This is a genomic window from Acetobacter sp. DsW_54, from assembly GCF_002153575.1.
Lineage (GTDB): Bacteria > Pseudomonadota > Alphaproteobacteria > Acetobacterales > Acetobacteraceae > Acetobacter > Acetobacter fabarum.
This window is the reverse complement of record NZ_JOPD01000009.1, coordinates 57,055-113,810: the sequence shown is the minus strand read 5'-3', so window position 1 is coordinate 113,810 and position 56,756 is coordinate 57,055. Positions and strand designations below refer to the sequence as shown.

Here is a 56,756-nt window from a genome sequence, read left to right as displayed (position 1 = left end):
AAAAGTGTCGGCCATTCAGGCCGCCTACAAGGCTGGCGTGCGCATGTTCGTGTTCGACTGCCGCGAAGAGCTGGAAAAAATTGCCCAGCACGCACCGGGCAGCCGCGTGTACTGCCGCCTGCTGGTGGATAATTACGATGCGGAATGGCCGCTCTCACGCAAGTTTGGCACCACGGTCGAATCCGCCCGGGACCTGATGCTTGAAGCCCGCAAGCTGGGGCTGGACCCGTATGGTCTGTCCTTCCATGTCGGGTCGCAGCAGCTTTCGGCCGAGGCTTACGAAGCCGCCATTGCCCGCGTGGCCAGCCTGTTTACGGACCTGAGCGATGCCGGGCTGGACCTGCGCATGATCAACCTCGGCGGGGGCTTCCCCATCCGTTATCGTGAGGATGTGCCCGAGATCGATCATTTTGCCGGGGCGATCTGCCGCGCCATGACCGAGCATTTTGGCAATGCGCTGCCTGAAATGCTGGTTGAGCCGGGCCGCTTTATTGTGGGCGAAGCAGGCGTTGTGCATACCGAGGTGGTGCTGGTGAGCGCACGCGGTCGGCAGGACGGGCCACGCTGGGTGTACCTGGACATCGGGCGCTTTGGTGGTCTGGCGGAAACGGAAGGCGAATCCATTCGCTACGCTATTCGCACCGCGCGCGATGGTTCCCCCACGGGGCCGGTGGCGCTGGCAGGGCCAACCTGCGACGGGGCGGATATTCTGTACGAAAAAAGCCACTACGACCTGCCGCTGGACCTGTGCTCGGGCGAACTGATCGACCTGCTGGGGACGGGGGCTTATGTTTCCACCTATTGCTCCACCCGCTTTAATGGCTTTGCTCCCCTGAGCGAATACTACATCTGAGCATACGCCTTACGGGGTGTTTGCAAACGGTTTTCCCCTTCCTCCGCCGGGCTGTGCTGGCCCGGTGGGGGAGGGGTTTTTCTTTTATGCCGACCCCCTGCCGTAAAGACAGCCCTGTATTGTGCGTGCAGCCCTTTGCAGACGCCCCGATGCGCTTAAACATTGCCCCAGATACAGGCCCATGATCAGGGGTCTGGATAAAGGGAGTTATCATGACACGAATGGGTATGCTGCTGGGTACGGTTCTGGTGGCAACGGCTGTTGCAACACCTTTGTATGCACAGCAGGCACAGTCTGGTGCCGCCGCGTCCGGCACGGTTGCACAGTCCGCAGCTACGCAGGATTTCAGCCGTCTTTCCGATGATGGCAGCATGGCGTTCGAATATCTGACCCTCGCACGGAACGCCATTTTTGATGGTGATCTGGCCGGGGCCAAGGCCCTTATTGCCAACGCCCAGCAGGCACTGGCCACGGCCCGCTCGGATAACACCGCCTTCCAGAAAGCCGCTGCCGAACTGATGCCGAGCAAAACCGGCCAGTCCCGTCCCCGCCCCAATGCGCCCACAACGCAGCAGGTGGCATGGCTGCCAATTGATGGCGAGCTGGTACTGAACGCCAATGCCGAGGAAACATCGGAAAAAACCGCTGTTGTGGCGGCTGCCAACCGGCACCTCAAATCCGGTAATCCGGCCCGTGCGGCTGAAGTGCTGCGCGTGACCAGCGTGGATGCGGATTACGTTATTGCCGCCGTGCCGCTGGACCAGGTGACGCAGGACGTAGCCCGCGCAGCCAAGCTGATTGGCAAAGACCCCTACAAGGCCAGCGAAGCCCTGCGTGATGCGCAGGAAGCCGTGCGTTATGCCTCGGTGGATATTCAGGCCGTGTCCAACCCGGCTACCAATGCCAAGGCCGCTCCGGCCCCGGCAGCCCCGGCGGCTGCTCCGGCAAAATAAGCATACAGGCCGGTCCGCTTTGGCGGACGGGTTCAAAAAAAGGGGGGCGGCCACACAATGGCCGCCCCCCTTTTTTGTGGTGTGGCTTACTCCGCTGCTGCGCGTAATCCCGCCCCTGCGGCAAGGGGGCAGAGCGGGAGCGTGCCTGCAACAAATGCCCCCAGCAGTTCAAGGTCTGGCTGCCAGGGCAGGCCGTTGGAGGCCGCATCTATGGCGGCCGCGCCAAAAATAAGGGCGGGTGTGGCCAGCGGCAGGGTCAGCAGGGGGAGCAGCACGCCACCCCGCCGCGCGCCCAGCACAATGGATGCGCCCATTCCCCCGATAAGCGAGAGCACGACAGACCCCAAAAACAGCCCCCCCAGCAGCACCGGCAGGGCGGAGGAGGGCAGCCCCAGCATGACCGCAAGCGGAACCGCAGCCAGCAGCAGCGGCACGCCGGTTGTCAGCCAGTGGGCGGTTATTTTAGCCAGTGCCACCAGTGCGGGCGGCAGGCCAAGCAGGAGCAACTGGTCCAGAGAGCCATCTTCCAGCTCCGCGCCAAACAGGCGGTCCAGCGGCAAAAGGGCGGCCAGCAGGGCACAGACCCAGATAATGCCCGGTGCCATATGGCGCAAAAGCTCGGGCGAGGGACCAAGAGCCAGCGGGAACAGTGTTGCCGTTACTACAAAAAACAGCACGGCCCCCAGCGTGTCCGCCCCGTGGCGCAGGGCCAGCCGCAGGTCCCGCATGACAATGCCCCAGAACAGCCGGTTCATGCGTAGTCTCCCTCAAACGCGCCAAAGGGGCGGGGGTCGGCGGCACCGGGCAGGTCCAGTGCGCAGGTGTTGTCCAGCGGCAGGGGAACATGGGTTGTCGCGATCAGGATTCCGCCTCGCGCACGGTGGGTGGCCATGGCACGGCCCAGCAGGGTTATGGCGGCCGAATCCAGCCCCAGACTCGGCTCGTCCAGCAGCCAGAGCGGTGCCTGTGCGAGCAGAACGCGGGCAAGGGCGGTGCGGCGCTTCTGCCCGGCAGAAAGCAGGCGGGCGGGCAGGTCGGCCAGCGCGCACAGGTCCATGGCCTCCAGTGCATCGGCCATGCTGGCGCCGGGGCGGGTGAACAGGTGCAGGTTTTCGCTCACGCTCAGGCCGGGTTTTAGTGCGTCCTGGTGGCCAATATAGGCCACGCGCTCCGCATGGGCGGCGCGGTCATCAAAAATGGACTGGCCATTCCATGTCAGTTGCCCCGAATCCGGTTTGCGTAGCCCGGCCAGCACACGCAGCAGGGTGGATTTGCCCGCGCCGTTGGGGCCGGTCAGCAGCATGGCGTCCCCCGCATGCAGGGTCAGGCTTACGCCGTCGAGCACCAGACGGTCCCCGCGGAACACGCAAAGGGAGTCCGCCTCCAGCACCGTACCGGTGGGGGCAGGGGGGCCAGATGGGGCGCTGGCACGGGGTTCAGACTGGCTCACGGAGATGGGACTTCTCCTTTTTGTTACCGTAATCACACAAAAAGCGGGATTGCTCGCGCGGTCGTGGTCACTCCCCCGCTTGTGCCTTTTATTAGTGCCGGTATGTTCTAGCCCCAACGGGATATCAAGCCGGTTGTCCGAAGAGCGGACACGCACGCAACGCCGTGCGGAACAATACGGAACACAACGGTGTCCTGAACGCATCACCAGCCATCGGCTGTGATCGGGGAGAAAGCGACGATGAAATCGGTTGGCCACGACTCACTCAAAACAGGCCGCACCCTTGAGGTTGACGGCAAGACCTACCACTATTTTTCCATTCCCGAAGCGGCAAAAACCATTGGCGACGTAAGCCGCCTGCCGGTTTCGCTCAAGGTTCTGCTGGAGAACATCCTTCGGTTTGAAGATGCGCGCTCCTACAGCGTGGAAGACGCAAAATCCATTGCTGGCTGGTTGCCCAAAGGCAGCAGCACCAAGGAAGTGCCCTTCAAGCCCTCCCGCATTCTCATGCAGGACTTCACGGGTGTTCCCGGCGTTGTGGACCTTGCAGCCATGCGCGACGGTATTGTTAACCTCAAGGGCGACCCGCAGAAGGTCAACCCGCTGGTGCCGGTCAACCTTGTGATCGACCACTCCGTGATGGTGGACTTTGCCGGGACCGATGAAGCCCTGCAGGAAAACATCACCCTTGAGTTCGAGCGCAACGCGGAACGCTACGCCTTCCTGCGCTGGGGCCAGGAAGCGTTTGAGAACTTCTCCGTGGTGCCGCCTGATACGGGTATCTGTCATCAGGTGAACCTTGAATACATCGCGCAGGTGGCATGGACCGCCAACGTGGGTGGCAAGGACTACGTGTACCCCGATTCGCTTTACGGCACGGACAGCCACACGACCATGATCAACGGTCTGGGCGTTCTGGGCTGGGGTGTTGGCGGGATCGAGGCCGAAGCTGCCATGCTGGGCCAGCCCATTGCCATGCTTATCCCCGATGTGATCGGCTTTAAGCTGATTGGCAAGCTGCCCGAAGGGGCTACGGCTACCGATCTGGTGCTGACCGTAACCCAGATGCTCCGTAAAAAGGGCGTTGTTGGCAAGTTTGTGGAATTCTTTGGCCCGGCTCTGGACCACCTGCCCGTTGCCGACCGTGCCACCATTGCCAACATGGCCCCCGAATACGGCGCAACCTGCGGCTTCTTCCCCGTGGACGAACTGACGCTGGACTTCCTGCGCCAGACCGGCCGCGACGAACACCGCATTAAACTGGTCAAGGAATACCTGCAGGCGCAGGATATGTTCCGCACCGAAAAAACGCCCGAACCCGTGTTTACGGATGTGCTGGAACTGGACCTGAGCACGGTTGTGCCGTCTCTGGCTGGCCCCAAGCGTCCGCAGGACCGTGTGGAACTGAAGAGCGCCACCACCGCGTTTGAAAAAGAACTGACCTCCTCCCTTGGTGTTCCCGCAGCCGAAGCCAACAAGAAGGTTCCGGTCGCTGGCACCAATTACGAGCTGGGCAGTGGCGATGTGGTCATTGCGGCCATTACCTCGTGCACCAACACCTCCAACCCGGCGGTGCTGATTGCTGCTGGTCTGGTGGCCCGCAAGGCACGCGCTCTGGGCCTGACCCCCAAGCCGTGGGTCAAGACCTCGCTCGCACCCGGCTCGCAGGTTGTGACCGACTACCTCAACCGCTCCAACCTGACCGCAGACCTTGACGCCATGGGCTTCAACACGGTTGGTTACGGCTGCACCACCTGCATCGGCAACTCCGGCCCGCTGCCCGGCAACATTGTGGACGCGATTGAAAACAACAACCTGGTTGCTGTTTCCGTCCTGTCCGGCAACCGTAACTTTGAGGGGCGTATTTCCCCCAACGTGCGCGCCAACTACCTTGCCAGCCCGCCGCTGGTGGTCGCCTACTCGCTTCTGGGCACCATGCGGCAGGACATTACCACAGCCCAGCTTGGTACTTCCAAGGATGGCAAGCCGGTGTACCTGAAGGACATCTGGCCTTCCAACAAGGAAATTGCCGACCTGATTGCCTCGTCCATCACGCGCGAAGAGTTCATCAAACGCTACGCCAACGTGGGCAAGGGCACCAAGGAATGGCAGGGCCTCAAGGTTGCCACCGGGTCCGAAACCTACAAGTGGGACCCCAAGTCCACCTACGTGCAGGACCCCCCGTACTTCAAGAACATGGCGGTTGAGCCCACGGCTCCGGGCAACATCAGCGGTGCGCGTATTCTCGCCCTGCTGGGTGACAACATCACCACCGACCATATCTCCCCCGCTGGTTCCATCAAAAAGGACAGCCCTGCTGGCCGCTACCTGATCGAACACGGTGTGGAACCCAAGGACTTCAACTCCTACGGGTCCCGTCGCGGGAATGACCGGGTGATGGTGCGCGGCACGTTCGCCAACATCCGTATCAAGAACGAAATGGTGCCGGGCACCGAAGGGGGCTATTCCAAGCACTACCCCGACGGCAAGGAAGGCGCGATTTACGACGTGGCCATGGAATACAAGGAAGCGGGCGTGCCGCTGGTTGTGTTCGGTGGCAAGGAATACGGCATGGGCTCCTCGCGCGACTGGGCTGCCAAAGGCACCCTGCTGCTGGGCGTCAAGGCCGTGATCGCGGAAAGCTTTGAACGTATCCACCGTTCCAACCTTGTGGGCATGGGCGTTCTGCCTCTGCTGTTCAAGGAAGGCACAACCCGCCAGACCCTGGGTCTGAAGGGGGATGAAGTGATCAGCATTTCCGGAATTGACAAACTCACGCCCCGTATGGACGTGATTATGACAATTACAAGAAATGACGGTTCCAAGCAGGAAGTACCGCTGCTTTGCCGGGTCGATACTCTGGACGAGGTAGAGTATTATAGGCATGGTGGCATCCTTCAGTACGTCTTGCGAGGGATGACGAAAGCTGCCTGAGAACCCATCCGTTCAAGGTGAACGTCTTAATGCCGGCCCGGTGCAAACCGGGTCGGCTTTTTCTATGAATGACCCCGTAGTTCTGAGTGCGGAACAGTTGCACAAGGACTTTGGCGAGGGGGAAGTCCTGTGTGGCGTGTCCATGCAGGTCCGCAAGGGGGAGCTGGTGTCTATCATCGGTCCTTCGGGTTGCGGTAAATCCACCTTCCTGCGGTGTCTCAATTTTCTGGAAATACCCGACCGTGGCACGGTAACGGCCATGGGGGTGACCATTGCGCGCAATGGTGGCCCGTGGCGGAGCGCGGATGAGCATATGGCCCATCGGCTGCGGACCCATGTGGGCATGGTGTTCCAGAGTTTTAATCTGTTTCCGCACCTGAGCGTGCTGGATAACGTGATGCTGGCCCCCCGCGTGGTCAAAGGCGGTAACGCCGAAGCCGACCGGGAAGAGGCCATGGCCCTGCTGGAAAAAGTGGGACTGGCCAAGGTGGCGCAGCGTTACCCTGTCTCGCTCTCTGGCGGTCAGCAGCAGCGTGCGGCCATTGCCCGCGCTCTGGCCATGCGGCCCGAGATCATGCTGTACGACGAACCCACCTCCGCCCTGGACCCCATTGTGGCTGAGGAGGTGCTTAACGTCATGCGCACACTCGATGATGAGGGCATGACCCAGATTATCGTGACCCATGACATGCGCTTTGCCGAAGTCGCGTCCGATACGGTGGTGTACATGGATGGCGGGCATGTGATTGAGGCTGGCCCGCCAGAAGTCCTGTGCGTGAACCCCGAACATGAACAGACCCGCCGCTTTATGAGGACCGTCCTGTGATGAAGACCGCACAGCCCCGCCCTCGCCGCCTGCTGGGCGCCCTGTCTGGCCTGTTTGCAGCGCTGCTGGTGCTGGCAGCCGCCCCTGGCGCCGCCCCGGCTGCCCACGCGCAGAGCAAGCCGTTCCACTGGGCCGCCGATTCCTCGGCCGATGTGCCCTACACGTTCCATGACCTCAAAGACCAGAACAAGCTGACGGGCTTTGAATATGACCTGATGCAGGAACTCAGCCGCCATATGGGCGCGCCGCTGGACTTCATCAACAACGACTGGGACGGGCTTATTCCCGGCCTGCAACGTGGCCTGTACGACATGGTCATCTGCGGGATCGAGATGACCGATGAACATGCTGAAGGCATTGACTTCAGCATCCCCTATTACGTGACCTCCGAACGGCTGGTGGTGCGCCGCAAGGGCAAGCAGTTTACTACACTGGCAGACCTTGAAGGGCACAAGGTTGGTACAATCAAGGATACGCAGGCCGAGCGTATGCTGACCAACAACACCAAAATATCCCTGAGCACCTATGATGAAGAAACAGATGCCTTCATGGATCTGGTCAATGGGCGCACGGATGCCATCCTGATCGACGGCCCCATTGCCAAATATTATGGGGATACCAACCCAGACCTGCATATTGTAGGCGAACCCATTGGCCGGGTGCAGTACGGCATTGCCTTTGCCAAGGGCCAGAACACGGAACTGCGCGAGCGGGTGAACGCTGCACTGCAGGTCATGCAGCAGGACGGCAGCCTGCACCATATCCTGACACGCTGGGACCTGTGGACGCCAGAAATGGCGCAGCTTACCAACGACCACACCCAGCCCAACGTAACCCCCGCAGCATGGAACAACTATGTGGCCGAGTTGCAGGGCAAGGGCGGGTTGCGCGTCAAGCTTGAACGCTATGCCGGGTTTGTGCCCCAGCTGGTCCGGGCGGCGGGGCTGACCCTGCTGGTCTCGCTGTGCGCCATGGTTGTTGCGGTTGCACTGGGGCTTGGGCTTGCGCTGCTGCGCCTGTATGGCCCGCGCCCGCTGGCATGGCTGGCCGCAACCTATGTGGAGATTGTGCGTGGCACGCCGCTGCTTATTCAGGTGCTGTTCATTTTTTATGGCCTGCCTGAATTTGGTATCAGCATGTCCCCCTTTGTGGCCGGTGTGGTCAGCCTTGGGCTGAACTATGCGGCATACGAGGCAGAAAACTACCGCGCCGGTCTGCAATCGGTGGCCCATGGGCAGATGGAAGCAGCCCTTGCCCTGAACATGACCCACCCGCAGGCCCTGCGTTATGTGCTGGTGCCGCAGGCGTTCAGGCTGGTTATGCCGGTCATGACCAACGACTTTATCTCCCTGCTCAAGGATTCGTCTCTGGTCAGCGTGATCACTCTGACAGAACTGACACAGACCTATATCCGCCTGTCCTCTGCCTATTTTGACTATTTTGGCACGGGGCTGATGGTGGGTGCGGCCTACCTGCTGCTGGGTCTGCCCTTTGTGCGTCTGGCTCGTCTGGCGGAAAAACGCCTTGCCATGCCCCATACCCGCCGCCGTTAAGGCTGCGGGGCTGCGGCCATGCCTATAGCTTTAATGCGCTATAGGCATGGCCGCTTCTTGTTCTGTCTATGTTGTATCCAACCTAACCTTGCTGCAATAGGGAAGGTGATAAGCTCGTAGCCTGACACAGCATGCTGGTTACAGGGCGGGATGGTTGGAGCCCAGATTTTCGGCACACTCTGAACTGTCTCACCTGTTGTTGTCGGCAGCACTGGAGAAGGCTAGCCGCCTACACAGGAAACGGTGCCGACCTCCATGGATCTTCTTTCCGCACTTCACAGTTTTGTGCGTGTTGCCGCTACAGGCTCATTTTCCGCTGTCTCGCGCGAGACAGGGGTCAGCCAGCCTACAATTTCGCGCCATATTGCCTTGCTGGAGGCGCATTACGGCACCACGCTGTTTGCGCGTACAACCCGCAGCCTGACCATGACCGAGGACGGTCGCAGCCTGCTCCCCCATGCCTATGAAGTGCTGGAAATACTGGAAACGGCAGAAACCGTTCTGGGCCGCCGGCGTGCTTCGGTCTCCGGTCTTGTGCGTCTGGGTGTGACCACGGCCTTTGGCCTGTGCCTGACCCGCAGAATGGGCGAGCTGCTGGACCGCCATCCCGACCTGTCGGTGGAAGTGGTCATGCGCGACTCGTTTGGAGATCTGGTGGAAGAAGGGCTGGATCTGGCCGTGCGTGTGGGCGAAATTGCTGAGGGCACGCTCATCGCCCGCAAGCTGGGGCTGGTGCATAAGTGGCTGGTGGCGTCCCCCGCCTGCCTGCAACGCCACAACATGCCAGAGCACCCCCGCGCGCTCACGGAATACCCCGGCGTTGTGTATAATTACGGTTCCAGCCGTCTGGACTGGAACTTTGAGCGGGATGGGGAAGAAAGCGTGATTGCCCCCGCCGCCGTGTTCCGTGCCAATAGCAGCGAAGCCGTAATGTACGCAGTGGAAGCCGGTATTGGTGTTGGCCTGCTTCCGGCTTTTCAGGTGCGGGATGCAGTGGCCAGTGGCCGTCTGGTCCGCCTGTTTGCGGACTGGAACATTCCCGGCCTGCCTTTTTATGCCGTGCATACCGGCCCGCGCACCCTGCCGTTGCGGACCCGCACGGTCATGGATTTTCTGGTCGAGGTTTCAGCCGACCTGCTGCGTGATGGCGGGCTTTTGTCCCCCGTTCTGTAAGGGGGAATAAAAGGGGCGGCCCAGACAGTTGCTCCGGGCCTGCCCGACCTAGCCGTGAAAAGCCGGGTCAATGGCCTCTGTCGAGGGCGGGGCGTTCTGGGGCAGCTTGTTCTCAAACCCACGTAGGAGCGTTGGCACCCAGCCGCGTAGCCAGGTGTTGGTGCGCTGGACAAAATCCGTGACCGCTGCCGAGTCGGACATCCCCGCGCGGGACCAGTTCTCCGGCGCGCCCGGAACGCGGCGGGCTCCTGCTTCTGCCGGGCTGAGCAGCGTATGCACGCTCATAAAATCCACACCCGTGCCGGATTTGCTTTTTTCCACCAGATTCCAGCCTGCATCGACCAGAATGGGGGGCAGGTCAAAACCCATGATGGTCAGGCGCTGCACGGCGGGTGGGATGTACATCTGGTCACTCAGGAGTGTCTGCAGCGGTTCGTTGGACGTCAGGAACAGGTTGTTCACTACCCGTATGGGGGTGGTCATCCAGCATTCGCTGCGGTTGCCATCCTGCGGGGCGGCTTCGTTCATGAAGTTGAAGGAGCTGTGGCATTGCGCCTCAATCATGCTCATGGCGGCAATGGGCAGGGACTGCGTGGTGGCCTGCGCAATAATCAGCCCGGTTACAATGCCCTGAGCGGAGCGGACATACAGGGTTGTCAGCACTTCCCCGTGGGCCACATCATCCTGAAAGTTCACAACCGGGTGCCATTTGCCCGCAGGCAGGGGAAGCTGCCGCCCGGCAAAAACAACCGAGCCTTCAAACTGCGCATCCATGGGGGGGATGGAAACCGTGCGCTGGTCCTCATCGGGGTGCAGGGCATCGCTCGCCTCGGTGCCGCCGAGGGAGGAGGGGAGCATGTGCCGAATCCTGCTGCTGAGTGCGCCATAGCCCGGCACGCTGGAGGCTAGCCACGGTGCGGGGAACAGAACGGACAGTGTGCCGCACACGCCTGCGGTTATCAGTGCGGTGCGCCATAACGGGGCACGGTGCCACAGGCGGGTAAAAGCGGTCATGCGGTAGCCTTGGTTATGTGGGCGGCGTTGGAGGGTGGCTTGCCGGGGCAGGCGGTCAGGGGGTCAGGCGGGCATGCAGCCCGTCATCACGGTTGTCGGCCACTTTGGCGACAACCGTGCCATCGTCCTCCTTGACCAGCCGGACCATGGTGGCCCCCTGCTGGCGGGCAATAATAAGGGACTCGCTGATCATGTCCTCAATAGAGCGGACCAGATCACGCGCGGAGGCGGCATCCCCCATACGGCTCTGGCGGCGCATCACATCCAGCAGCAGGGAGGCGTCAATCCCGCTGGTTTCCACCTTCAGGCCGTAGCCTTCGATCATGGCTTCAATTTCCAGCGCGCCAACACGGGCAATATCCAGCCCACGCAGGGTGCGGAAGACAAAAATACGGTCCAGACGGTTCAGCACTTCGGGGGCAAAGCCAGCCTGACGCAGAGCCTCGACCGATTCGGCACGCATACGGTCGGGGTCATCATGCAGGCGGTCGGCAATTTCGGTCAGGGCATCGGTGGCAATGTTGGAGGTCAGCACAAAAATGGCCCGCACGGTGGAAATCTGCTGCCCGGTGGAGGCCTCGGTAATGTGGCCGTCGTTCCATGCGGTCAGGAACTTCTTGAACACATCGGGGTGGGCTTTTTCAATTTCGTCCAGCAGCACCACGGCATCGGGCTTTTCCTTCAGCCCGCCGGTCAGCTTGCCGTAGGTGTCGGAGCCGACATAGCCTTTGGGCGAGCCAAAAAGCTGGGTGGCGGCGTGGGGGCTGCTCATCTGCGTCATGTCAAAATGCAGCAGGGGGCGTTCGAGCTGGCGGGCCATCTGCTTGGCCAGGTAGGTTTTGCCCGTGCCCGGAGGTCCGGCGAGCAAAAAGATGCCAACCGGCTTGCCACGCACCTGTAGCGCCAGGCGGCGGCGGAGCTGGACGGCAATATCCTCGCACACCTGGTCCTGCCCGATCACGCGGGCACGCAGGTTTGCGGCCAGTTCCTCGGCGTCTATGGTAGTTTCGCGCTGTTCACGCGCAAGCATTTCTTCCAGTTCGGCGCGATTGGTCAGTCTGGCAAGAACGTCCATGATGAACCCCCGTCGGCGTAGTAGCCCTTTGCGGGCCAGATGTTCGGCCCGAGTTTCAAACAGCAGTCCCGCAACACTCAGCACAAGGCCGGATGCCGCCAGAACAGGCCAGGCAGATGCACACCATTGCAGCACATGGGCCACGGAATGCAGGGAAAGATGCAGGCTGAGCGCGATCTGGATGCTGGCAAGCACCAGAAAAATCACCATCATCAGCGGCATCAGCCGGTTTAATGCGGGGAGCAGACCCTTCATTGCGCGATCACCGTAAGTGCAAGGGTATCCCCCTGTTTATAAAGAACGGGCAGGGGCATGGGGCCAAAGGCCGTTATGGCGCCGCTGCCAATTCCCGCCGGGCCGGGTGGCGCTGCGGGAATAACCTCAACATGCCCGCTCACACTTATGGGCAGGATAACCGTTGTGGGCTTGGCCGTAAGCCCGACACTTTGCTGCCATGGGCCACAGACAAGGGTAATCATGCCGCCAGCCCCGGTGGCATCATAGACCGGCATGGCCACCAGCCGCACATCCCGCCGTTTGACCGCGGCCAGAATATCCGCCTGCTGCTGGGCGGAAAAGCTGGAGCCCGCCAGTGCCTGCGCCGCATTCTGCGGGGCAATCACATTCAGGGGCAGCCCCATGCGCTGGGAGTCGTCACCAGTAACGGACTCGGCGCCCACAGCCGGACCGGAGGTGTTTTTGCCCGCACCATAAAAGTGCAGCCCGGCCCCTGCCATAAGCACGCAGGCCGCCATACCAATAAGCCCGAGCCGCAGATTGGAGGGTTTTTCAGCCGTCTGGGGCTGCGGCTGCCATGCCGGGTCCGGCTTGTTCTGCATGATAACGGTCAGTCTCCTTGCCTTGGGTAGTGGAGCGTTGCAGATATGTCGCAGCCAAAGCAATAAAAGCATGTCTGTGGGTTGGCGCAATGCGCAAAACTGGTCCAGCCATAATTTATTTTTTATGGTCCATCGCGCACAAACAGGGGGGCTGTGGTTTCTGCCCTTGCAGTCTGTGCCTTTGTGCACTAGATAAAGCATCATCCTTCTCAATTTGAATGACGTTTCGGGGGGTGGCCTTAGAAGGGCCGCCTTTTTTGCTTTGGACAAAGATATTTCTGCCCATTCCGGCCTTGAAGGCCGCCTGCTCGCACTGATTGCCCCTGCCGTAGAGGAAATGGGGTACGAAATCGTGCGCGTGGCAGTGCTTGGGCGTGAGCGCCCTACGGTGCAGATCATGGCTGACCGCGCAGACGGAATGTTGATCAATGTTGAAGATTGTGAGCGAATCAGCCACGCTGTAGGCGCTGTGCTGGACGTGGAAGACCCCATTCCGGGGGCGTGGACGCTGGAAGTGTCCTCCGCCGGAATCGACCGCCCGCTCACACGCGCCAAGGACTGGACCCGCTTTGCAGGGCATCAGGCCAAGGCAGAAGTTCTGGTCCCCATTGAAGGGCGGCGTCGCTTTGCCGGTATTTCTCTGGGGTCTGATGGAACAGTGGCCCGTATGCGCCTGGATGACGGCACGGAAGTGGCTCTGCCACTGGCCGAAATCCGCAAGGCGCGACTGGTGCTGACCGATGCGCTGATTGAAGACAGCGCCCGTATGGTACAGCCTGCATCGGATGCAGGTGTGGAGCAGGATGGCAAAAAAGAGCCGCCTGCTTCCAAGGTGCATTGATAAAGCTGCCTGTTTTGGAGAGCTGAGAGCATGGATACCTCCGTTTCCCGTCCTGAACTGCTGCTGGTGGCAGACGCTGTTTCACGCGAAAAGGGCATTGACCGTGAAGAGGTTCTGGAGGCCATGGAGCAGGCCATCCAGAAGGCTGGCCGCGCCAAATACGGGCACGAAAAGGACATTCGCGCCACAATCGACCGCCGCTCGGGCGAGGTTCGCCTCTCTCGCTGGACGGAAGTTGTGGATCAGGTGGAGAACGAGGACGCACAGATCGCCCTCTCCATTGCCCGCAAGTTCCGCCCCGAAATTCAGGTTGGTGAATATCTGATCGACCCGCTGCCCCCGATCGACTTCGGGCGTATTGCGGCCCAGACCGCCAAGCAGGTTATTGTGCAGCGCGTGCGTGAATACGAACGCAAACGCCAGTACAATGAGTTCAAGGACCGTGTGGGCGAAATCGTCAACGGCACCGTCAAACGGACCGAATACGGCAACCTGCTGGTTGAAATTGGCTCCGCCGAAGCGCTGCTGCGCCGTGATGAGCTGATCCCGCGTGAGACATTCCGTAACTCCGACCGCGTGCGCGCCTACATCTATGATGTGCGTGATGAACCGCGCGGCCCGCAGGTTTTCCTGTCCCGCACACATCCGGCCTTTCTGGCCAAGCTGTTTGCGCAGGAAGTGCCCGAAATTTACGACGGGATCATCGAAATCAAGGCCGTGGCCCGTGACCCCGGGTCCCGCGCCAAAATGGCCGTGATCTCGCGCGATGCCTCCATTGACCCGGTCGGGGCCTGCGTTGGTATGCGCGGCTCGCGCGTGCAGGCTGTTGTGGCCGAATTGCAGGGCGAAAAAATCGACATTATCCCCTGGAGCCCGCAGGCCGCGACCTTTGTGGTCAACGCTCTGGCTCCGGCTGAAGTCAGCAAGGTGGTTATGGACGAGGAAGCCGGGCGTGTTGAAGTTGTGGTGCCGGATGACCAGCTCTCCCTCGCCATTGGTCGGCGCGGGCAGAACGTGCGTCTGGCCAGCCAGCTGACGCGCTGGGACATTGACATCCTGACCGAAGCGGAAGAATCCGAACGCCGCCAGGAAGAATTCCGCCGTCGTAGCGGCCAGTTTGTTGAAGCGCTTGACGTGGATGACGTGATTGCTGGCCTGCTGGTGACCGAAGGCTACCATAGCATCGAGGAACTGGCTTTTGCCGACCCCGATGAACTGGTGGGCATTGAAGGCTTTGACGAATCGGTGGTGCAGGAACTGGTCCAGCGCGCCGAAGGCCACCTTGTCCGGCAGGAAGAAAAGCTGGATGAGCGCCGTCAGGAGCTTGGTGTTACCGACGATATTGCAAATATGGGTGTGTTCACCAACCAGATGCTTGTGACTCTGGGCGAAAAGGGTGTAAAAACTCTGGACGACCTTGGTGACCTGGCTGGCGATGAGCTGGTCGAAATTCTGGGGTCGGATGCCATAGAAGAAGACGCCGCCAATGAGATCATCATGGCAGCGCGTGCGCACTGGTTTGAGGGTGAAGAGGGTGCAACCCCTTCCTCCACGCCAGAAGGCGGGGCAGGCGTCTGAGGCCTTGATACAGGGTGGGTGGTGATTTCTTGCCAGCAGCAGAAGAGAAGGGCAGCCTCCGCAGGTGCGCAGTCACGCGGGAGGAAGGCATTCCGGCTCAGATGGTGCGGTTTGTTATCTCACCCTCATCCATAGTCGTCCCTGACTTGGACGCGCGTCTGCCGGGACGGGGAATATGGTTGAGTGCCCGCCGGGATGTGATAGAACAGGCCAGCAAACGCGGCGTGTTCGCACGCTCTGCGCGGATGCAGGTCAAGGTGCCGGAAGATCTTCTCTCTCAGGTGGAAGTAGGTCTGCACCGGCGGATGATAGAAGTGGTTGGGCTTGCGCGCCGCGCTGGTCAGGCCATTAGTGGCTTCGTTAAGGTGCGCGAATGGGTTATGCAGCGTCGTGCTGCTGTTATCGTTCACGCATCGGACGGAAGCAGGGAAGAACTGGACCGCCTGATTTCGGGCGGGCGGGATATTCCTGTCGTTGATGCGTTGTCGTCTGAAGAACTGGCTAAGGTTTTCGGGCGTGAACGTGTTGTGAATGTGGCGCTGGCGGCCGGCGGGCTGGCTACGCGTCTTTGTTGTGAAAACAGACGTTTTGCGGGGGTGGCCGTTGGCGATCCCCGGGTCTGCCGGACCTTTCCGGCGGATGGGTGTGAACAGGCGGGTCAATGAGCGAAGGCAAGGATCAGGATCAGGGTAAGGGGCGTTTGTCCCTTCGGCCGGCAGGGCGTCCGGAGGTCGGACGGACGGTTGATGCCGGGTCCGTGCGGCAAAGTTTCAGTCATGGCCGTTCAAAGGTCGTGCAGGTGGAAGTGCGTAAAAAACGTGGTCCTTCCCCGGCTGGCGCTGGTGGGCGCTCCGGCGGTTCCCGCGCAGGTGGCGGCCGTACCCTGACCGCAGCCGAACTGGCCATGCGCCAGCGCGTGCTTCAGGAACAGAAGAAAGAGGCAGAAGACGCCGAACGGCGTGATGCCGAGCGGCGCGAAGCCGAGAAGATTCGTATTCTTTCCGCGGCTGAAGAAGCACGCCGGAAGGAAGAGGAAGACAAGCGTCTGGCCGAAGAGCGCGCCGCCGAAGAGGCCGCCGCAAGCGATGCCGAACGCAAGGCCCGCATTGACGCGATCAAGCCGATCGAGGTCAAGGCACCTGTTGTCTCTGCCGTGCCAATTCCCGGTGAAGTAACACTCGCACCGCCTGCCGGGCGCCTGCGCCCGCTGGCTGAACGTGCGATTATGCCGGCCAAGCCGCTCAAGCCTGCCGCGCCTGCTCGCACGCCTGCTGCTGCTCCCGCAGCGGAAAAGGACGTCAGTGCCGCCCAGACCCTGCGCCTGCGCAGCGGCCGTGGCACGGAAGGCGAGGAAGAACAGCGCCGTGGCCCAGCCCGTAACAAGGCCGTGCCGCCGCGCAAGAACAGCAGTGGCCGCAAGGGTGATACCGGCGGTGGCCGCCGTGCAGGCCGGATTGACGTGCAGGCCGCGATTGAGGGGGATGACGACAAAACCCGCTCGCTCGCATCCGTACGCCGCCAGCGTGAGCGTGAACGCCGTCAGGCCGAACTGGAACGCCTGCGTTCCGATCAGGTCAAGGTTGTGCGTGACGTTATCCTGCCCGAAACCATTACGGTGCAGGAACTGGCCAACCGTATGGCAGCCCGTCAGGGTGAAGTGATCAAGGCGCTCATGAAAATGGGTGTCATGGCCACTGTAACCCAGAGCATTGATGCCGATACGGCGGAACTGGTGGTGGAAGAATTCGGCCACCGTGTACGTCGCGTTTCCGAAGCGGATGTGGAACTGGGTATTGAGGGCGTGGAAGACACGACCGAAGATATGCTGCCCCGTCCGCCTGTGGTGACCATCATGGGGCATGTCGATCACGGCAAGACTTCCCTGCTGGACGCCCTGCGCACAACGGACGTGGCAGCGGGTGAAGCCGGTGGCATTACCCAGCATATCGGTGCTTATCAGGTTACACTGGAATCCGGTGCCAAGATCACCTTCCTTGATACACCCGGACATGAGGCCTTTACGGCCATGCGTGCCCGTGGCGCGTCCATTACGGACGTGGTGGTGCTGGTGGTTGCGGCGGATGACGGCGTCATGCCGCAGACGATCGAGGCCATCAAGCACGCCAAGGCTGCCAATGTGCCCATGATCATTGCCATCAACAAGATGGACAAGCCCGGCGCCAAGCCTGACCGCGTACGTCAGGACCTGCTGCAGCACGAGATCGTGGTCGAATCCATGGGTGGTGACGTGATGGACATTGAAGTGTCCGCACGCCAGCGCATGGGGCTGGACAAGCTGGAAGAAGGCATTCTGCTTCAGGCAGAAATTCTGGAACTTCAGGCCAACCCCGACCGTGCAGCCGAAGGTGCCGTGATCGAAAGCCGTCTGGACCGTGGTCGCGGTTCCGTGGCGTCCGTGCTGGTGCAGAAGGGTACGCTGCGCAAGGGTGACATTGTGGTTGCCGGTGCAGAATGGGGCCGTGTGCGCGCTCTGGTTGATGACCGTGGTCGTCAGGTGGAAGTGGCTGGCCCGTCCATGCCGGTGGAAATTCTCGGCCTGTCCGGGGTTCCCGCTGCTGGTGCACCGTTTGTGGTCGTGGAAAACGAAAACCGTGCCCGTGAGATTTCCGAGTTCCGCCAGCGTAAGCTGAAGGAACATCAGGTTGCCGGGCAGGCTGCGGCCCGCGGCACGCTTGACCAGATGCTGGCCCGTATTCAGGCCGGTGTGCAGAAGGAAGTCTCCGTCCTGATCAAGGCGGACGTGCAGGGTTCGGCCGAAGCACTGCAAACCACGGTGCTCAAGCTTGCTAACGAAGAAGTGGGCGTGCGCGTTCTCAATGCCTCGGTGGGCCAGATCACGGAAAGTGATGTGCAGCTTGCCAAGGCATCGGATGCGGTCATTGTTGCTTTTAACGTGCGTGCAACCTCTCAGGCGCGGCTGCTGGCCCAGCGTGAAGGGGTGGACATCCACTACTACTCCATCATCTATCAGGTGGCGGACGACGTGGAACTGCTCGTACGGGGCAAGATGGCGCCCAAGCATCGTGAAAAGTTCCTTGGCTACGCCGAAATCCGCAAGGTTTTCGAAATCAGCAAGGTTGGCAAAGTGGCCGGTTGCTTCGTGACCGATGGCGTTGTCAAACGTGGCTGTGGCGTGCGTCTGCTGCGTGATGGCGTGGTGATCCATGAAGGTGATCTGAGCCAGCTCAAGCGCTTCAAGGACGACCAGAAGGAAGTGACCAAGGGTTACGAATGTGGTCTTTCCTTTGCAGGCTACAACGATCTGCGCGAAGGCGATGTGGTGGAATGCTTTGAAAGCGAGTTAATTCCAGCATGAGTCGTCGCCACGGATCAGGCAGTAAAACAGGGGGACCGGCAGACTATCTTGCCGGTCTTTCCTCATCTGGCCCATCGCAGAGGCAGTTGCGGGTAGGCGAAGAAGTGCGGCGCGTTCTGGCTGAGCTGTTTGCGCGCACCACCTTCCGTGACCCGGACCTGTCCGATGTTGCCATTACCGTGACCGAAGTCCGGCTTGCGCCAGACTTCAAACACGCCACTGTTTTTGTCACACGGCTGGGGCGCAGCGACGTTGCGGCTCTTCTGCCCGGACTTAAGCGGGTGGCCCCGTGGCTGCGTACCCAGCTTGCCCACAAGCTGAGCATACGCACAGTGCCCGAACTGCACTTCCAGCCCGATACGGCGCTGGATACAGCCATGCATGTGGATTCGCTCCTGCGCTTGCCAGAGGTCCAGCGTGACCTTGGTAAAGCAGGCAACGACCAGCCGGATGAAGACTAAGGTCTGGCCGGTAGCCAGTCATGGCAAACAGCTTTTTAAAAACCTGCCGGGGAGCACCCTGGCAGGTTTTTTTTGACCCTGACCCTGACCCTGACCCTGACCCTGACCCTGACCCTGTAACCTTACCCGCCCGTCTGTGCTTTTTCCTGCTGAACAACAGGGCGGATGGCAAAATTGCTCTGAATGCGCACAACACCGGGCATTCGGGATAATTCCTCTTTATGGATGCGTTCGTAATCCTGCATGTCGCGCGCTTCCACCCGGAGCAGGTAGTCGGCGTCTCCCGTCATCAGGTAGCACTCCTTTACGTCGGGGCATTCGCGGATACGGCTTTCAAAGCGGCGGAGGCATTCCTCTGTCTGGCGTTCGAGTGTGATCTGCACAATGACCGTAGCTACAGGGGGTGCGTTGCGGCGGGCGATAATGGCCTGATACCCGCGTATAACCCCTTCTTTTTCCAGCATTTTTACACGCCGCAGGCAGGCCGAGGGGGAAAGCCCTATACGCTCGGCCAGTTCGGCGTTGCTCAGGCGGCCATCATGGCGCAGGTGGCGGAGAATGGCCTCGTTAATGCGGTCTGGCATGATCTGTCTTTTGTGGCCTTTTGGCGCAATATTATGCAAAAATAAAAAGCAAACACCCCAATCATGCACCACAATGGCAGGATATGCCATAAAGAGTGGGGTAAAATTCTGATACCGTAACAGAACGGATATGTGTCGTGACCCAAGCTCCCACCCCCATGCACGCTGGCTGGCCCGCACAACGCGCCGGAGCGGTGCTGAGCGTTAATCTGGATGCGGTAGCCCATAATTACCGCCTGCTTCGGGCCCGTGTGCCCAACGCGGTGTGCGCGGCTGTGGTCAAGGCCGATGCCTATGGGCTGGGAGCGGCACAGGTTGCCCCCGCGCTGGCGCAGGCCGGGGCCACGCAGTTTTTTGTTGCCCATGTGGACGAGGGGCTGGCCCTGCGCCCGCATGTGGGGGAGCAGGTGGGCATTACCGTGCTGCACGGCCCCCGGCCCGATGCGGTGGAGGCCTGTCTGGCGCATGGGTTGCGCCCGGTGCTGAACAGTGTGGAGCAGATTGGCTGGGTCCGTGCGGTGGCGCAGGCGCAGCAGCGGCGCGTGGGGGTTGTGCTGCAACTGGATACGGGCATGTCCCGCTTTGGCCTGTCCGCGCAGGATGTGGCGGATATTGCCGCCGACCCCGCGGTGCTGGATGGGCTGGACGTGCAACTGGTCATGAGCCATCTGGCCTGTGCGGATGAGCGGGCAAACCCTGCCAACGCGGAGCAGGCGGCCCGTCTTGTGGCTTATGCTGCCCAACTGCCGGTTTCTGCCCCGCTCAGCCTTGCCGCATCCTCCGGGATATTTCTGGGGCCGGATTACCATTTTGGCCTCGTGCGCCCCGGTGCCGCATTGTATGGCGTGGCCCCCCAGCCGGGCGAGCCAAACCCCCTGCGCCCGGTTGTGGGGTTGAAGGCCCATGTATTGCAGACCCGTACCCTCAGCAAAGGGGACAGGGTCGGTTACGGGCTGACATGGCGGGCCGAAGGGCCATGCCGGGTCGCGACCATTGCCGTAGGCTATGCAGATGGTTTTGTGCGCGCCCGTGCCAACGGCCTTGTGTGGTTCGGGGGGCAGCCCCTGCCCATACTGGGCCGTATTTCCATGGATTCCATGACGGTGGATATTTCCGCCATTCCGCCGGGCCAGCTTGAGGCCGATGGCATGGTGGAACTGCTGAACGAAACATACGGCGTGGACGACGTGGCCCGCGCTGAAGGAACGATCGGCTACGAAGTCCTGACATCGCTCGGGCATCGCTATCATCGCAATTATACACGAACTGCCTGAGGGCAGAGCAGCAGGGAAAGAGTGAGATCATGAAGGTTCTTGTTCTGGGTAGTGGTGTTGTGGGTGTAACAACCGCCTGGTATCTGGCGCAGGCAGGGCATGAGGTCACGGTTGTGGACCGCCAGCCCGGTGCCGGGCTGGAAACCAGCTTTGCCAATGCGGGGCAGGTGTCCCCCGGTTATTCTTCCCCCTGGGCGGGGCCGGGTATTCCGCTCAAGGCGGCCAAATGGCTGTTCATGAAGTACAGCCCCTTTGTGTTCTGGCCCATGCCCGACCCGCATCTGTGGAAGTGGCTGGTGCAGATGCTCGAAAACTGCAACACCCCCGCCTATGACCGCAACAAGGGCCGCATGGTGCGCCTGGCTGAATACAGCCGCGATGTCATGTGTGACCTGCGGCGTGAAACCGGCATTACCTATGATGACCGCCAGCAGGGCACCTTGCAGGTCTTCCGTACCCAAAAGCAGATGGATGGCGTGGCGCAGGATATTGCCGTGCTCCGGCAGTACAACGTACCGTTTGAGGAACTGAATACCGCCCAGTGCGTACAGGCCGAGCCGGGTCTTGCGCCTTCGGCTGGCAAAATTGTGGGTGGCTTGCGCCTGCCGGGGGATGAGACGGGCGATGCCTTCAAGTTCTCCCAGCGTCTGGCGGAAATGGCGGCAGCCGCAGGTGTGACCTTCCTGTACAACACCGATATTCGCGCAATCCGGAGCGAGAGCGGGCGGGTTAGCGGGGTGGAAACATCACGCGGGGTGCTGAACGCCGAGAGCTATGTGCTGGCACTTGGCAGTTTTTCCCCCGCTCTTGTGCGGCCTCTGGGGCTGGACCTGCCGATTTACCCGGTCAAGGGCTATTCCCTTACGGCGGATATTACCGATGCGGCGCGTGCCCCGGTTTCCACCATTATGGATGAAACCTTCAAAATCGGCATTACCCGTCTGGGCGACCGTGTGCGCATTGGCGGCACCGCGGAACTGGCTGGCTTTAGCACCCGCTTGCGTGCGCCACGGCGGGCCACGCTGGAACATTCGGTAACAGACCTGTTCCCCAACTGCTGCAACGTGCCCGCAGCCCAGTTCTGGACCGGCCTGCGCCCCATGACACCGGATGGCACCCCCATTATCGGCCGCACGGGGCTGGATAACCTGTACACCAATACAGGCCATGGCACGCTGGGCTGGACCATGGCCTGCGGGTCTGCCCGCGTGCTGGCGGATATTATGTCCAACCGCCAGCCAGATATTGCCTATGAGGACCTGAACCTGTTCCGCTACCGGCCCTGAGCCTGAGCCTGAGCCTGAGCCTGTAGTGGCCCTTGCGGCACAGGCTTAGGGGCCGGGTGTTTTTGCTCCCTTCCCATGCCCCGCTTGAGTGTTCAGGCGTGTTCGGGTGGGGGCAGGTGCGCTTTTGCCGCACCATAAATATGGTAGAGCGAACTTGCTGGCATGTGGTCCACCGCTGGTGTGCCGTCTGGCCCCATGCGGTCGATCCAGCCGCCGCGCAGGTGTGCGGGGGCAAAATCTGCAAAAAATAAGCGGGTCAGGTCGGTTTGCAGTCGGCTGTCTTCCGCAGTGCTCCCTCCTTCTGCCTGCCTGCATGCCAGCAGGCGGAGCAGCTCGGTCTGGGGCCAGATGCGGGTGCCGGTCTGGGTGAGCGTGCCATCATCCATCATGCCGTCCCGCACAAGCTGGTGGGTCACGCCATGCCGCCTGCCGGACTGGTAAAGATGTTCGGCTACATGGCGCAGTGCTGTTACGGCCTTATCGGTGGGGTTGAGGCGCGTATAGGTGCCAAGTAGCCATGCCCACTCAAACAGGTGCCCCGGTTCCACCGGGTTCTGGCCATATGCGTGGCAGGGTGTCCAGTTGGGGCCAAAAAATTCCAGCAGCAGGCCCGAACGCGGGCTGATAAAGCGCTCGCGCGCCAGAGCAACCAGAGATTGCGCGCGGTCGAGGTAAAACTGGTCCGCCGTGGCCTCAAAAAGCGCAAGATACGCTTCCAGCAGGTGCATGTGCGGGTTCTGGCGGCGGGTGGCATCTGGTGCGGGCACGGCATCGGCAAAACCGCCGTGGGGGGCATGGAAAATGCCTTCCACCTCCAGCGCGGTTTTTTGTGCAACCGCAAGCAGTGCGGGCTCCCCGCTCAGGCGGTAGGCCCATGCGTAGGCAAACAGGATGAAGGCGTGGGCATACAGGTCGCGCACGGTGCTGGACGGGCGGCCATCTGGCCCGATGGCAAACACCCAGCCCGGCTGGCCATCGGCCTGCCAGTAGCGGGCCTGCACTGTGGCCAGAGCGTGCAGGGCGTTGTCTGCCGCGTTAAAAACACCATCCAGCCGGGCCTGGCAGAAGGTGGCAATCTGGCGGGCCTGCACCATAAGGCGCAGATGCGGCAGGGGCAGTGGGGTGGCATCAAACGCCAGCCGCTCGTGGTACAGGTGGCGGGTGGGGTCGTAGCCTGCGCTGCTCCATAAGGGGAGCGCCTGATGGGCCAGCCACGCGGCCCATGGCGGTGTGCCGGGCTGCGCCGTATGCTCAGACATTGGAAGGCTTGGCGTGCGGCGCGTTCATTTTCCGGACCAGATTGCTGGTTGAACAGCCTGCGACCAGCGAGACCAGTTCCACCCGCCCCCCGGCGGCCTTGACCACATCGGCCCCGACTACGGTATCCTCTGTGTAATCCGCCCCTTTAACCAGCACATCGGGCTGGAGGGCGGTAATCAGCTCCAGTGGGGTATCTTCTTCAAAAATGACCACCATATCCACGTCGCGCAGGGCGCGGATGACCGTGGCGCGCGCCATTTCGTCCTGCACGGGGCGGGTTGGGCCCTTGAGCCTGCGGACGGAGGCATCGCTGTTAATGGCCACCACCAGCTTGTCCCCCAGTTGTGCCGCAGCATGAAGGAGGGAGACATGCCCCGGATGCAGCAGGTCAAAACAGCCATTGGTGAACACAACGCTGGCTCCGTGCTGGTGCCACCGGCGCATGACCGCGCAGGCCTGTGGCCATGTGGCGATCAGCCCCGTATCGGGGTTGTCTTCCTTGAGCTCCTCGGCCAGCTCGGCGCGGGTAACGGCGGCAGTGCCCAGCTTGCTGACGGCAATGGAGGCCGCTACCGTGGCAATGACAATGGCGGTATCCAGGTCCTGCCCGGCGGAGAGCACGCTGCCAATGGTGGCGACCACCGCATCTCCGGCCCCCGAGACATCATACACCTCAGATTTGCGGGCGACCTGATGGCGGATATGTCCGTTGCGCTGCCACAGGGTCATGCCCTCTTCGGAGCGGGTGATCAGCACATCGCCCCCGAACTGGGCGGAGGCCGCCTGAGCCGCGTGTTCCACCTCTGCGTTCGTGTGCAGGGGCAGGCCGGTGGCCACGGCCATTTCCGCCCGGTTGGGGGTTATCAGGCTGGCGCCACGGTATGCGGCAAAGGTCTTGCGCTTGGGGTCCACAATAACGGGAATATTTTTGGCCCGTGCATGCCCGATAACCGCCTGTAGCACCGGCTCGGACAGAACACCCTTGGCGTAATCGGAGCAGATCAGCACGTCCGCCGTATCCAGTGCGGCAATGCAGTGCGCGATCAGGCTGTTCCGGGTGGCGGGGGAAAAGTCGATAATGGTTTCGTCATCAATGCGCACGATCTGCTGGTGCCCGCTGACAACCCGCATTTTGGAAATGGTCGCCCAGCCCGGTTCAGCCACAAGGCCGTGCACGTCTATGCCGGGCCATGTGGCAAGGGCGTTGCGCAGGGTCTGGGCGTTTTCATCCTGCCCGACAACGCCAATCAGGCTGACCGTACAGCCCAGTGCTGCGGCATTGACGGCCACATTGGCGGCCCCGCCGGGTACGGCACTCTGGCGGGCCTTGCGCAGCACCGGCACGGGGGCCTCGGGCGAGATCCGCTCCACCGCGCCAAAAACATACTGGTCCAGCAGCAGGTCGCCGATAACAACAAGCCGTCCGAATTCAAAATTTTCAATCATGGATGCTCATGCTCGCGGGGGGCGGGGGGTATGGCGGTCATGGTGTGTGGTCTGGCCGGGTGCGCAGCAGGTGGTGCACATAGTCGGCCACACCGTTGGCCACATTGTCCAGTGCTACGGTGCACCCGGTGGCGCGCAGGGCACGCATGTCCGCCTGTGTGTAGCACTGGTAGCGGCCACGCAATGTGTCGGGGAAGGGAACATACTCCAGTATGCCGGTGCGCACCATTTCGGCCCGGTCCAGCGGGGGCAGGCTGCGCGCGGCGCGCACGGTGTTCACGACTGTTGTGGCAACATCATTAAACGGCTGTGCCTTGCCTGTGCCCAGGTTGAACACGCCGCTATGCCCGGGGTTGTCAAAGAACCAGAGCTTGGTGGCCACCAGATCCTTGACCGCAATAAAATCGCGCATCTGCTCGCCCGGCTGGTACGGCCCGTATTCCCCAAACAGGCGGACGCGCCCTTCGGCCATGAACTGGTTGAAGTTGTGGAACGCCACGGAGGCCATACCGCCCTTGTGCTGCTCGCGCGGGCCATACACGTTAAAGTAACGGAAGCCCGCAACCTGCGTGCTCAGCCCGGGCAGGGCGCGCCTGACCACCTGATCAAACAGCAGTTTGGAATAGCCATAGACGTTGAGCGGCTTTTCGTTGGCGGGGGCTTCGGTAAAGGTGGTGGACGCGCCATAAGTGGCCGCACTGGAGGCGTAGAGCAGGCGGGTGCCCGTGTTCTGGCAGTAGGCCAGCAGTTTTTTGCTGGGTTCGTAATTGCTGGCCATCACGTAGCGGCCATTGCGCTCGGTGGTGGAGGAGCAGGCCCCTTCATGAAAAATCGTGTCTATTGGCCCGTAATGGCCAGCACTCAGGGCGTCGTAGAACGTGTCCTTGTCCACGTAGTCGCTGATCGCAAGGTCGGCCAGATTAAGCGCCTTGTCGCCGTTGGTCAGGTTGTCCACGGCAATAATGTCGGTCAGCCCGCGCTGGTTAAGGGCATGGATGATGTTGCTGCCAATAAACCCGGCACCCCCGGTGACAATAAGACGTCTGGCCATATCAGCACGGCACCATGTGCTCGGGGGGAGGAACGGTTACGGTCATAGGCGCCAGCTCTGGGTTCTGTGTCTTTGCACGGTGGTTCAAAACAGCGGACGCGCCCATGGTGCTTCCAGCCTGAGCCGATACTAATTGCACAGGCATGAACAGGCAAATACAACCCCGCCCCCCCACCCGCGGCGGGTGCGCCGGGGTGTGCTTGGGTGGTGCTCAGTCGCTGCCGAACAGGTCGCGGGTGAACACGCGGTCCTTTACATCAGCCAGTTCGGGGTGGTGGCGGTTGCTGACAATAATGGACGACACAGCCTTGAACTCATCCAGATTGCGCAGCACGCGTGAGCCAAAGAACTGTTCTTCCGCCATGGCAGGCTCATAGACCACAATCTCGATCCCCTTGGCCTTGAGCCGCTTCATGATCCCCTGAATGGAGCTTTGCCGGAAGTTATCGGATGCTGTTTTCATGGCCAGCCGGTAAATGCCGACCACCTTGGGCTGCATGGCCAGAATCTGGTCGGCCAGAAAATCCTTGCGAGTGCGGTTGGCGTCCACAATGGCGCGGATCAGGTTCTGGGGGACCTGCATGTAGTTGGCCAGAAGCTGTTTGGTGTCTTTGGGCAGGCAGTAGCCGCCATAGCCAAAGGAGGGGTTGTTGTAATGCTGGCCTATGCGCGGGTCGAGGCAGACACCCTCTATAATCTGGCGCGTGTCCAGCCCACGGGCCAGTGCGTAGCTGTCCAGTTCGTTAAAAAAGGCCACGCGCATGGCAAGGTAGGTGTTGGCAAACAGCTTTATGGCCTCGGCCTCTGTGGCTTCGGTAAACAGCAGGGGCACGTCTTTTTTGATCGCCCCTTCAAGCATAAGGGCGGCAAAGCGTTCGGCCCGGGCGCTGCGTTCCCCCACAATAATGCGCGACGGGTGGAGGTTGTCATACAGTGCGCGGCCTTCGCGCAGGAACTCGGGGGAAAAAATGACCTGCTCGGTGTTCAGCTCCGCGCGGATCTGGTCCACAAACCCGACCGGAATGGTGGATTTGATAACAATGGTCGCCTCGGGGTTGAGCGCGCTGACACGGGCAATCACATCCGTTACGGAGGATGTGTCAAAGTAGTTTTCCTGCGCATCATAATTGGTCGGGGTGGCAATGATGACAAAGCTGGCATCTTGGCTGGCTGCGGTCAGGTCTGTTGTGGCACTCAGGCTGAGTGGCCTGTTGTGCAGGTAGTCCTCGATCTCGGTATCAATAATGGGGGAGACCCGGTTATTCACCTTGTGGACCCGCCCGGCATCCACATCCACGGCCATTACGTCATGGTGCTGGGCCAGCAGAATGGCGTTGGACAGGCCAACATACCCAAGACCGACAACTGCAATTTTCATGGTGTTCTTTCCCCCACACCCTGCGTGATCGGGGCGTATTGTCCCGGTGCGTCAAGGCGTTGCAATACATGAGCCGCCAGAATCCGTCACGCTGTTTTGCAGGGTGTTGTGCCGCGGCCGGGGGCTTAAAAGGCCCGGCCTAATGGGCCTGTGCGCGCAGGCGGAATGTCGGCGGGCGCGGGGGTATGGCGGTTTTTTTGGAAATAACCAGATACTCATGCGGGTAACGGCCCAGTTTGATGGCGCGCATATGGGCCTTAAGGGCCAGCAGGGTTTCAAACGAGTGGGGGTGGTACTCGGCTATTGTGTCTTCACGCCCGACAACCAGAGTGGAATCCGCAAAGGCAATCAGCAGGCAGTGCTGGGTGTTTTGCAAGAACAGGTGGTCTTTCCCCTGGGCAAAATATCCGCTCAGGCGTTCGCGGGTTTTGGAAAACAGGTAATAGGCGGGCTTGTAAAAGGTTCTGCCCCCTTTTTCCTCCGCGGTCATGACTAGAAATGAGTGGCTTTTTGCGGGTGGGGGAACCAGCACATGGCTGGTGGCAAGGCCACGCAGGCCATATTCCAGCCGGGATACCAGAATATCCACAAGCTCATAAACAAATCGGAAAATGTTGTAGCGGTATGTCATGGCGGAATCATATTCGGGGCTGGAATGATCAGGCACTCCTTATATCCCTAACAGGAGGAGCTGCGCACGGTGTTGTTTTGCATGCTTGTGGGGCGGTCAGGGCTGGGCAGGCATGCTGTATGGGTGGTGGCCGCCCACATAGCCTTTGAGGCACACATAAAACGTGAATATTTTCTGAAATTCGGCAGATTCCGTGGCGCTGGCCCCCGCTCCGCTCTGGCGGGGTGCGGGACATGGCCCCTATATTCAACGCCCGTTCCGGTGCAGCGCGGCAACCGGGTCGGACAGAAAACAGCCCGCTGCGGCAGTGGCGCTGGTGTGAACAGATGAGGAATGCAAGGCTTATGGTACTGAGGCGCTTTTTTGCACACGGCAAGACAAAAACCAGCCTGCCCGCACAGGGGCAACGCCAGAGGAACGGTCGGGTTTGTCTGTCCTTGCTCATGCTCTGTAGCGCATTGACCGGCCTTGCAGCAGGGGGGGGCGCACAGGCGGCGGCAACATCCTCTGTTGTGGCGCGAGCCCCCAGCCCTTTCCACCCTGACCAGACAGACAGGGCTTTTCTGGCGGATCTGGAGCACCGGACCTTCCTGTGGTTCTGGGATTCGGCAGACCCCGCAACCGGGCTGGTGCCCGACCGCTACCCATCGGACCAGACCCAGTCCAGCGTTGCGTCCATTGGCTTTGCGCTGACCGCCTACGGCATTGGTGCGGACCGGGGCTACATTAACCGCCAGCAGGCCGTGGACCGGACCCTGACAACCCTGCGCTACCTGTGGAAGCTCCCCCAGAACGACAGCCCGGACAAAGCCGCGGGCTTCCATGGCTTTTTCTACCACTTCCTCAAGCGTGAGAACGGGCTGCGCCTTAACCCGGATATTGAACTGTCGAGCATAGACACGGCCCTGCTCATGCAGGGGGTGCTGTTTACGACCAGTTACTATACGCATGATTCCGCCGCCGAGGCCGAAATACGTGACCTGGCCGCCAAGCTGTTCAACCGCGTGGACTGGCGCTGGATGCTGCGCCCGGATAACCGGCTGAGCATGGGCTGGTCACCCGAGCGTGGCTTTTTATCCAATTACTGGGAGGGGTATAATGAGGGCATGATGCTGTATGTGATGGGCCTTGGCTCCACCACGCATCCGCTCGACCCGACATCATGGCAGGCATGGATTTCCACCAACAAGAGCCGTTGGGGCGAATCCTATGGTCAGACCTTCCTCAACTTCGCCCCCCTGTTCGGCCACCAGTACACCCATGCATGGATCGACTTCCGGGGTATCAAGGATGACTGGAGCCGTTCGGCCGGGATTGATTATTTTGAAAACAGCCGCCGCGCCGTGTACGCCCAGCAGGGCTACGCGACCCAAAACCCCGGAAAATGGCAGGATTACGGGCCAAATATCTGGGGCCTGACAGCAAGTGACGGCCCGGCAGAAACCACAAAGGTGGAAAACGGCCAGCAGCGCAAGTTCATGGCCTATACCGCCCGTGGCGTCGGGCGTGACTACACGCTTGATGATGGCACACTGGCCCCAACAGCGGCGGGTGGCTCCGTAGCGTTTGCGCCAGAACTGGCCATTCCCGCCCTGCGCACCATGCGCGACAAATACGGGGACCGCATCTACAGCACCTATGGCTTTGTAGATGCCTTCAACCCCAGCTACCATGATGGCAAACAGGCCTACTGGGCGGATGATACCTATATTGGCATCGACCAGGGGCCCATTCTGCTCATGGTGGAAAACTGGCGGGATGGCATGGTGTGGAACACCATGAAGGATAATCCCATTATCTGCCGTGGCCTGCTGCGCGCGGGCTTTAGAGGGGGCTGGCTGACCACCCGCCACGGGATTGTGGACCATGATGATGCCGTGCGGCTCAAGCAGCAGCAGGCACAGACCAAGGCAGGTTAGGTCAGGGCAAGGCCCGCGGCCGGGAAAGTAAAAACAGACTTCTTTCCCGGCCTATCGGTTAGTATTTTTCGGCCTGTATGGGCGCGCTAAGGGGCTCGCGATGATTTTTTTCGTCATCCGTGTCATGGCTCAGGCGGTATAGCCTGTACACGTCGGGGTCATCCTTATCGAGTTTGTGCATTTTGATCCGGATGCTCTCGCCGTACACATCATCAGCAGAGGTGGAGAGATCCACAATCGTGCCGATCAGAGTACCGGCCACCATATTGCCAAAAATCCAGCCTGCGTTGTGGCTTTCATCCACACCGGTAACGGGGGCATAACCGGGCTTCTGGCACCGGATGATCAGGTTGTTGTGGCTCTTGGCAACCGTAAATTCGCCCGGCGTATGGAATGTGCTGATCGGTTTGCCCGCTCTGGTTACGTCGCAGACAGCCCCCGGAGGGTCAGAGTTGATGGAGATGGTCTGCTTGGGAGGTTCCAGAATTGTTGCACAGCCTGATAATGCCATCAGACCCAGTAAAAAGAGTTTCTGCTGAGATTTTTGCATATTCCGGAACCTAGAAATTATTTTCAAAATCAATACAAAATAATTTGTTACCGGACTATAGCGCGCCCCAGCATAGATGAACAGCATACTTTGGCCTGAGTCCTGCTGTTCATTCTCTGCTTTGGGGGAATCTGTTGTGTTTTATCCTTGGTAAGATGCAATTTCGATCAGGTTTTCATCCGGATCGTGGCAGTAAACCGAGGTAATGGGGCCAATGGCGCCAAGGCGGGCGACGGGGCCATCCACAATGGTAATGCCGCAGTTCTTCAGGTGCTCTACCACGTCATCACTGGTAATGGCGGTAATAAAGCACAGGTCATTACCACCGGGCAGGGCATGGGTTGCCGTGTCCCAGCCGGTGGCATCGTGCGGGCGGAGGTTAAGCTTCTGCCCGCCAAAGCGCAGGGCGGTGCGGTTGTTGCGCCCGTATTCTTCCCGCTCCATGCCAAGTACACGCTGGTACCATGATGCGGAAATTTCGACATCGCGCACGGTCAGGACAACATGATCCAGACGATCGACTGTAAAGCGCATGAAAACCACACAGCTCCTCTTCTGTCTGCCCCGCCATGGTGTGGCGGCGGGGCAGCCCCGGTGGGGGGTTACAGTTCAGCGTAGAAGTCGTTGCCTTTATCATCAATAACAATAAAGGCGGGAAAATCCTCTACCTCGATCTTCCACACTGCTTCCATGCCCAGTTCGGGGTATTCCAGCACCTCCACCTTACGGATGCAGTCCTTGGCCAGCCGGGCGGCGGGGCCACCAACGGAGCCAAGGTAGAAGCCGCCGTATTGCTGGCATGCATCCCGCACGGCCTTGGAGCGGTTGCCCTTGGCAAGCATAACGTAGGAACCGCCATTGGCCTGCAATTCGGCCACGTACGAATCCATGCGCCCGGCCGTTGTGGGGCCAAAGGAGCCTGTGGGCATGCCAGCGGGCGTTTTGGCCGGGCCTGCGTAGTAAACGGGGTGGTCTTTCAGGTACTGGGGCAGGCCCTCGCCGCGCTGGAGCCGCTCGCGGAACTTGGCATGCGCAATATCACGCGCAACAACCACGGTGCCGGTCAGGGCCAGCCGGGTCTTGACCGGGTATTGCGAGAGGGTCTTGCGGATTTCATCCATCGGGCGGTTGAGGTCAATGCGCACGGCTTCGCCCTCAAGGTGTTCGTCCGTGGTTTCGGGCAGGAAGCGCGCGGGGTCGTGTTCAAGCTGTTCCAGAAAAAACCCTTCCGCCGTGACCCGCGCCTTGATCTGCCGGTCGGCGGAACAGGAAACACCAATCCCCACGGGGAGCGAGGCCCCATGCCGGGGCAGGCGCACCACGCGCACATCGTGGCAGAAATACTTGCCGCCAAACTGCGCGCCAATACCCAGCTTGCGGGTAAGCTCAAGCACCTTCTGCTCCATCTCCAGATCACGGAAGGCGTGGCCGGTCATGTCGCCTTTGGTGGGCAGGGCGTCATACCAGTGGGTGGAGGCCAGTTTTACGGTCTTGAGCGTCTGCTCGGCGGACATGCCGCCAATAACAATGGCAAGGTGGTAAGGCGGGCAGGCGGAGGTGCCCAGCGTGCGCACCTTTGTATCCAGCCAGTCCAGCAACTGCTGCTCGGACCCCAGCAGGGCGCGGGTTTCCTGGAACAGGAAGGTCTTGTTGGCCGAGCCGCCACCCTTGGCCACAAACATCAGGTCCATCTGCTCGTCATGCACGCCGGCGGGGCTGGCGAAGATGTCGCATTGCACGGGCAGGTTGGTGCCGGTGTTCTTTTCCTCGAACATGGTGAGCGGGGCCATCTGCGAATAGCGCAGGTTGGTGCGGGTATAGGTTTCGTACACACCGCGGGAAAAGGCGATTTCCTCGTTCCCTTCCACCCAGACGCGCTGGCCTTTTTTACCAAATACAATGGCGGTCCCGGTGTCCTGGCACATGGGCAGGATGCCCCCTGCGGCAATGCAGGCGTTCTTGAGCAGGTCAAGCGCTACAAAGCGGTCATTGTCCGAGGCTTCGGGGTCTTTGAGGATATTGGCCAGTTTCTGCAGGTGCGAAGGGCGCAGGAAATGCGCAACCTCATGGAAGGCGCGGGCTGTCAGCTCGGTCAGCGCCTCGGGGGTAACGTGCAGAACGGTTTTGCCACCGCAATGCGATGTGCTGACACCACCTGCAATATCCACCTTGCGGTATTCTGTTGTGTCCTCCCCCAGAGGGAACAGGGGGGAATAGGCAAACTCTGGCAGTGGGGGGCGGGGGGGCTGGCTGGTCATGGTCGTGTCTCTACTCTCTCCGTCGGCCTGACCCCCGCGCACCGGGGGCTCAGGCTGGTGATGGTCCCTTGCGGCGGAAGGCGTCAAGGCTGACAACTTGGGAAGAGGAGTCGCCCTGTGCTTCCGCACTCTCTCCGGCATCGGCCGGCGTGTGGTCTGTGGGTGCGGGCTCCTCATCCTCCACCGGCTCAAAATGCAGGTTGAAGTGGATGGAGGGGTCTGCAAACCCGGTAATCGCCCGGACGGGAATGACCAGAATGGACCCAACACCCCCAAAGGACAGACCAACGGACACAATACCGGCATCGCGGTCCACGTTGAGGTCCCAGAACTGGTGTTGGAGCACAATGGTCATCTCGTGCGGGTACTGGGCACGGAGCCGGTCGGGAATTTGCACGCCAGACAGGTCCGTGCGGAAACTCAGATAGAAATGGTGCTCGCCTGCAAGCCCTTCGCGGCTCACATGTTCGAGTGCTTTGAGCATGACGTCCCTGTAGGCTTCCTCCAACCACTGGTCGTAGGGCAGCAGGCTGGGGGGGAGGGTACCGTCATTTCCCGGGGTATTGTTGTGGTCATCAGCCATGCTTGGTCTCCTTGCTTCAGCCGTCTGGGGGCGGCTGGCCATACGTATCACTCTAGCGTCAGCCATGCGCGAAAGGTTCGGCCAGTGCAAGCGCCAAGGCCTGCCTGCGGCCATGCCGCAGGGCAGGGGCCGGGCGGGCCGCCACAGCACATACGGGCCATGCCTCAGGGCGTGGCGGAATATAATAGGGGAAAAATGGCATGAAGTGGGAGGGCTTCTGTTGCCCGGTGCCCTCCCGAACCGCGCTTATTGCTTATGCAGCAACAGCGAGCACCTCAGTGTTATCATTGGCACTTGTAAAATTAGCCCGATAACGGTGGTACAATACCGGGCAAAAAAGATGTCTTTACTGCGCGTGTCGAGCCTGTTTCGTCCCCATCTGTCCGGGTCTTGCGATCCGGATTTATGGTGGAGACGCCGGGTACCGCCCCCGGGTCCACTACGCCTATGCCACATCCCGTTTATTGCCATAGCCGCAAGAAATCTTCCGGCACCCCACACATAGGAACTTGGCTTCCAAAATGCAAGCGCCTGCAGGTCTTTCTGCCTTCCCCGTGTGGGGGTATGCCTGCTACAACCGCGCGCATACACGCGGGCCTACCGTGTGCGCTGTCTGTTTTTTTCTAGCATGGTGGAGATCCTGCGCATGTCACTGACCGAAGCACAACGCGCCGAAATTGCGGCCCACGGGCAGGAAACATTCTCCACCCGCCGCCCGACCGTGGCAGCACTTGAAGCCATGCTGTACGCCCCGCAGGAAGTGCTCGACCACGGCTTTTTGCGCGTGATCGACTATATGGGCGATGATGCGGCCATTGTGCAGGCGGCCCGTGTTTCCTACGGCCGGGGCACGCGCAAGGTATCGGAAGATGCCGGGCTGATCCGCTACCTGATGCGGCACCGCCATTCCTCCCCGTTTGAAATGTGCGAGATCAAGTTCCACGTCAAACTGCCCATTTTTGTGGCGCGGCAGTGGATTCGCCACCGTATGGCGAGCGTGAACGAGTATTCGGCCCGCTACTCCATTCTGGATAGCGAGTTCTATCTGCCCGACCCCGCCCACATGGCTGCCCAGAGCGAAGTCAACCGTCAGGGCCGGGGCGAGATTCTGGCCCCCGAAGCCGCCGCCGAGGTGCTGGACATCCTGCGTGAAGACGCCATGCGCACTTACCGCGACTACGAGCGCATGCTGGACGGGGAAAACGGCTACGGCCTTGCGCGTGAACTGGGGCGCATCAACCTGACGCTGAACACCTACACGCAGTGGTACTGGAAGATTGACCTGCATAACCTCATGCACTTCCTCGCCCTGCGCATTGACCCCCACGCACAGTACGAAATTCGCGTGTATGCCGAAGCCATGCTGAAAATCCTGCACGCATGGGTACCCACCACCGCCGCTGCGTTTGAGGAATACCGGCGCGGGGCGGTGACGTTCTCGGCCTCCATGATGGCGGTTGTCCGCCGCATGCTGGCGGGCGAGGTTGTGGAGCAGGCTGGTTCGGGCCTGAGCCGCCGTGAGTGGGATGAAATGATGGCCACCCTGCAAACCCCCACACCCTGAGCAGGCGCGGGGCGCATTGCAGCCCAACCTGTTTTTATGCGAGCGCCGTGGGGCCTGTCCCTCCGGCGCTCATTTTTTATCAAGACATCTGCATTAAATCTGGGCGGACTTGACGCCTGTCCTGTCAAACGCCGCAGTAGCGGGCCATAAACAGGGCAGCGCTCGGGTTTGTATTGCCGTGCGCCATGTTTGCCTGCCATGCTCGCCCTACCCGCAAGTCCGGTTCCGGGGGACGGCAAGACCGTAGGATTTCTGGGGAATTATAAGGAGCATTCATGTCTTGTCCCAACCGGCGTTCTGCCCGCCTTGCCCTGTCCGCCTTTGCCTGTGCGCTCACATTGATGGCAGCGGGCCTGCCAGCCCGGGCCGATACGGCGCGCGAACAGCAGACCAAAGCCTGCAAGGGCGATGCCCTGCGCCTGTGCGCCTTTGCCATTCCCAATGAAAAAAGAATTACAGCCTGCATGGAGCGTAAAAAAGACAAGCTCAGCCCCGCCTGCCGTGCGTATTTCAAGGACACACCAGCCCCGCAGGCCAAGGCTAAAACGCCCCAGCCCAAGCGCTAGGCTATACCGGCTCCGGTATTGGGCCTGACATTTGGCCCCATATCTGGGCTGCTATGGAGCGGCTGCGTGTGAGGGGCTGTTGAGTGGGCAGGATGCCTGCCGGGTGGCCCTTTGGCATAAGGTGCTGCCCATGGCCCGTGCCGGGGCTTTTGCGGCAGTCTGCGCGGGCCTGATGCCTTGCAGGCAGGGAGCGTCCGGCCCGCAAGGTGCAGGGGGTGGTTTTAGGCCTGCAGGGTCTGTATGGCCGTGGCCACGGTGTGGGCAATGGCGCGCCATGCCTTGCCGCCTTCGCTCTGGGGTGCGCCAATAACCAGCGGTACGCCACTATCCGCGCTGGAGCGGATGTCTGCCAGCAGCGGCACTTCCCCCAGAAAGGGAACCCCCATGGCTTCGGCCTCGCGCCGTGCGCCGCCATGGCCAAACAGCTCTGTATTATGCCCGCAGTTGGGGCAGCAGAAGTAGGACATGTTCTCCACCAGCCCCAGCACCGGCACCTTGACCTTTTCAAACATGGTCACGCCCCGGCGGGCGTCGATCAGGGCGATGTCCTGCGGGGTGGAGACAATAACAGCCCCGCTCAGCGGCACCTTCTGGGTGAGCGAGAGATGGGCATCCCCCGTGCCCGGCGGCAGGTCCACCACCATGACATCCAGATTGCCCCAGTCCACATCGGTCAGCAGCTGGTTGATCGCGCCCATAACCATGGGGCCACGCCAGATCATGGCGGCTTTTTCGTCCACCAGCATGCCAAGGGAGACGGCGCGGATACCCCATGCCTGCACGGGTTGCAGGCGGCCTTCCACAACCTCTGGCTTGCCCGTTGTGCCCAGCATGCGGTGCAGGGAGGGGCCATGAATATCGGCATCCAGCAGGCCGGTTTTCAGCCCTTCCATGCCCAGCCCTACGGCAAGGTTGACTGCGGTGGTGGACTTGCCCACCCCACCCTTGCCCGAGGCCACGGCAATAATGGTTTTAACACCGGGCAGCACGGGGGCATCGGGCGCTGCGGGTGTGCCCCCAAGCGGGCGGTGCCCACCGGCAGCCGGTTGGGCCGCGGCGGGTGCGCTGCGCTGTGGGCGGGTGTTTGGCTCCGGCGCACCTGCGGGGCGGTGCGCGGTCAGGATAAGGGTGGCGCTGGTGATGTTGGGCAGGGTTTGCAGCTTTTGGGCGGCTTCATCACACAGGCCGGACAGCTCGGGGGCCTGCTCGCGCGGGACGGCCAGCGTCAGGGTCAGGCGGCCGGTATCATCCACCATGCAGCTTTCCAGTCGCCCGGCGCTGGCAAGGGAAAGCCCGGTCTGTGGCGTTCTGATGGTCCTGAGAAGGTCCATCAGTGTGTCAGAAGAAAAAGGAGCAGTCTGCGCCAAGGGTCTTGTCCTGTGCCGTGGGGGTTACAACACCGTACTTGGGGGAAGATACGGCAAAGAGGGGCGCGCCGTTGGGGGCGGCCATGGGTTATAACGCCTTTTTTCTGGCACATACAGGGTGGTATGGGTAGAGGAACAGCCGGGGAATAACCAACGGGCGAGGCAGGGCCGTGCCGAAAGGGTAAGATGCAGGCACACACGGACAAGGCAGGCACGGTACAGGCAACACCCGCCACGGGTGCGCCTGCGCAGGAGCCGGGTGGCGCAGTCGCCCCCACGGTACCAGTGGCAACCCCCACGCGCAGCCGCCGCGACCACAGGATTGACGCCCTGCGGGGTGCCGCCCTGCTGATGATGTTCATAGACCATATTCCCCAGAACCTGCTTAACCGCTTTACCATGCGCAACGTAGGCTTTGCCGATGCGGCGGAGGTGTTTGTGCTGCTGGCGGGCTATGCGTCGTGGCTGGCCTATGGGCGGGGCTTTACCAAATACGGTGTGCTGCCCACCCTGCAACGCCTGTTCAAGCGCTGTGTGCAGCTCTACATCGGCCAGACCATTATGGTCATGGCCTATGTGTTTACGGTGCGGGGGTGGCGGCATTTTACGCCCGTTTCGGTCGATTATCTGGAGCCGGAGCTGGCCCACGGTCTGGGCTGGGTCTGGCGGGTGATGATGTTTGACGCCCTGCCCAGTAACCTCAACATCATGCCGCTCTATCTTGTGCTGCTGGGCGGGTTCCCCATTTTTTACCTGCTGATGCGGATCCACCGTTCGCTGGCCCTGCTGCTTTCGGGGGCCTTGTGGATGCTGGTGAACATGGACCCGGGGCTGAATTTTCCCAACTGGCTGGACCCCGATGGCTGGTACTTCAACCCGCTGGCGTGGCAGTTCCTGTTTGCACTCGGGTTGACGGCCTCCGCCCAGACCCAGCAGCGCGGCCGAGACTTCAAACGGGTGCCAGCCCTTGTGGCGCTATGCTGGGTGTACCTGCTGTTTTCGGCCATTCAGGCATTTCCGTGGGCCCTGTGGGGTCTGCCGGACCTGCGCCCGTTTGGCGATACGCTGGCCCCGGCCAAAAGCTGGCTCTCGCCTTTGCGGCTGCTGGATGTGATGGCCATTTTCTACCTTGTCCAGTCCTCCGAGCCTGCGCGCCGGTGGGCGGCCGAATCGTGGGTAGGGCAGGAACTGGCCCGAGTTGGCCGCAGCTCGCTGGAGGTATTTGTGGTCGGCACCATACTGGACCTGTATGCGCGGCTTATCTTCAGCACCTTTGGGGAGGGCTGGGCCCTGCAGGTTGCGGTAAACGTTGTGGGGCTGGCTATTCTGATCAGCCTTGCCTCATGGCTGGACCGGCGGCGCACACGGGCGCGGGCTGGCCGGCCGGTAGCTCCGGCGGCACCCGTTGCGGCCCCCGGCGCGACACAGGGGTAGGCTATGCTTGCCGTTTTGGCACGCCATGAATAACCTTACCCCCCAGTCTTCGAGAATTGTCCTGTCCCGGCAGAAAGTTGTGTTGTCCATGCGTGTGTCCGTCCGTCTGTTCTGCTCTGTTTCCCTCTCCACCCTGTTGGTGGCGGGCCTTGGGGTGTGTGCCCCGCTGCATGCGGCGGAGGCTCCGGTGCCTGCGGTTGTGGCCGCCGGTGGCCGCGCGCCAGACAGCTTTGCCGACCTTGCAGCCCGGCTGCTGCCTGCCGTGGTCAATGTGTCCACCACCCAGACCGTGCGTGAAGCGGATGCGGAGGAGGATGACGAGGACGACCAGCTCCCCCAGATGCCCAACTTCCCGCAGGGCTCCCCGTTCGAGAAGTTTTTCCATGACTTCATGAACCGGCAGACAGACCCCAACGCCCCGCCAAGGCGGATGCAGGCGCTGGGTTCGGGCTTTATCATCGACCCGACCGGCTACATCGTGACCAATAACCACGTGATCCGCAAAGCAGACCGCATAACGGTAACCTTGCAGGACAACACGGTGCTCAGCGCCCATGCCGTTGGGCATGATGACCGCACGGACCTTGCCCTGCTTAAGGTGGACAGCAAAAAGCCGCTGCCGTTTGTCAGCTTCGGGGATAGCGAACACCGCCGGGTGGGGGACTGGGTTCTGGCCATTGGCAACCCGTTTGGCCTGTCCGGCACGGTTACGGCGGGCATTATCTCCTCACGCGGGCGTAATATTGACCAAGGCCCGTATGATGACTTCATCCAGACCGATGCGCCCATCAACAAAGGCAATTCCGGTGGCCCGCTGTTTGATATGGATGGCAACGTCATTGGGGTGAACACCGCCATTTACTCCCCCTCCGGCGGGTCGGTCGGGATTGGCTTTTCCATTCCCTCCAACGAGGCACGCGGCGTGGTGGAGCAGTTGCGCAAGACCGGCAGGGTCTCGCGCGGGTGGCTTGGTGTGCGTATCCAGAACGTCACGCAGGACATAGCTGACGGGCTGGGCCTGAGTACACCCACCGGCGCGCTGGTGGCCGGGGTGGAAAAAGGTGGCCCGGCCGACAAGGCGGGGCTTAAAACGGGCGATGTGATCCAGAGCCTGAACGGCCAGCCGATTGAGGGCAAGGCCCTGCCGCGCCTGTCCGCCCAGTTGCCGGTGGGCACGCAGGCCAAGCTGGGCCTGTGGCGGCATGGCAAGGTGATGGATGTGCCCGTAACCATAGGCGCCCTGCCCGAAACCCCGGAGGAAGCCCCGGCCAAGCCCGTAACCGCTCCCAAATCCGCGGCCTCTGTCAGCTTTGCGGATTTTGGCTTTACCGTTGGCCCGCTCGATGCGGCCGGGCGGCAGAAGTATAACCTGCCTGCCAGCCTTAAAGGTGTGCTGGTCAGCAGTGTCAAACCCGATGGCACGGCGGCGGACCGGGGGTTGAAGGAAGGGGATGTGATTACCGAGGTCCAGCAGGCCGAGGTGGGAACGCCAGCAGCCCTCAAACAGCGGATCGAGGCCGCGCGCAAAGCCAAAAAGCGTTCGGTCCTGCTTTTGGTGCATGATGCGGATGGCCTGCGCTGGATTCCCTTCCCCCTGAGCGCGGAGGACGCGCCCTGATTGCACTTTTAACGGGCAGGCGTGCGCCCGTGCTGGATATAGGCCGGTATTGCCCATGGCTGGCACGGTGGCTGAGCAACGCCACCGTCTGCCAGACCGTGCGCCTGCTCAGTGCTGTTGGTGTGGCCGGGTTTGTGGCCTGGCTGACCAACCTGCAGGAACCGGGCTGGGCACTGATTACCTCGGTCATTGTGACCCAGAACAGCATTACGGATACAATCTCCAAGGGGCGTGACCAGCTTGTGGGCACGCTTATCGGGGCTACGGTCAGTATTGTGCCCATTACGCTGCTCATGTTTGCGCACTGGCCGCTGTGGGGGGCGTTTACCATTGCGTTTGTGCCGCTGGCCGTTCTGGTATCCTGGAAGCCGGAGGCCCGCATGGGCGTGGTCACGCTTATGGTGGCCATACTGTTCCCCTCCGATAACGACCCCTACCTGCGCCCGATCGAGCGTGTGCTGGCTATTCTGATCGGGGTTGGGGCGGGCACGCTGGTCACGTATGTGGTGCTGCACGAACAGGCCCGGCGCGATGCGTTCCGCAACGCCGCCCTTACGGTGCGCCAGATTGTGGCCATGTTGCAAAAGGCCCGCACGGGGCATGTGGAATGGTCGGTCATTCAGGACATGAATGACGAATGTGCGGCCTCCCTGCGCAAGGTGCAGGCCGCACTGGAAGAGGCCCGGCGCGAACACTGGCGCCCGCTGGATGAGCGCGACCCCATGCTGGCCCGCCTGCCTGCACGGATACGGCAGTTGCAAATGGATGCGCTGGTAGTGGCCCGCGCCATACTGGTGCTGCCCCAGAGTGCCACGGCGGAGGAGCTGGAGCGCGCGGCCAGCGTACGCGCCGGCATGCTGCGTGGATTCCAGTGGATCATCCAGCGTTGCGAGAGCGAGGCCGTGGCCCGCACGGGGGATGAATACCGCATTGCCGCAGAAGTGATGGCCGCCCTGCCGACGGAAAATGAAACGGCAGACCCGATCATACGTTTTGTGGTGGGTATTCTGCTCACGGACCTGCGCCAGCTCATCCAGCTTCTGGGTGAGGATGACAAGGACCGTGCAGCCCCATAAACCACATTGTGGCGGCCAGCCGGTACGCGCCACCGTGGCCCGTTGGCCACGCCCATGCCCGTAGCCGCCACCTTTAGGAACCAGAGGGGCCAACAGCATGACGGCGCAGCATAATCAGGTTGTTCGGGTCCACCATACCGGCGGGTCGGACGTTCTTCTGCCCGAGTTCGTATCCGTACCTCTGCCCCACAGGGGGGAGGTGCTGGTGCGGCAGGAGGCAATTGGCGTCAACTTCATCGACACGTATTTTCGGAGCGGGCTGTACAAGTTCCCCCACCTGCCTGCCATTCCCGGCATGGAAGGGGCCGGGGTGGTGGAGGCCGTAGGGGCCGATGTTGTGGGGCTGAGCGTTGGTGCGCGTGTGGCCTATGCCGGGGTGCTTGGGGGGTATGCCCAGTACCGTGTGGTTGCGGCAGACCGGCTTGTGGTTCTGCCCGATGGGATTTCTACCGAGCAGGCGGCTGCGGTCATGCTGCGGGGGTTGTCTGCCCATATGCTGGTCTGGCAGGTCCACAGGGTGCGGCAGGGGGAAAATATTCTGGTCTATGCCCCCGCCGGAGGGGTGGGCCAGCTGTTGTGCCAGTGGGGGAGCTACCTTGGCGCACGGGTTATTGGCGTAACCTCATCGGAGCAGAAGGCGGAAATTGCCCGTGCCTGCGGGGCGGCAGATGTGCTGGTGGGCATGGACAACCTGCCCGACCGTGTGCGCGCATTAACCAACGGAGCCATGGTGCCCGTTGTGTATGACAGCATAGGCCGCGCCACGTTTGAGACCAGTCTGGCCTGCCTTGCCCCCCGTGGGCTTATGGTCAGCTACGGCAATGCCTCCGGCCCGGTTACGGGGGTGGATGTGGGTGTGCTTGCAGCACGGGGCAGCCTGTACCTGACCCGGCCTACGCTTTCCACCTACATTGCTACCCGCCCGGCACTGGAGGCCGCAGCGCAGGAGCTGTTTGCCATGCTTGAGCAGGGTGCGCTCCGCCCCACCATTGGCCAGCGTTTTGCACTGGCCGAGGCCCACAAGGCGCATGAGGCGCTGGAGGCGGGAACAACCCTTGGCAGCACTATTCTGCTTCCATAAGTATTTTGCGCGGCAGGCATGAGGTCTGGCGGTGATTATGCACGCCAGATGGCATGACGTGGCCCACCAATTACGCTACAACAGAACCGGAACGCCCGACCCGTGTTGGGTGGAAACCCATATTGAGGAAGCTCAAGACATGGCAAAATGCCCCAAATCCCCCTGTGCACGTGGTATTCTGGCTCTGGGCCTGATTGCAGCGGTTGTTTATTTCATCCGTAAAAAGAAGTGCTGCGGCTAAGCCCGCGTCGGGCCTGTTCCTGAACGCCCGACACACGGCAAAAACCCGTCTGGTCCGCCCAGACGGGTTTTTTCTTTTGCGGTGGCGGGTTCTGCCACAGGTGCAAACGCGCAACGCAACGCTTTGGCTTGTGTTATGGTGTAGGCGTTGTATCACTGCCAGTAACATATCTGGCCTGGCGCTGTTTGCTTCAGGCTTCTGACGGAAAGGATTGAGAGTGTTGCATCCTCTTGTTTCCCGCTTTTCCTCCAAGGCTGCGGCATCTGTTGCGGCCTGTGCACTCGGTTTTGCGGGGCTGGCCACAATGGCCATGCCAACGGCGGCCCATGCGCAGGCCTCTGTTCTGCTCAAGAGCCAGCAGGCGACCGCTATTGTGGAAAGTGTTGACCGCGAAGCGCGTGAACTGCTGCTGCGTGAAGGCAATGGCCACCTGCTGACCATTGAATACGGCGCTGCTGTAAAAGACGTGCCGCACCTGCATGAAGGTGATGAACTGAAAATCCAGTTCGTGGAAACACTGGGCGCGCAGCTTGCCCCTCCGGGCAGCCCCCTGCCCGAATCCACGCTCACCACGGCACGGGGCTTTGTGCATGGTCACCCGCGCGGCATTATTGCGGCCTTTAACCGCGAGCGCGCCCTGATCAAGACCATCGACCTGCCTTCCAGCACCATCTCCTTCACCACGGAGGGGGATGATTCCCTGCACGTGGCAGTGCTGCGCACCAAGGCGATGCAGGACTTCCTGAAAACACTCAAGATTGGTGACGTGGTGGATATTACCCGCGCCGAATCCATTACCTATATCGTGACCAACAAGACCGTGCCGCAGCCTGCGCCCGCAGCCCCCCAGCTTGCCGCTCCGGCGGGGGATGTGGTTGCACCTGCTCCCGCGCAGTAAACGCTGCGTAGCAGACAGGTAAGTTTTTTTTAAAGGTGCTTTCCCCCGTGCCGGGTTTTAACCCCTGCACGGGGTTTTTTGTTCCCCCGCCGGGCATACGCATGGCCGGTATGGTGCAGAGTGTGCGGGGGGCTTCCCGCACAGGCTTTGCGCGTTAGCCCGGAGCGTTGGGGTAGAGTGCGCGGGCAACCCGCTCCATGGTCAGCCCCTGCACGATAATGGTAAAAACCACCACGCCATAACAGACGGGCAAGAGCAGGTCGCGCATGTCCCCCGCAGGCAGGCCGAGTGCCAGCGAGACCGAAATACCGCCCCGCAGCCCACCCCATGTGAGCAGGGCCGGAACACGCCCCCTGTCCCATTGCCGCAGATGCACTGGCAATGTGCTGACCAGTACACTCGCGGCCCGCACGGCAATGGAGAGCGGGATAACCGCCAGAGTGAGCACAAACGTGAACAGGCGCGGGGTTATGTCCAGCAGTTCAAGCCCGATCAGCAGGAACAGGAACACGTTCAGAACCTCGTCAATCACTGTCCATGTTGTATCAAGGTTCGTGCGGGCCTCCGTGTGGAGGATGGCGCGGCTGTAGCGTGTGCCAAGGCATAGCCCGGCCACCACAACCGCAATGGCGCCAGACATGCCAAACTGGCTGGCAAGGCTAAAGGTGCCTGTGGCCAGCGCCAGAGATGTCAGCAGGTCAATATGCGGGTCTCTTTGCCCCCGGAGCACAAACAGCGCGGCCCAGCCTGTGGCCAGTCCCAGCAGCCCACCCCCTATGGCCTCGTGGCAGAACCGCACAAGCAGGTCGGGCAGGGTAATGGTGGGGCTCTGCCCTGTTGCCAGCCCGATGGCCACGCCAGAAATCACGACACCCACGCCATCATTAAACAGGCTTTCTCCTGCAAAAATGGCCTGTAGGGGGGCAGGCAGGCCCAGCCTTTTCAGCATCCCCACAACGGAAACCGGGTCCGTGGGGGCCAGAATGGCACCCAGCACAACACACCAGATAAAGGGCACGGGGTGGCCTGCCAGACTAAGCCCACCCCATGTTGCCCCCGCCATGAACCCTACCGCCAGAATAGTCCCGGCAACGGACAGGGCCGTGACCGAGAGCAGGTGCTTTTGCAGTTGCCCAAGGTCAACCTGCATGGCTCCAGCAAAAAGGAGGAACGAGAGCGCGCCATTGAGCAAGGCATCAGGCAGGTTGACCGCGCCGAGCACCCTGCGCGGAAATGCCTGAAGGTCATAGGCGGGAAACAGCGGGTTAAGCACCATGACCAGCAGGGACGCCAGCAGCGAAAACACCAGAACACCAATGGTGACAGGCATACGCAGCGTGTGGTGGTTGAGAATACTGAACCCGGCAGAAAGGCACAGCAGCAGGGCAAGAAGATCAAGGGTGTGCATGGCCCTTATCGCTGGCGGCTCAGGCGCGTGCCGTCAAGCAAAACCGGAGGTTACCCTGCCCGGTTATGCCGTTTGTGGCTTTTGGGGGAGGGGGCACAAAAAACCCCCGCAAGGCGCTGCCCTGCGGGGGTTTTTGCGTTGTGCTGCCGGGCCGCGTGTTAGCGCGGGGTGCGGCGGGTCAGCTGGCTTACGTCACGCACCGCGCCACGGGCCGCACTGGTGGTCAGGGCTGCATAGGCCTTGAGCGCGTTGGAGACCACGCGCTCACGCTTGGGCTGCCAGGCCTGATCGCCCAGATCATCCATGCGTGCGCGGCGGTCGGACAGAACGCTGTCCGCCACAGCCACGGACAGGCGGCGGTTGGGAATGTCGATCTCGATCGTATCGCCTTCCTCCACCAGCCCGATAACGCCGCCTTCACCCGCTTCGGGGGAGATATGGCCAATGGACAGGCCCGAACTCCCGCCCGAAAAACGACCATCGGTAATGAGCGCGCATTTTTCGGCCAGCCCCTTGGATTTAAGGTAGCTGGTCGGGTACAGCATTTCCTGCATGCCGGGGCCGCCCTTGGGACCTTCGTAGCGGATCAGCACCACATCGCCGGGGTTGATTTTGTTGCCCAGAATGGCGGCAACCGCGTCATCCTGACTTTCAAAAATCCGGGCGGGACCGGAGAATGTTTCCAGCCCTGCGGCAACACCTGCGGTTTTAACAATTGCGCCGTCTTCGGCCAGATTGCCGTAGAGCACGCACAGCCCGCCATCCTGATTATAGGCATGCGCGCCATCGCGGATGGCCCCGTTGGCCTGATCCGTATCCAGCGTTTTGTAGGTGCTGGACTGCGAGAACGCGACCGTGGTGCGTACCCCGCCGGGTGCTGCGCTAAAGAACTCCCGTGCTGCCGTCCGGCTTTCGGCTCCGGGGGCGCGGATGTCCCATTTATCCAGTGCTTCGGGCAGGTTGGCGGCGTGGACCATGTTGACATCACGGTGCAGCAGGCCCAGCCGGTCCAGCTCGCCCATAATGGCGGGAATACCGCCAGCACGGTGCACGTCTTCCATGTGCACATCCGGGCGGGAGGGGGAGACCTTGCACAGATGCGGCACCTTGCGGGAGAGGCGGTCAATGTCCTTCATGGTAAAGGGCACTTCGCCTTCATGGGCTGCGGCCAGCAGGTGCAGCACCGTGTTGGTGGACCCACCCATGGCAATATCGACCGACATGGCGTTCTCAAACGCGGCCATGGTGGCAATGTTGCGCGGCAGCACGGAGGTATCATCCTGCTCGTAGTAGCGGCGGGCAAGGTCCACAATGCGGCGTCCGGCCTCCACAAACAGGTTGCGGCGTGCGGCATGGGTGGCCACAAGGCTGCCGTTGCCGGGCAGGGACAGGCCAAGGGCTTCGGTCAGGCAGTTCATGGAATTGGCGGTGAACATGCCCGAGCACGAGCCGCAGGTGGGGCAGGCGGAGCGTTCGATGGCAAGGGAGTCGGCCTCGCTCACGCCCGGGCTTGCGGCTGCGACCATGGAGGTCACAAGGTCTGCGCGCTGTTCAATGTCATCCAGTGTCACGCGTCCGGCTTCCATGGGGCCGCCGGATACAAAAATGACCGGAATGTTCAGCCGCATGGAGGCCATGAGCATACCCGGCGTAATTTTGTCGCAGTTGCTGATACACACAATGGCGTCCGCGCAATGGGCGTTCACCATGTATTCCACGGCATCGGCAATCAGCTCGCGCGAGGGCAGGCTGTACAGCATGCCGCCGTGGCCCATGGCAATGCCGTCATCCACCGCAATGGTGTTGAACTCGCGGCCAATGCCACCGGCTTCGGCAATGGCCTCGCACACAAGCTGCCCCATATCCTTGAGGTGCACATGGCCGGGTACGAACTGGGTAAAGGAGTTGGCGACGGCAATAATGGGTTTGCCAAAATCGGAGTCTTTTACACCGGTTGCGCGCCACAGGCTGCGGGCACCCGCCATGTTGCGCCCGTGGGTGGTGGTGCGTGATCGGTAGCCGGCCATTATGGGGTCTCTTCTGCTATGGTGCTGGGTAAAGCATCGGGTCGTGGGGTATGCGCGGTGGGTCCACCGGCATGGGCTTGGGCACATTACGCCACATTGTGCTGGCTGTCAGGGCCGGATTATGCAGAAATGGCCGGGCAGGTTCCCGGTTGCCGGGGGCTGAATGCGCGAGGTGCCGGTCCGCTGTCCACCAATGTCCCTGATAACACTACAGTTTTGTGACAAAACTCTGTTTAAAGGGACTTTCATGGGGTCTCCGTGTTGCAGGAGCGCACAGCGTTCAGTATTTCTCGCCCCATCCGGCTGATAGTTCGGAACGGAGAGCAGATGGAAATTCCCGCACGGCAGTCCCTGCCCGCGATGAAACAGGCCCCTTCCCATCAGGGAGGGCAGAAGGGCGACCCCGCCTTCAGGCTTCTGGTAACGGCAACAGGTGTTGGCGTGCTGGTTGTTCTGGGCGCCATTATTGCCGTTATGGTAACAGGTGGCTGGAAGGCGTTTGCAACCTTTGGTCCGGGCTTTCTGGTTTCCGCGGTATGGAACCCGGTCACGCAGCATTTCGGGGCCGCCGCCCCGGTTTTTGGTACCGTTATCAGCAGTGCGCTGGCACTCCTTGTGGCCGTGCCGCTGGCCTTTGGTACCGCATTCTGGCTGACCGCCCTTGCGCCACCCGCCGCCGCCTCGGTTATTGGCATGGCCGTGCAGCTTCTGGCCGCCGTGCCCTCCATTATCTTTGGTATGTGGGGCTTTTTTGTGGTGGTGCCGGTGGTGGCGCATTACGTGCAGCCCGCTGCCCGCCAGCTTTTTGGCCATGTGCCCGGCCTGTCCGCCCTTGTGGCGGGTGCGCCGTTTGGCACGGGGCTGTTTACGGCAGCACTTATTCTGGCGGTCATGATCACCCCGTCCATTACCGCCGTCATGCGTGATGTGTTCCTGTCCATGCCTGCTGTTCTGCGTGAGAGCGGGTACGGGCTGGGTGCTACCCGGTGGGAGGTCATGCGCCATGTTGTGCTGCCCTGGTCCCGTCAGGGGGTTGTGGGCGGCATTGTGCTGGGCATGGGCCGCGCAATGGGTGAGACCATGGCCGTGACCTTTGTGATCGGGGATAGCAACCACATTGGCTGGTCGCTGTTTGCACCGGCCAACACCATTGCCTCGCTGATCGCCCTTGAATTCCCCGAAAGCCCGGCAGGGAGCCTCAAGCTGGCTTCCCTCATGGCGCTGGGGGCCATTCTTATGGCCATCTCCTTTGTAACACTCTGGTTCTCCCGCTGGCTGCTGGCCCGTGGCGAACAGGCAGCAGGACGTTGAGGATGAAGGCGAACAATACCCTCATGCGGGCTGACCGCTCCGCCTCGCTGCTCTGGCGGCGCCACATGTGCGACAAGCTTGCCACAGGCCTGAGCTGGCTGGGCATGCTGATTGTGGTGTTCATGCTCGGCTCCATTTTGTGGACCCTGTTCAAAAATGGCCTGGCGGGCATGAGCGTGCACCTGTTCACCCTGTCCATGGCAGCACCAGGGCAGCCCGGTGGGCTGGCCAACGCCATTATGGGCAGCATTATCCAGACCGGGCTGGCGATTCTGATCGGTGCGCCAGCAGGGTTGATGACAGGCATCTATCTGGCCGAATACGGGGCTGGTAGCCGCATGGCGCGCATTGTGCGCTTTGTGTCGGACATGCTGCTCTCTGCCCCTTCCATCCTCATCGGCCTGTTCATTTACATGATGCTGGTTGTCCCGTTCGGGCACTTTTCCGGTTTTTCGGGTGCTGTGGCGCTGGCCATTCTGGCCATGCCTATTGTGGTCCGCACGACCGAGGACATGCTGCGCCTTGTGCCTGTTGCCATGCGTGAGGCAGGCATTGCGCTGGGCGCACCCAAATGGCGGGTTATCCTGTTTATCTGTGTGCGGGCCGTGCGTGCGGGTATTATGACCGGCGTGCTGCTGTCCATCGCCCGCGTTGCGGGGGAGACAGCCCCCCTTCTGTTTACCTCGCTGGGCAATTCCGAATGGTCGCTTGACCTCGGGCGCCCCATGGCCAGCCTGCCCGTGGCCATCTACCAGTATGCCGGTTCTGCTTATCAGGACTGGATGCAGCAGGCATGGACCGGCGCGCTGCTGGTGACACTGGGTGTGCTTATTATCAATATTGTAGTGCGGGTCGGAACCCGCGGAGGACGGTCATGAGCGTAGAGGTTCCCGTAAAAGCGACAGGCATGACCCAACCGCTGGACAGCGCCACCACAAGCAAGGACGCACCGCACCCTGTAGCCATGCAGGTCCGGGGGCTGAACTTTTATTACGGCACGTCCCACGCGCTGCATGACATCTCGCTCGACTTCCCCGAGCGTAGTGTTACGGGCATGATCGGCCCTTCAGGCTGTGGCAAATCCACCCTGCTGCGTGTGCTCAACCGGATGTATGACCTGTACCCCGGCCAGCGCGCCACGGGTGAGGTGATCTTTGATAAGCAGAACATCCTCAATTCGGGGGTGGACCTTAACGTTCTGCGCTCGCGCATTGGCATGGTGTTCCAGAAGCCCACGCCATTCCCCATGTCCATCTATGACAACATTGCTTTTGGCATCCGCCTGCATGAGCGTGTCTCCCGCTCCGAAATGGACGGACGGGTAGAGGACGCCCTGCGCCGCGTGGCCCTGTGGCCAGAGGTACAGGACCGGCTGAGCGCTTCGGCCACGGCCCTTTCGGGTGGGCAGCAGCAGCGCCTGTGCATTGCCCGCACCATTGCCGTACGCCCCGAAGTAATCTTGCTTGACGAGCCAACCAGTGCGCTGGACCCGGTTTCCACCGCCCGGATCGAGGAACTGCTCGACGAGCTTAAAACCGAGTTCACCATTGCCATTGTCACGCATAACATGCAGCAGGCTGCCCGCTGTGCGGACCAGGTGGCGTTTTTCTACATGGGGCGCCTGATCGAAGTGGACAGCACCGCCCGTATGTTCACCACCCCGCGTGAACAGCAGACGCAGGACTACATTACAGGCCGCTTCGGCTAAACGCCGAGCACAGGGCACGGAGGAAAGCGTTATGGGCAACGAACCCGCACATACCATTACCCGCTACGATCAGGAGCTGGACCGGCTGCGTGGCATTGTGGCGCGCATGGGTGGTCTGGTGGAGCGGCAGACCGCTCAGGCCATAGCCGCCGTGGTGAACCAGAATGAAGAAGCCGCTCTGGAACCCCCGGAGCTGGACCCCGAAGTGGACGCGCTGGAGCGTGAGGCCGAAATGCTGGCCATTCGCATTCTGGCCCTGCGCGCACCCATGGCGGTGGACCTGCGCGTGATTGTGGCCGTGCTCAAAATGAGCGGCGACCTTGAGCGGATCGGGGATTACGCCTCCTCCATTGCGCGCCGTGCGGGCAAGGTGGAAGTGCTGGACGGGGCTGTTTCCTTCAGCGCTCTGCGGGCCATGGCGCGTCTGGTGCAGGAAAACCTGCACATGGCCGTGGAATCCATGGTCGAGAACGATGCCGAGCGCGCGCAGGAAGTGTGGAAGGCCGATACGGCGGTGGACGAACTGTACACCACCATGTTCCGCGAACTGGTGACCTACATGATGGAAGACCCCCGCAAGATCGGGCCGTGCATCCATCTGCTGTTTGTTGCCAAAAACCTTGAGCGGATCGGGGACCACGCCACCAATATTGCCGAGCGTGTGTACTATGCGGTTACGGGGGAAATGCTGCCATCCGTTCGCCCACGCGGCGGTGCGGCCCGTACCAATGTTGAACAGCCTGAATAAGCCAGCCCCCGGCAGGGGCGGGCACTAACACCGCAGGGTTTGCCGCAGGATCGGGCATTCTGGCTTTAAAAAGTCAGGGTGCCCGTTTTTGTTGGCACCACCGCATGGGCTTCAGGCCTGCGGGGTTTTTGGCCCCAGCGCAAAAAACGTATGGTGCAGCCCTTCGGCCAGCCCAATGGGCCGTACCCCCAGCGTGGTCTGCATGGGGGTAATATCAAAATTCTTGTTTTCCAGCAGGCGGCGGATTTCGTCCGGGCCAATGCGGGGTAGGCCGGGCACGCAGGCACTTAGCTTGGCAAGGGCCATCAGCAGGCCTGCTGGCACGGGTATGGTCGGGCGTGGCGCAAGCCCTGCGGCTGCACCCACCATGGCGGCAAACTGGCGGTAGGGCACGGCATTTGCCCCCGCAATAACCAGACTGTGCGGGCCATCCCATGCTTTGTTCAGGGCGGCCAGAATGCAGGCGGTGACATCCCCCTGCCAGATGGGCTGCACCAGAGCGCGCCCCCCACCCGGCAGAGGCGTAAACGGGAGCAGGCGCAGCACGGCGGCCAGCCGCTGTACGGTGTTCTCGCCCTGTGCGCCGTAAATCATGGTGGGGTGCAGGATTACGCCTGAATGGCCAGAGGCCAGCAGGGCCTGCTCCCCCAGCAGCACGTCCTTGCCGTGTGCATCCGGCCAGCAGGTGAACTTGCGCGTGCTGCCAAGGCACACAAGCCTAGCTGTGGCGGGGGCCGTAGCCAGCAGTGCGGGAATATGGCGGGCATGGGCTGTGCAGATAATACGCGTTGCATCAGCCAGTGCGGCGCGCAGCGGGCCGGTTGGGCCGCTCAGGTCCGCAATGCGGGGGGTGGGCAGGCCGGTGGCGCGGGCGGGGTTGCGTATAACGGGCACAACGGGTGTGCCCCGCAGGGCCAGTGCCTGGCACACGGCCCGCCCCGACCGGCCGGATGCGCCAATAACATGCACGGGGTGCGGTGGTGTCTGGGGGGAGCGCATGGTGTGTGCCTGCTGGCTGCTCGGGTTATGCGGCGTTAGTGCGCCTGAACCGACAGCCCGATTTTTTGTGCCAGTTCGGGCATGGAGGTCAGCTCACCCAGCGAGGCGGCAACCAGCATGAGCGGCATGGGCTGCACGGGCTTGAGGGTGATGCTCAGGGTCTGCTTGCCGGGGTTGGCCAGCCAGTGGAAGAAGCTGGCGAAGGCGGGGTTCTGCGCCGTGGCGGACTGGGCCTGTACATAGGCCAGCAGGCCTTGCGGTGGCAGGCCGCGGGCTGCGGCAATGGCCCCAAGAGCTTTGGGGACCAGCCCGTGGTCTATGTAATCGAGCGAGAGCGAGATCACCTGCATGTCCGTATTGCTATCCACCAGCACGGAGGCGGATGTTGCCTGCCCGAGTTCGCCATGAATATGCAGCCGCCCCATATTGGCGGAATCGATGCTGAGGGTTTCCAGATGCAGCGTGCCTGTTTTGGGGGTGTGCGTGTCATTGAGCACCACATTGCCCACAAAATGGTCATACCCGAGTGAGGGCATCCAGCCCATGTTGGGCACGCTCGGCCAGAGTTCCAGCCCCTGTATGCTGGAGACTTCCTGCTCCGTGGACTCGGTATGGGTTGCGTGGGACAGCACACGCTTTGCCCGCATGAGCGGGGTGGTGCCATCCATGCTCAACTGGTCAATGGTGATGTCGCGCGTATTGGCATGGGTGGTGTAGGGCGCGCCCGTGGTCAGGGTTTTGTACAGGTCGGCAAGGGCAACGCCATCCACGCTAATGGATTCGGCCTTTATATGGCGCGGCGGAGCAACATCGGTGGAAAGCTGCACGTTGCGTGCCTGCAGGTGCGATGTTTCGTTCGCGCCAAAATCGTCCATGCTGGCGCTATCGGCTGAGAGGTCGGATTGCAGGGCGCTGACAAAACCGTGCAGGCCGGTTGCCTGTGCGTGGCCGATGCTCAGGGTCTGCACACCGGGGGCGGTGGGGTCCTCGGCCTTGGTGGGCAGGGCCAGATCGTCCATTTCCATGGTTTTCAGGTGCAGGCTGCCTGCGGGGTCTGCAAGCTGGAAGTTACGGAAGCTCAGGTGGTGAATCCGGGTAACGTCGGAATCCTGCGTGTCGGGCTTGGTCAGTTCCGCCTCATCGGCGGTCATGGTTTCCGGCCCCTGACGGAACACCAGGCCACTAAACCGCACACTGCGGCCCAGCAGGCCGGGCTTGGCCCGCGTGTAGGTGAAGGAGACATCCGGCCCCAGCGCCTGTTTGAACCGCTCGATCCCTTTATCAACCATCACACGTTCTGCGTGGTGGGCGCCAAACCATGCGATCCCGCCAAGAATGGCAATGCCGGAGACCGTGACAAGAACGTTCTTCTTCACGCGTTGGAAATCCTGCTGTTTTCACCACAGCCTTCAGCTTTAGTGCATGCGGGGGTGGGGGGCAAGCGGCGCCACGGTAACATGTTACCTAGAGAAAACTGCCTGAAAATACGGTCATTAACTGCAATACCTCTTGACTGCCCGTGCGCCACCCATCATAACGCGCCATCAATACGTAACTGTTCTCATATGGAATCAGTGTCATGAAGACCACCCTCTCGCTGAAGCCCGCGGAGGTGACGAAGAACTGGATCCTGATCGATGCCGAAGGTCTCGCTCTGGGTCGTCTCGCCGTCATCATCGCCACGCGCCTGCGCGGCAAGCACAAGCCTCAGTTCACACCGCATGTTGACTGCGGTGACCACGTTGTTGTCATCAACGCCGAAAAAGTGGCGCTGACCGGCAACAAAGCGGACCAGAAGCTCTTTCATTACCACACCGGCTATGCCGGCGGTATCAAGACCCGCACGGTCTCGCAGCGCCTGAACGGCAAGCACCCCGGCCATCTGGTCGAAAAGGCAGTTGAACGCATGATCACGCGTGGTCCGCTCCAGCGTGAGCAGATGCGCAACCTGCATGTGTATGCTGGCGCTGAACACCCCCACGGTGGTCAGACCCCCCAGGTGCTTGACGTTGCGGCGCTGAACCGCAAAAACGTCGTTAACGCTCAGAAGGGCTGAGACAATGTCTGAAACTCAGGAACGCACAGGCACGCTGGCCGATCTGAAGACCGTTGCACCGGTTCTGGCCGATTCCGCTCCGGTTTACGAAGCAAAGCGTGACGCACAGGGCCGCTCCTACGCCACAGGCCGCCGTAAGGATGCCGTGGCTCGCGTATGGATCAAGCCGGGTAAAGGTGAAGTCACCGTTAACGGCCGTCCGGTTGTTCAGTATTTCGCACGCCCCGTGCTGCGCATGCTGCTCACCCAGCCTTTCCTCGTATCCGATCGTTACAACCAGTTTGACGTGGTCTGCACCGTAACCGGTGGTGGTCTGTCCGGTCAGGCTGGTGCGGTTCGTCACGGTATCAGCCGTGCGCTGACCCACTACGAACCCGAACTGCGCAGCATCCTCAAGGCTGCTGGCTTCCTGACCCGCGATTCGCGTCAGGTTGAACGTAAAAAGTACGGTCGCGCAAAAGCACGTCGTTCCTTCCAGTTCAGCAAGCGCTGATCCGGTTCGGACTTCGGTTTTTCGTTCGGCAGACGGGCGGGGGGATTTTGGTCCCCCCGCCCGTTTTGCGTTTGGGGTCTGCGGGAGTGGTTATGCCCTCTACGTGGGCCAGCCGTTGCAGCCTTGGGGCTGGACCGGGCTAGGGCGCGTGCCCGGCCCCCGTATGTATGATGGAGGCGGGCGTTACGTGCCCTCTGGCTCAGGGAGCCAGAAAGGTGCGGACATCGCGCGCAAGGGCTGCACGGCTGTCCGGGCGGGTGTAGAGCATGTGCCCACCGGGATAAACATGCAGGCCAATACGGCTGCGGCCCACGGGAATATGCTCTGCCACCCAGCGGGAGGAAGCATAGGGGCACACCAGATCATACGCGCCGTTGGCAATAAACACCCGCAGGGTGGGGTTAAGGGCCAGCAGACGGCGCAGGGTGGGAATGGGGCGTACAATAGGGGCGTTTGTGTCGCGGTAGTCCCATGCCTGGCTTATGGCGTAGTTGAGCAGGTTGTAGCTTAGTTCTGTCTGGTAGCGCAGTTCGGTGGTGGCATAATGCTCAAAGGCGCTGCCATAGGCGTGGCCAAACCCGTCCAGCGTGGGTTCGGGGCTTTCCCCATTATCCACCCCTTCGGGGAAGGGGTCGGCAATGGATAATGTGGCGTCATACAGCGAATACAGGCGGCCATCGCGGCTGCGTATGTCGTGTGCCTCTGGCCGGGGCATGCCGCGCTGCTTGGCAATAATGTCCTGCTCAATGCCGGTATGGTTGGCAACGGCCTCGTAAAAATCTTCCGCATCATCACCCGTGGGGGGCGTGCCTGCCAGTGTGCTCAGGTATGGCCCCATGGCGTACTGGTATGCCTTGTCCAGATGCTGGGCGGTGTTTTCAGGGGTCAGCTTGTGCTGGAGAGCCAGATTTGCGGCCTCAAGCGTGGGCAGCACAAAAGCTTCGGCCAGAATGTCGTTTTCCGTATCCAGCAGGGTCATGTCCAGCGCGGGGGAGACCATGATAATGCCGTTGAGCAGAATGTGCTGGTCCTCGGCCAGCGCATTGGCCACCTCTATGGCCCGCAGGCCGCCATAGCTTTCCCCCGCAAGGTAGCGGGGGGAGGTCAGGCGTTTGTTGGCATTGGCCCAGAGCTGAATGGCCTTGGCAAAGGTTTTGGCATCCTGCTTGACGCCATAAAACTGCTTGTCCGCCTGTTTGGGATCGGTCGGGACTGACCAGCCCGTGCCCGGTGCATCCAGAAAAACCAGATCGGCAGCCCCCAGCCAGCTTTCGGGGTTGGGTTTGATCTGTGCATTGGCGCCATCGGCCGGGTTGCCTGTGGGAAAATCAAGCATGACCGGGCCAGCCGCCCCAAGGTGCAGGTAGGCGGTACCCGCGCCGGGGCCACCGTTAAAAAAATACACCACCGGCCGGTGTGCAGGGTCCGCCCCATCGCGCGTGTAGGCGGTATAGAACATGCGCGCTGTGGGTCTGCCGGCATCGTCACGCAGGGTCAGTGTGCCTGCTGTTGCGGTGTAGGTCATTTTTTGCCCGCCAAAGGTCCCGTTATGGTGGGTGACCGAATCCTTGGGCAGCAGGGCGGCTGCGTCATGGAAGGTATCGGGGGCATCGGGGGTCTGGGCGGGCTGGCCTGCCTCGGCCCGGGTGGGGGCGGGGGCTGTAGCCGCCAGTGCGGATGTGGTGGACAGGCAAAGGGCAAGGCAGAGGGGCAGACCGGGCCACAGGCCAGCGCGGGCGCGGGTGGGGTTGTAAGGTGCTGGGCGTGTGGTCACGGTTGTATCTTCCTTTGCAGGCTTTTGCTCGGGAGCCATGCTGCTTGTGCAAACGTGTTCCTGCAAGGGTGGGCTGGACTATTTTTTGCCCCAATCCCATGTCTTACACATAACCGATGTTCGCACTGTGAGGGTGTGGAACACAGGAAAGGAATATTTATGCTCTCTATTCGGAAAATTGCGCTTCTTGGCCTGCCTCTGTTTGCCTTTGCTGGCACGGCATCTGTTGCGCATGCCGATCCGTGCCTGTCCCTGAGTGGCTGTGTCCAGCAGGGTGTGAACAACCAGGTGGAGTCCGCCAAAAACGCAGGCAACCAGTTTACGTCCGGTGTGCGCGACCAGGCCAAGCAGCGCTGGAACAGCGCAACCGAAGCCGAGCGTGAAAAACTGCTGGCCAAGGGCGGCGCGCTGACCAGCAAGGGCGCGAATGCTACGGAAAAACTGAACAACGCGGAAAAAACCGTTAAAGAACGCTGGAACAACGCCAGCACGACCGAACGGCAGAAAATTCTGGCCCAGCGCGACAAGCTGACCAACGCCACCAATAACGTGACCAATGCGGAAAAAAATGTGAAGGACCGTTGGAACAACGCGTCCGAAAGCACCAAAAACGCATGGAAAAGCAAAAAAGACCAGCTTAAGTCGGATGTGAACAACGCCACCACCCTGCCGTCCATTCCCTCCCTGTAAGGGGAAGGCTGGCTGCGGGCCTAAGCGTATCAGGTCACAAAAAAAGGCTGCTCCCTAACCGGGGGCAGCCTTTTTTGTAGGCCCCCTCTTCAGCCGAAGAAGGGGGCGCGCAATTTACTTACGCTTGCGGGAGGATGCACCGCTTTTGCCAGCCGGTGGGCCTTTGCGGTCAAAATTGGCACGGCCTTTTGGCGGGCCACGGCGTTCGCCAAACGGGGGGCGGCCACCACCTGCACCAGACGGACCTTTGCGGGGTGCTGCTGCGGGTTCCACGGTCATTTCATCCGCATCGGCAGCGGCTGCGCAGGCGGCAAAGCGCTCGGCCTTGTCCTGTGCGATTTCAACCAGCGTGTGGTCGTTTACAATGCGGATTGCACCAATATCCTGCTTTTTAATGCCGCCCAGACGGCACAGAACAGGCACCAGCCATTTGGGGTCTGCCCGGTCTGCCCGGCCGACGGAAAGGCGGAACCAGCTCCCGTTCATGTCGGGGGCGCGTTCACGCGGCTCGCGCGGGGGGGCGTTTTCGTCCCGTGGGCCGCGGGTGCGGGTGGCGTCAGGCGTAATCACGCGCAGCTGTGCGGGTTCGG

At 61.4% G+C, this 56,756-nt stretch carries 52 protein-coding genes and 1 other RNA gene (2 of these 53 only partly in view); 29 read left to right on the top strand and 24 right to left on the bottom strand.

Annotation, left to right across the window (positions count from 1 at the left end; all coding sequences use genetic code 11):
* Positions 1 to 853, top strand: partial view of a type III PLP-dependent enzyme gene (locus tag HK20_RS05940; RefSeq protein WP_086646159.1) — the 3' portion only. Its footprint begins 278 nt before the window's first position; only the last 853 of its 1,131 coding nucleotides appear in the window; its start codon lies beyond the left edge, outside the window; the stop codon is at positions 851 to 853.
* A gap of 212 nt (positions 854 to 1,065) precedes the next feature.
* Complete coding sequence (locus HK20_RS05935) at positions 1,066 to 1,806, top strand: YfdX family protein (protein WP_086646158.1); 741 nt, start codon at positions 1,066 to 1,068, stop codon at positions 1,804 to 1,806.
* Between the two features lie 86 nt (positions 1,807 to 1,892).
* Here HK20_RS05935 and ccmB read toward each other — a convergent pair whose 3' ends face one another.
* Positions 1,893 to 2,561, bottom strand: a complete 669-nt coding sequence (gene ccmB / locus HK20_RS05930; protein WP_048854764.1) for a heme exporter protein CcmB — start codon at positions 2,559 to 2,561, stop codon at positions 1,893 to 1,895.
* Positions 2,558 to 3,256: a heme ABC exporter ATP-binding protein CcmA gene (gene ccmA / locus HK20_RS05925; RefSeq protein ID WP_369823030.1), complete on the bottom strand. Its 699-nt coding sequence runs from the start codon at positions 3,254 to 3,256 to the stop codon at positions 2,558 to 2,560. Before ccmA ends, ccmB begins: the two co-directional genes overlap by 4 nt.
* A 240-nt stretch (positions 3,257 to 3,496) precedes the next feature.
* Here ccmA and acnA point away from each other — a divergent pair, with 240 nt between their 5' ends.
* The 4 genes from acnA (at position 3,497) to HK20_RS05905 (ending at position 9,742) form a co-directional block, all read left to right on the top strand.
* The gene (gene acnA / locus HK20_RS05920; protein WP_086646156.1) at positions 3,497 to 6,190 is read left to right on the top strand and encodes an aconitate hydratase AcnA; all 2,694 of its coding nucleotides are present in this window, start codon (positions 3,497 to 3,499) and stop codon (positions 6,188 to 6,190) included.
* 64 nt (positions 6,191 to 6,254) lie between these two features.
* A complete protein-coding gene (locus HK20_RS05915) occupies positions 6,255 to 7,016 on the top strand; it encodes an amino acid ABC transporter ATP-binding protein (RefSeq protein WP_086646155.1) in 762 nt (253 codons plus the stop codon).
* Positions 7,016 to 8,569, top strand: a complete 1,554-nt coding sequence (locus HK20_RS05910) for an ABC transporter substrate-binding protein/permease (protein ID WP_086646154.1) — start codon at positions 7,016 to 7,018, stop codon at positions 8,567 to 8,569. The genes HK20_RS05915 and HK20_RS05910 overlap by 1 nt, the downstream gene beginning before the upstream one ends.
* Before the next feature lie 255 nt (positions 8,570 to 8,824).
* Positions 8,825 to 9,742, top strand: a complete 918-nt coding sequence (locus HK20_RS05905; RefSeq protein WP_086646153.1) for a LysR family transcriptional regulator — start codon at positions 8,825 to 8,827, stop codon at positions 9,740 to 9,742.
* A gap of 48 nt (positions 9,743 to 9,790) precedes the next feature.
* On the opposite strand, the gene HK20_RS05900 is transcribed toward HK20_RS05905, so the two are convergent.
* Genes HK20_RS05900 through HK20_RS05890 form a run of 3 tightly spaced genes read right to left on the bottom strand, consistent with a single transcriptional unit; the run spans position 9,791 to position 12,670 of the window.
* On the bottom strand, positions 9,791 to 10,756 hold the full coding sequence (locus HK20_RS05900; RefSeq protein ID WP_086646152.1) for a hypothetical protein: 966 nt from the start codon (positions 10,754 to 10,756) through the stop codon (positions 9,791 to 9,793).
* A 55-nt stretch (positions 10,757 to 10,811) separates the two neighbouring features.
* Complete coding sequence (locus HK20_RS05895; protein WP_086646151.1) at positions 10,812 to 12,086, bottom strand: AAA family ATPase; 1,275 nt, start codon at positions 12,084 to 12,086, stop codon at positions 10,812 to 10,814.
* On the bottom strand, positions 12,083 to 12,670 hold the full coding sequence (locus HK20_RS05890) for a hypothetical protein (protein WP_086646150.1): 588 nt from the start codon (positions 12,668 to 12,670) through the stop codon (positions 12,083 to 12,085). Before HK20_RS05890 ends, HK20_RS05895 begins: the two co-directional genes overlap by 4 nt.
* A 262-nt stretch (positions 12,671 to 12,932) precedes the next feature.
* Between HK20_RS05890 and rimP the strand changes: the two genes are divergently transcribed.
* The 5 genes from rimP to rbfA are packed head-to-tail and all read left to right on the top strand — an operon-like array spanning position 12,933 to position 18,887.
* Positions 12,933 to 13,511 carry a ribosome maturation factor RimP gene (gene rimP, locus HK20_RS05885; protein WP_086646149.1) on the top strand — a complete coding sequence of 193 codons (579 nt, stop codon included), beginning with the start codon at positions 12,933 to 12,935 and terminating at the stop codon, positions 13,509 to 13,511.
* Positions 13,512 to 13,541: 30 nt separating this feature from the next.
* On the top strand, positions 13,542 to 15,089 hold the full coding sequence (nusA, locus tag HK20_RS05880) for a transcription termination factor NusA (RefSeq protein WP_086646148.1): 1,548 nt from the start codon (positions 13,542 to 13,544) through the stop codon (positions 15,087 to 15,089).
* A 14-nt stretch (positions 15,090 to 15,103) separates the two neighbouring features.
* On the top strand, positions 15,104 to 15,754 hold the full coding sequence (locus tag HK20_RS05875; RefSeq protein WP_086646147.1) for an RNA-binding protein: 651 nt from the start codon (positions 15,104 to 15,106) through the stop codon (positions 15,752 to 15,754).
* Complete coding sequence (gene infB, locus HK20_RS05870) at positions 15,751 to 18,426, top strand: translation initiation factor IF-2 (RefSeq protein WP_086646146.1); 2,676 nt, start codon at positions 15,751 to 15,753, stop codon at positions 18,424 to 18,426. The genes HK20_RS05875 and infB overlap by 4 nt, the downstream gene beginning before the upstream one ends.
* Positions 18,423 to 18,887: a 30S ribosome-binding factor RbfA gene (gene rbfA / locus HK20_RS05865; protein ID WP_086646145.1), complete on the top strand. Its 465-nt coding sequence runs from the start codon at positions 18,423 to 18,425 to the stop codon at positions 18,885 to 18,887. Before infB ends, rbfA begins: the two co-directional genes overlap by 4 nt.
* A gap of 122 nt (positions 18,888 to 19,009) precedes the next feature.
* On the opposite strand, the gene HK20_RS05860 is transcribed toward rbfA, so the two are convergent.
* Entirely contained in the window at positions 19,010 to 19,471 is a 462-nt protein-coding gene (locus HK20_RS05860) for an Lrp/AsnC family transcriptional regulator (RefSeq protein WP_086646187.1), read from the bottom strand.
* A gap of 128 nt (positions 19,472 to 19,599) precedes the next feature.
* Between HK20_RS05860 and alr the strand changes: the two genes are divergently transcribed.
* Both alr and HK20_RS05850 read left to right on the top strand, forming a co-directional pair.
* A complete protein-coding gene (gene alr, locus HK20_RS05855) occupies positions 19,600 to 20,745 on the top strand; it encodes an alanine racemase (protein WP_369823035.1) in 1,146 nt (381 codons plus the stop codon).
* A gap of 29 nt (positions 20,746 to 20,774) precedes the next feature.
* Positions 20,775 to 22,031 (top strand): D-amino acid dehydrogenase, encoded by a 1,257-nt coding sequence (locus HK20_RS05850; RefSeq protein ID WP_086646143.1) that lies wholly within the window; start codon positions 20,775 to 20,777, stop codon positions 22,029 to 22,031.
* A gap of 92 nt (positions 22,032 to 22,123) precedes the next feature.
* On the opposite strand, the gene HK20_RS05845 is transcribed toward HK20_RS05850, so the two are convergent.
* From HK20_RS05845 to HK20_RS05825, 5 genes are all read right to left on the bottom strand, one after another.
* A complete protein-coding gene (locus HK20_RS05845; RefSeq protein ID WP_086646142.1) occupies positions 22,124 to 23,290 on the bottom strand; it encodes an AGE family epimerase/isomerase in 1,167 nt (388 codons plus the stop codon).
* Complete coding sequence (rfaE1, locus tag HK20_RS05840; protein ID WP_086646141.1) at positions 23,283 to 24,737, bottom strand: D-glycero-beta-D-manno-heptose-7-phosphate kinase; 1,455 nt, start codon at positions 24,735 to 24,737, stop codon at positions 23,283 to 23,285. Before rfaE1 ends, HK20_RS05845 begins: the two co-directional genes overlap by 8 nt.
* Positions 24,738 to 24,774: 37 nt before the next feature.
* Positions 24,775 to 25,788: an ADP-glyceromanno-heptose 6-epimerase gene (rfaD, locus tag HK20_RS05835; protein ID WP_086646140.1), complete on the bottom strand. Its 1,014-nt coding sequence runs from the start codon at positions 25,786 to 25,788 to the stop codon at positions 24,775 to 24,777.
* Positions 25,789 to 25,999: 211 nt separating this feature from the next.
* Positions 26,000 to 27,166, bottom strand: a complete 1,167-nt coding sequence (locus tag HK20_RS05830; protein WP_086646139.1) for a nucleotide sugar dehydrogenase — start codon at positions 27,164 to 27,166, stop codon at positions 26,000 to 26,002.
* Positions 27,167 to 27,305: 139 nt separating this feature from the next.
* On the bottom strand, positions 27,306 to 27,833 hold the full coding sequence (locus HK20_RS05825) for a hypothetical protein (RefSeq protein ID WP_086646138.1): 528 nt from the start codon (positions 27,831 to 27,833) through the stop codon (positions 27,306 to 27,308).
* Positions 27,834 to 28,141: 308 nt separating this feature from the next.
* On the opposite strand from HK20_RS05825, the gene HK20_RS05815 reads away from it, so the two are divergent.
* Entirely contained in the window at positions 28,142 to 29,716 is a 1,575-nt protein-coding gene (locus HK20_RS05815; protein ID WP_233129097.1) for a glucoamylase family protein, read from the top strand.
* A gap of 58 nt (positions 29,717 to 29,774) precedes the next feature.
* On the opposite strand, the gene HK20_RS05810 is transcribed toward HK20_RS05815, so the two are convergent.
* The 6 genes from HK20_RS05810 to ssrA form a co-directional block, all read right to left on the bottom strand.
* A complete protein-coding gene (locus HK20_RS05810) occupies positions 29,775 to 30,266 on the bottom strand; it encodes a hypothetical protein (RefSeq protein WP_086646136.1) in 492 nt (163 codons plus the stop codon).
* A 141-nt stretch (positions 30,267 to 30,407) separates the two neighbouring features.
* Entirely contained in the window at positions 30,408 to 30,800 is a 393-nt protein-coding gene (locus tag HK20_RS05805; protein WP_086646135.1) for a VOC family protein, read from the bottom strand.
* 68 nt (positions 30,801 to 30,868) lie between these two features.
* Complete coding sequence (locus HK20_RS05800) at positions 30,869 to 32,524, bottom strand: fumarate hydratase (RefSeq protein WP_086646134.1); 1,656 nt, start codon at positions 32,522 to 32,524, stop codon at positions 30,869 to 30,871.
* A gap of 49 nt (positions 32,525 to 32,573) precedes the next feature.
* Complete coding sequence (locus tag HK20_RS05795) at positions 32,574 to 33,107, bottom strand: SspB family protein (protein ID WP_086646185.1); 534 nt, start codon at positions 33,105 to 33,107, stop codon at positions 32,574 to 32,576.
* 58 nt (positions 33,108 to 33,165) lie between these two features.
* Positions 33,166 to 33,309, bottom strand: a complete 144-nt coding sequence (locus tag HK20_RS12960; protein ID WP_158093036.1) for a hypothetical protein — start codon at positions 33,307 to 33,309, stop codon at positions 33,166 to 33,168.
* Between the two features lie 2 nt (positions 33,310 to 33,311).
* Positions 33,312 to 33,638, bottom strand: a transfer-messenger RNA (tmRNA) gene (gene ssrA, locus HK20_RS05790).
* Between the two features lie 115 nt (positions 33,639 to 33,753).
* On the opposite strand from ssrA, the gene thyX reads away from it, so the two are divergent.
* Positions 33,754 to 34,671 carry an FAD-dependent thymidylate synthase gene (gene thyX, locus HK20_RS05785; RefSeq protein WP_086646184.1) on the top strand — a complete coding sequence of 306 codons (918 nt, stop codon included), beginning with the start codon at positions 33,754 to 33,756 and terminating at the stop codon, positions 34,669 to 34,671.
* Between the two features lie 341 nt (positions 34,672 to 35,012).
* Positions 35,013 to 35,237, top strand: coding sequence for a hypothetical protein (locus tag HK20_RS05780; protein ID WP_143296460.1), 225 nt, complete (start codon positions 35,013 to 35,015; stop codon positions 35,235 to 35,237).
* A gap of 221 nt (positions 35,238 to 35,458) precedes the next feature.
* Here HK20_RS05780 and HK20_RS05775 read toward each other — a convergent pair whose 3' ends face one another.
* Positions 35,459 to 36,604 (bottom strand): Mrp/NBP35 family ATP-binding protein, encoded by a 1,146-nt coding sequence (locus HK20_RS05775; RefSeq protein WP_369823028.1) that lies wholly within the window; start codon positions 36,602 to 36,604, stop codon positions 35,459 to 35,461.
* A gap of 186 nt (positions 36,605 to 36,790) precedes the next feature.
* Here HK20_RS05775 and HK20_RS05770 point away from each other — a divergent pair, with 186 nt between their 5' ends.
* The 6 genes from HK20_RS05770 (at position 36,791) to HK20_RS05745 (ending at position 42,952) form a co-directional block, all read left to right on the top strand.
* A complete protein-coding gene (locus HK20_RS05770; RefSeq protein WP_086646132.1) occupies positions 36,791 to 38,038 on the top strand; it encodes an OpgC family protein in 1,248 nt (415 codons plus the stop codon).
* Positions 38,039 to 38,126: 88 nt separating this feature from the next.
* Entirely contained in the window at positions 38,127 to 39,656 is a 1,530-nt protein-coding gene (locus tag HK20_RS05765; protein ID WP_086646182.1) for a DegQ family serine endoprotease, read from the top strand.
* A gap of 29 nt (positions 39,657 to 39,685) precedes the next feature.
* On the top strand, positions 39,686 to 40,732 hold the full coding sequence (locus HK20_RS05760) for an FUSC family protein (protein WP_233129096.1): 1,047 nt from the start codon (positions 39,686 to 39,688) through the stop codon (positions 40,730 to 40,732).
* Between the two features lie 97 nt (positions 40,733 to 40,829).
* Positions 40,830 to 41,813, top strand: coding sequence for a quinone oxidoreductase (locus HK20_RS05755; RefSeq protein ID WP_086646131.1), 984 nt, complete (start codon positions 40,830 to 40,832; stop codon positions 41,811 to 41,813).
* Between the two features lie 37 nt (positions 41,814 to 41,850).
* A complete protein-coding gene (locus tag HK20_RS05750) occupies positions 41,851 to 42,054 on the top strand; it encodes a hypothetical protein (protein ID WP_086646130.1) in 204 nt (67 codons plus the stop codon).
* Positions 42,055 to 42,358: 304 nt separating this feature from the next.
* Complete coding sequence (locus tag HK20_RS05745) at positions 42,359 to 42,952, top strand: hypothetical protein (RefSeq protein WP_233129100.1); 594 nt, start codon at positions 42,359 to 42,361, stop codon at positions 42,950 to 42,952.
* A 154-nt stretch (positions 42,953 to 43,106) separates the two neighbouring features.
* On the opposite strand, the gene HK20_RS05740 is transcribed toward HK20_RS05745, so the two are convergent.
* The gene (locus HK20_RS05740; protein WP_086646129.1) at positions 43,107 to 44,360 is read right to left on the bottom strand and encodes a sodium:proton antiporter; all 1,254 of its coding nucleotides are present in this window, start codon (positions 44,358 to 44,360) and stop codon (positions 43,107 to 43,109) included.
* A gap of 158 nt (positions 44,361 to 44,518) precedes the next feature.
* Positions 44,519 to 46,387 (bottom strand): dihydroxy-acid dehydratase, encoded by a 1,869-nt coding sequence (ilvD, locus tag HK20_RS05735; RefSeq protein ID WP_086646128.1) that lies wholly within the window; start codon positions 46,385 to 46,387, stop codon positions 44,519 to 44,521.
* A gap of 327 nt (positions 46,388 to 46,714) precedes the next feature.
* Here ilvD and pstC point away from each other — a divergent pair, with 327 nt between their 5' ends.
* The 4 genes from pstC to phoU are packed head-to-tail and all read left to right on the top strand — an operon-like array spanning position 46,715 to position 50,154.
* A complete protein-coding gene (gene pstC / locus HK20_RS05730; RefSeq protein ID WP_086646127.1) occupies positions 46,715 to 47,698 on the top strand; it encodes a phosphate ABC transporter permease subunit PstC in 984 nt (327 codons plus the stop codon).
* Positions 47,699 to 47,700: 2 nt separating this feature from the next.
* The gene (pstA, locus tag HK20_RS05725) at positions 47,701 to 48,576 is read left to right on the top strand and encodes a phosphate ABC transporter permease PstA (protein ID WP_086646126.1); all 876 of its coding nucleotides are present in this window, start codon (positions 47,701 to 47,703) and stop codon (positions 48,574 to 48,576) included.
* 29 nt (positions 48,577 to 48,605) lie between these two features.
* Positions 48,606 to 49,406, top strand: coding sequence for a phosphate ABC transporter ATP-binding protein PstB (pstB, locus tag HK20_RS05720; protein WP_165925700.1), 801 nt, complete (start codon positions 48,606 to 48,608; stop codon positions 49,404 to 49,406).
* Positions 49,407 to 49,437: 31 nt separating this feature from the next.
* Entirely contained in the window at positions 49,438 to 50,154 is a 717-nt protein-coding gene (phoU, locus tag HK20_RS05715; protein ID WP_086646124.1) for a phosphate signaling complex protein PhoU, read from the top strand.
* A 111-nt stretch (positions 50,155 to 50,265) separates the two neighbouring features.
* Here phoU and HK20_RS05710 read toward each other — a convergent pair whose 3' ends face one another.
* Positions 50,266 to 51,153 carry an SDR family oxidoreductase gene (locus tag HK20_RS05710; RefSeq protein ID WP_086646123.1) on the bottom strand — a complete coding sequence of 296 codons (888 nt, stop codon included), beginning with the start codon at positions 51,151 to 51,153 and terminating at the stop codon, positions 50,266 to 50,268.
* Between the two features lie 35 nt (positions 51,154 to 51,188).
* A complete protein-coding gene (locus HK20_RS05705) occupies positions 51,189 to 52,529 on the bottom strand; it encodes a hypothetical protein (RefSeq protein ID WP_086646122.1) in 1,341 nt (446 codons plus the stop codon).
* 203 nt (positions 52,530 to 52,732) lie between these two features.
* Here HK20_RS05705 and rplM point away from each other — a divergent pair, with 203 nt between their 5' ends.
* Together rplM and rpsI are read left to right on the top strand one after the other, a co-directional pair.
* Positions 52,733 to 53,209 carry a 50S ribosomal protein L13 gene (rplM, locus tag HK20_RS05700; protein WP_086646121.1) on the top strand — a complete coding sequence of 159 codons (477 nt, stop codon included), beginning with the start codon at positions 52,733 to 52,735 and terminating at the stop codon, positions 53,207 to 53,209.
* Positions 53,210 to 53,213: 4 nt separating this feature from the next.
* On the top strand, positions 53,214 to 53,702 hold the full coding sequence (rpsI, locus tag HK20_RS05695) for a 30S ribosomal protein S9 (protein WP_086646120.1): 489 nt from the start codon (positions 53,214 to 53,216) through the stop codon (positions 53,700 to 53,702).
* Positions 53,703 to 53,901: 199 nt separating this feature from the next.
* Here rpsI and HK20_RS05690 read toward each other — a convergent pair whose 3' ends face one another.
* Positions 53,902 to 55,428, bottom strand: coding sequence for a S10 family peptidase (locus HK20_RS05690; protein WP_369823034.1), 1,527 nt, complete (start codon positions 55,426 to 55,428; stop codon positions 53,902 to 53,904).
* 207 nt (positions 55,429 to 55,635) lie between these two features.
* Here HK20_RS05690 and HK20_RS05685 point away from each other — a divergent pair, with 207 nt between their 5' ends.
* The gene (locus HK20_RS05685) at positions 55,636 to 56,166 is read left to right on the top strand and encodes a hypothetical protein (protein ID WP_086646118.1); all 531 of its coding nucleotides are present in this window, start codon (positions 55,636 to 55,638) and stop codon (positions 56,164 to 56,166) included.
* A 114-nt stretch (positions 56,167 to 56,280) separates the two neighbouring features.
* Here the strand turns inward: HK20_RS05685 and HK20_RS05680 are convergent, their stop codons facing one another.
* A protein-coding gene (locus tag HK20_RS05680; protein ID WP_086646117.1) for a DEAD/DEAH box helicase crosses the window boundary here: on the bottom strand, positions 56,281 to 56,756 show its 3' portion. The gene runs 1,288 nt beyond the window's last position; the window shows 476 of its 1,764 coding nt (coding positions 1,289-1,764); the start codon falls outside the window, past its right edge; it ends in the stop codon at positions 56,281 to 56,283.

What these genes read in the sequence shown, in the direction of transcription:
- HK20_RS05770 (WP_086646132.1), top strand. Translation starts at nt 36,791, where the DNA reads ATGCAGGCACACACGGACAAGGCAGGCACGGTACAGGCAACACCCGCC.
- thyX (WP_086646184.1), top strand. Translation starts at nt 33,754, where the DNA reads ATGTCACTGACCGAAGCACAACGCGCCGAAATTGCGGCCCACGGGCAG.
- nusA (WP_086646148.1), top strand. Translation starts at nt 13,542, where the DNA reads ATGGATACCTCCGTTTCCCGTCCTGAACTGCTGCTGGTGGCAGACGCT.
- HK20_RS05850 (WP_086646143.1), top strand. Translation starts at nt 20,775, where the DNA reads ATGAAGGTTCTTGTTCTGGGTAGTGGTGTTGTGGGTGTAACAACCGCC.
- ccmB (WP_048854764.1), bottom strand. Translation starts at nt 2,561, where the DNA reads ATGAACCGGCTGTTCTGGGGCATTGTCATGCGGGACCTGCGGCTGGCC.
- rplM (WP_086646121.1), top strand. Translation starts at nt 52,733, where the DNA reads ATGAAGACCACCCTCTCGCTGAAGCCCGCGGAGGTGACGAAGAACTGG.
- pstB (WP_165925700.1), top strand. Translation starts at nt 48,606, where the DNA reads ATGACCCAACCGCTGGACAGCGCCACCACAAGCAAGGACGCACCGCAC.
- HK20_RS05795 (WP_086646185.1), bottom strand. Translation starts at nt 33,107, where the DNA reads ATGGCTGATGACCACAACAATACCCCGGGAAATGACGGTACCCTCCCC.
- rbfA (WP_086646145.1), top strand. Translation starts at nt 18,423, where the DNA reads ATGAGTCGTCGCCACGGATCAGGCAGTAAAACAGGGGGACCGGCAGAC.
- HK20_RS05860 (WP_086646187.1), bottom strand. Translation starts at nt 19,471, where the DNA reads ATGCCAGACCGCATTAACGAGGCCATTCTCCGCCACCTGCGCCATGAT.
- HK20_RS05905 (WP_086646153.1), top strand. Translation starts at nt 8,825, where the DNA reads ATGGATCTTCTTTCCGCACTTCACAGTTTTGTGCGTGTTGCCGCTACA.
- HK20_RS05900 (WP_086646152.1), bottom strand. Translation starts at nt 10,756, where the DNA reads ATGACCGCTTTTACCCGCCTGTGGCACCGTGCCCCGTTATGGCGCACC.
- HK20_RS12960 (WP_158093036.1), bottom strand. Translation starts at nt 33,309, where the DNA reads ATGCCATTTTTCCCCTATTATATTCCGCCACGCCCTGAGGCATGGCCC.
- HK20_RS05710 (WP_086646123.1), bottom strand. Translation starts at nt 51,153, where the DNA reads ATGCGCTCCCCCCAGACACCACCGCACCCCGTGCATGTTATTGGCGCA.
- HK20_RS05800 (WP_086646134.1), bottom strand. Translation starts at nt 32,524, where the DNA reads ATGACCAGCCAGCCCCCCCGCCCCCCACTGCCAGAGTTTGCCTATTCC.
- HK20_RS05745 (WP_233129100.1), top strand. Translation starts at nt 42,359, where the DNA reads ATGGCCATGCCAACGGCGGCCCATGCGCAGGCCTCTGTTCTGCTCAAG.
- HK20_RS05830 (WP_086646139.1), bottom strand. Translation starts at nt 27,166, where the DNA reads ATGAAAATTGCAGTTGTCGGTCTTGGGTATGTTGGCCTGTCCAACGCC.
- HK20_RS05910 (WP_086646154.1), top strand. Translation starts at nt 7,016, where the DNA reads ATGAAGACCGCACAGCCCCGCCCTCGCCGCCTGCTGGGCGCCCTGTCT.
- HK20_RS05890 (WP_086646150.1), bottom strand. Translation starts at nt 12,670, where the DNA reads ATGCAGAACAAGCCGGACCCGGCATGGCAGCCGCAGCCCCAGACGGCT.
- phoU (WP_086646124.1), top strand. Translation starts at nt 49,438, where the DNA reads ATGGGCAACGAACCCGCACATACCATTACCCGCTACGATCAGGAGCTG.
- HK20_RS05935 (WP_086646158.1), top strand. Translation starts at nt 1,066, where the DNA reads ATGACACGAATGGGTATGCTGCTGGGTACGGTTCTGGTGGCAACGGCT.
- HK20_RS05815 (WP_233129097.1), top strand. Translation starts at nt 28,142, where the DNA reads ATGGTACTGAGGCGCTTTTTTGCACACGGCAAGACAAAAACCAGCCTG.
- acnA (WP_086646156.1), top strand. Translation starts at nt 3,497, where the DNA reads ATGAAATCGGTTGGCCACGACTCACTCAAAACAGGCCGCACCCTTGAG.
- HK20_RS05740 (WP_086646129.1), bottom strand. Translation starts at nt 44,360, where the DNA reads ATGCACACCCTTGATCTTCTTGCCCTGCTGCTGTGCCTTTCTGCCGGG.
- pstC (WP_086646127.1), top strand. Translation starts at nt 46,715, where the DNA reads ATGGAAATTCCCGCACGGCAGTCCCTGCCCGCGATGAAACAGGCCCCT.
- HK20_RS05915 (WP_086646155.1), top strand. Translation starts at nt 6,255, where the DNA reads ATGAATGACCCCGTAGTTCTGAGTGCGGAACAGTTGCACAAGGACTTT.
- HK20_RS05685 (WP_086646118.1), top strand. Translation starts at nt 55,636, where the DNA reads ATGCTCTCTATTCGGAAAATTGCGCTTCTTGGCCTGCCTCTGTTTGCC.
- rfaD (WP_086646140.1), bottom strand. Translation starts at nt 25,788, where the DNA reads ATGGCCAGACGTCTTATTGTCACCGGGGGTGCCGGGTTTATTGGCAGC.
- HK20_RS05765 (WP_086646182.1), top strand. Translation starts at nt 38,127, where the DNA reads ATGCGTGTGTCCGTCCGTCTGTTCTGCTCTGTTTCCCTCTCCACCCTG.
- infB (WP_086646146.1), top strand. Translation starts at nt 15,751, where the DNA reads ATGAGCGAAGGCAAGGATCAGGATCAGGGTAAGGGGCGTTTGTCCCTT.
- rpsI (WP_086646120.1), top strand. Translation starts at nt 53,214, where the DNA reads ATGTCTGAAACTCAGGAACGCACAGGCACGCTGGCCGATCTGAAGACC.
- ilvD (WP_086646128.1), bottom strand. Translation starts at nt 46,387, where the DNA reads ATGGCCGGCTACCGATCACGCACCACCACCCACGGGCGCAACATGGCG.
- HK20_RS05845 (WP_086646142.1), bottom strand. Translation starts at nt 23,290, where the DNA reads ATGTCTGAGCATACGGCGCAGCCCGGCACACCGCCATGGGCCGCGTGG.
- HK20_RS05750 (WP_086646130.1), top strand. Translation starts at nt 41,851, where the DNA reads ATGCACGCCAGATGGCATGACGTGGCCCACCAATTACGCTACAACAGA.
- HK20_RS05810 (WP_086646136.1), bottom strand. Translation starts at nt 30,266, where the DNA reads ATGCAAAAATCTCAGCAGAAACTCTTTTTACTGGGTCTGATGGCATTA.
- HK20_RS05755 (WP_086646131.1), top strand. Translation starts at nt 40,830, where the DNA reads ATGACGGCGCAGCATAATCAGGTTGTTCGGGTCCACCATACCGGCGGG.
- pstA (WP_086646126.1), top strand. Translation starts at nt 47,701, where the DNA reads ATGAAGGCGAACAATACCCTCATGCGGGCTGACCGCTCCGCCTCGCTG.
- HK20_RS05805 (WP_086646135.1), bottom strand. Translation starts at nt 30,800, where the DNA reads ATGCGCTTTACAGTCGATCGTCTGGATCATGTTGTCCTGACCGTGCGC.
- HK20_RS05780 (WP_143296460.1), top strand. Translation starts at nt 35,013, where the DNA reads ATGGCAGCGGGCCTGCCAGCCCGGGCCGATACGGCGCGCGAACAGCAG.
- rfaE1 (WP_086646141.1), bottom strand. Translation starts at nt 24,737, where the DNA reads ATGATTGAAAATTTTGAATTCGGACGGCTTGTTGTTATCGGCGACCTG.
- HK20_RS05895 (WP_086646151.1), bottom strand. Translation starts at nt 12,086, where the DNA reads ATGAAGGGTCTGCTCCCCGCATTAAACCGGCTGATGCCGCTGATGATG.